Source organism: Paenibacillus sp. Marseille-P2973, assembly GCF_018101095.1.
Taxonomy (GTDB): Bacteria; Bacillota; Bacilli; order Paenibacillales; family Paenibacillaceae; genus Fontibacillus; species Fontibacillus vini.
Genome location: NZ_JAGQEH010000007.1, coordinates 57,672 through 115,342 on the forward strand (window position 1 = coordinate 57,672; position 57,671 = coordinate 115,342).

41 protein-coding genes and 1 riboswitch (2 of these 42 cut by a window edge) are annotated in these 57,671 nt (G+C 50.0%); of the genes, 9 read left to right on the plus strand and 32 right to left on the minus strand.

Annotated elements, in window-relative coordinates:
• From htpG to KB559_RS15440, 16 genes are all read right to left on the minus strand, one after another.
• Positions 1–1,454 carry the 5' portion of a molecular chaperone HtpG gene (htpG, locus tag KB559_RS15365; protein ID WP_211022822.1) on the minus strand. It extends 427 nt beyond the left edge of the window, so 1,454 of the gene's 1,881 nt are visible here — the first part of the coding sequence; the start codon lies at positions 1,452–1,454; its stop codon lies beyond the left edge, outside the window.
• 120 nt (positions 1,455–1,574) lie between these two features.
• A complete protein-coding gene (locus tag KB559_RS15370; protein WP_211022823.1) occupies positions 1,575–3,998 on the minus strand; it encodes an Mbeg1-like protein in 2,424 nt (807 codons plus the stop codon).
• On the minus strand, positions 3,998–4,651 hold the full coding sequence (locus KB559_RS15375) for a hypothetical protein (RefSeq protein WP_211022824.1): 654 nt from the start codon (positions 4,649–4,651) through the stop codon (positions 3,998–4,000). The genes KB559_RS15370 and KB559_RS15375 overlap by 1 nt, the downstream gene beginning before the upstream one ends.
• 91 nt (positions 4,652–4,742) lie before the next feature.
• Positions 4,743–5,927: a hypothetical protein gene (locus KB559_RS15380; protein WP_211022825.1), complete on the minus strand. Its 1,185-nt coding sequence runs from the start codon at positions 5,925–5,927 to the stop codon at positions 4,743–4,745.
• 30 nt (positions 5,928–5,957) lie between these two features.
• Positions 5,958–6,278, minus strand: a complete 321-nt coding sequence (locus KB559_RS15385) for a WXG100 family type VII secretion target (protein WP_211022826.1) — start codon at positions 6,276–6,278, stop codon at positions 5,958–5,960.
• Positions 6,279–6,750: 472 nt separating this feature from the next.
• Positions 6,751–7,422 (minus strand): thiamine phosphate synthase, encoded by a 672-nt coding sequence (gene thiE / locus KB559_RS15390; protein WP_211022827.1) that lies wholly within the window; start codon positions 7,420–7,422, stop codon positions 6,751–6,753.
• Positions 7,422–8,360 carry a bifunctional hydroxymethylpyrimidine kinase/phosphomethylpyrimidine kinase gene (gene thiD / locus KB559_RS15395; protein ID WP_211022828.1) on the minus strand — a complete coding sequence of 313 codons (939 nt, stop codon included), beginning with the start codon at positions 8,358–8,360 and terminating at the stop codon, positions 7,422–7,424. The genes thiE and thiD overlap by 1 nt, the downstream gene beginning before the upstream one ends.
• Positions 8,357–9,199, minus strand: coding sequence for a hydroxyethylthiazole kinase (gene thiM, locus KB559_RS15400; RefSeq protein WP_282103168.1), 843 nt, complete (start codon positions 9,197–9,199; stop codon positions 8,357–8,359). The genes thiD and thiM overlap by 4 nt, the downstream gene beginning before the upstream one ends.
• Positions 9,200–9,264: 65 nt before the next feature.
• Positions 9,265–9,951, minus strand: a complete 687-nt coding sequence (gene tenA, locus KB559_RS15405; RefSeq protein ID WP_211022829.1) for a thiaminase II — start codon at positions 9,949–9,951, stop codon at positions 9,265–9,267.
• Between the two features lie 113 nt (positions 9,952–10,064).
• A riboswitch (TPP riboswitch) is annotated at positions 10,065–10,171 on the minus strand.
• Between the two features lie 73 nt (positions 10,172–10,244).
• Entirely contained in the window at positions 10,245–10,592 is a 348-nt protein-coding gene (locus KB559_RS15410; RefSeq protein WP_211022830.1) for a hypothetical protein, read from the minus strand.
• 76 nt (positions 10,593–10,668) lie between these two features.
• Positions 10,669–11,934: a sensor histidine kinase gene (locus tag KB559_RS15415; protein WP_211022831.1), complete on the minus strand. Its 1,266-nt coding sequence runs from the start codon at positions 11,932–11,934 to the stop codon at positions 10,669–10,671.
• A 99-nt stretch (positions 11,935–12,033) separates the two neighbouring features.
• Positions 12,034–13,065 carry a DUF2804 domain-containing protein gene (locus tag KB559_RS15420; RefSeq protein WP_211022832.1) on the minus strand — a complete coding sequence of 344 codons (1,032 nt, stop codon included), beginning with the start codon at positions 13,063–13,065 and terminating at the stop codon, positions 12,034–12,036.
• 32 nt (positions 13,066–13,097) lie between these two features.
• Positions 13,098–14,408 carry an MFS transporter gene (locus KB559_RS15425; RefSeq protein ID WP_211022833.1) on the minus strand — a complete coding sequence of 437 codons (1,311 nt, stop codon included), beginning with the start codon at positions 14,406–14,408 and terminating at the stop codon, positions 13,098–13,100.
• The gene (locus KB559_RS15430) at positions 14,395–16,278 is read right to left on the minus strand and encodes a glycoside hydrolase family 2 protein (RefSeq protein WP_211022834.1); all 1,884 of its coding nucleotides are present in this window, start codon (positions 16,276–16,278) and stop codon (positions 14,395–14,397) included. The genes KB559_RS15425 and KB559_RS15430 overlap by 14 nt, the downstream gene beginning before the upstream one ends.
• A 127-nt stretch (positions 16,279–16,405) precedes the next feature.
• Entirely contained in the window at positions 16,406–17,545 is a 1,140-nt protein-coding gene (locus KB559_RS15435) for a 5-methyltetrahydropteroyltriglutamate--homocysteine S-methyltransferase (protein ID WP_211022835.1), read from the minus strand.
• Positions 17,546–17,671: 126 nt separating this feature from the next.
• Positions 17,672–18,583: a LysR family transcriptional regulator gene (locus KB559_RS15440; protein WP_211022836.1), complete on the minus strand. Its 912-nt coding sequence runs from the start codon at positions 18,581–18,583 to the stop codon at positions 17,672–17,674.
• Positions 18,584–18,724: 141 nt separating this feature from the next.
• Here KB559_RS15440 and KB559_RS15445 point away from each other — a divergent pair, with 141 nt between their 5' ends.
• The gene (locus KB559_RS15445) at positions 18,725–19,966 is read left to right on the plus strand and encodes a peptidase (protein ID WP_211022837.1); all 1,242 of its coding nucleotides are present in this window, start codon (positions 18,725–18,727) and stop codon (positions 19,964–19,966) included.
• Between the two features lie 58 nt (positions 19,967–20,024).
• On the opposite strand, the gene KB559_RS15450 is transcribed toward KB559_RS15445, so the two are convergent.
• From KB559_RS15450 to KB559_RS15460, 3 genes are all read right to left on the minus strand, one after another.
• Positions 20,025–24,920 (minus strand): S8 family serine peptidase, encoded by a 4,896-nt coding sequence (locus KB559_RS15450; RefSeq protein WP_211022838.1) that lies wholly within the window; start codon positions 24,918–24,920, stop codon positions 20,025–20,027.
• A 358-nt stretch (positions 24,921–25,278) separates the two neighbouring features.
• Positions 25,279–26,028: a PIG-L family deacetylase gene (locus KB559_RS15455; RefSeq protein ID WP_211022839.1), complete on the minus strand. Its 750-nt coding sequence runs from the start codon at positions 26,026–26,028 to the stop codon at positions 25,279–25,281.
• Positions 26,025–26,342 (minus strand): DUF1806 family protein, encoded by a 318-nt coding sequence (locus KB559_RS15460; RefSeq protein ID WP_211022840.1) that lies wholly within the window; start codon positions 26,340–26,342, stop codon positions 26,025–26,027. Before KB559_RS15460 ends, KB559_RS15455 begins: the two co-directional genes overlap by 4 nt.
• A gap of 174 nt (positions 26,343–26,516) precedes the next feature.
• On the opposite strand from KB559_RS15460, the gene KB559_RS15465 reads away from it, so the two are divergent.
• From KB559_RS15465 to KB559_RS15475, 3 genes are all read left to right on the plus strand, one after another.
• Positions 26,517–27,275: a GNAT family N-acetyltransferase gene (locus tag KB559_RS15465; protein WP_247681861.1), complete on the plus strand. Its 759-nt coding sequence runs from the start codon at positions 26,517–26,519 to the stop codon at positions 27,273–27,275.
• Positions 27,276–27,560: 285 nt separating this feature from the next.
• Complete coding sequence (locus KB559_RS15470; protein WP_211022842.1) at positions 27,561–28,811, plus strand: chitinase; 1,251 nt, start codon at positions 27,561–27,563, stop codon at positions 28,809–28,811.
• A 95-nt stretch (positions 28,812–28,906) separates the two neighbouring features.
• Positions 28,907–29,653, plus strand: coding sequence for a GTP pyrophosphokinase (locus KB559_RS15475; RefSeq protein ID WP_211022843.1), 747 nt, complete (start codon positions 28,907–28,909; stop codon positions 29,651–29,653).
• 47 nt (positions 29,654–29,700) lie between these two features.
• Here the strand turns inward: KB559_RS15475 and KB559_RS15480 are convergent, their stop codons facing one another.
• The 3 genes from KB559_RS15480 to KB559_RS15490 all read right to left on the minus strand — a co-directional run bounded on the left by KB559_RS15480 (position 29,701) and on the right by KB559_RS15490 (position 34,475).
• Positions 29,701–30,861 (minus strand): YecA family protein, encoded by a 1,161-nt coding sequence (locus KB559_RS15480; RefSeq protein ID WP_211022844.1) that lies wholly within the window; start codon positions 30,859–30,861, stop codon positions 29,701–29,703.
• A gap of 39 nt (positions 30,862–30,900) precedes the next feature.
• Entirely contained in the window at positions 30,901–32,856 is a 1,956-nt protein-coding gene (locus KB559_RS15485; RefSeq protein ID WP_211022845.1) for an elongation factor G, read from the minus strand.
• 428 nt (positions 32,857–33,284) lie between these two features.
• Complete coding sequence (locus tag KB559_RS15490) at positions 33,285–34,475, minus strand: GGDEF domain-containing protein (RefSeq protein ID WP_211022846.1); 1,191 nt, start codon at positions 34,473–34,475, stop codon at positions 33,285–33,287.
• A 251-nt stretch (positions 34,476–34,726) separates the two neighbouring features.
• Here KB559_RS15490 and KB559_RS15495 point away from each other — a divergent pair, with 251 nt between their 5' ends.
• The 3 genes from KB559_RS15495 to KB559_RS15505 all read left to right on the plus strand — a co-directional run bounded on the left by KB559_RS15495 (position 34,727) and on the right by KB559_RS15505 (position 39,517).
• A complete protein-coding gene (locus KB559_RS15495) occupies positions 34,727–35,605 on the plus strand; it encodes an NAD(P)H-dependent oxidoreductase (protein WP_211022847.1) in 879 nt (292 codons plus the stop codon).
• A 344-nt stretch (positions 35,606–35,949) separates the two neighbouring features.
• A complete protein-coding gene (locus KB559_RS15500) occupies positions 35,950–37,755 on the plus strand; it encodes an ABC transporter ATP-binding protein (protein ID WP_247681862.1) in 1,806 nt (601 codons plus the stop codon).
• Positions 37,742–39,517, plus strand: a complete 1,776-nt coding sequence (locus tag KB559_RS15505) for an ABC transporter ATP-binding protein (protein WP_211022848.1) — start codon at positions 37,742–37,744, stop codon at positions 39,515–39,517. Before KB559_RS15500 ends, KB559_RS15505 begins: the two co-directional genes overlap by 14 nt.
• A 102-nt stretch (positions 39,518–39,619) precedes the next feature.
• Here KB559_RS15505 and KB559_RS15510 read toward each other — a convergent pair whose 3' ends face one another.
• Positions 39,620–40,192, minus strand: coding sequence for a YdhK family protein (locus KB559_RS15510; RefSeq protein WP_211022849.1), 573 nt, complete (start codon positions 40,190–40,192; stop codon positions 39,620–39,622).
• 223 nt (positions 40,193–40,415) lie between these two features.
• On the opposite strand from KB559_RS15510, the gene guaD reads away from it, so the two are divergent.
• On the plus strand, positions 40,416–41,783 hold the full coding sequence (gene guaD / locus KB559_RS15515; RefSeq protein WP_211022850.1) for a guanine deaminase: 1,368 nt from the start codon (positions 40,416–40,418) through the stop codon (positions 41,781–41,783).
• Positions 41,784–41,822: 39 nt separating this feature from the next.
• Positions 41,823–43,193, plus strand: a complete 1,371-nt coding sequence (locus KB559_RS15520; RefSeq protein WP_247681863.1) for a uracil-xanthine permease family protein — start codon at positions 41,823–41,825, stop codon at positions 43,191–43,193.
• 98 nt (positions 43,194–43,291) lie between these two features.
• Here the strand turns inward: KB559_RS15520 and KB559_RS15525 are convergent, their stop codons facing one another.
• From KB559_RS15525 to KB559_RS15565, 9 genes are all read right to left on the minus strand, one after another.
• A complete protein-coding gene (locus KB559_RS15525) occupies positions 43,292–46,591 on the minus strand; it encodes a chitinase N-terminal domain-containing protein (protein WP_211022852.1) in 3,300 nt (1,099 codons plus the stop codon).
• A 199-nt stretch (positions 46,592–46,790) separates the two neighbouring features.
• The gene (locus KB559_RS15530; protein WP_211022853.1) at positions 46,791–49,403 is read right to left on the minus strand and encodes a family 16 glycosylhydrolase; all 2,613 of its coding nucleotides are present in this window, start codon (positions 49,401–49,403) and stop codon (positions 46,791–46,793) included.
• 150 nt (positions 49,404–49,553) lie between these two features.
• Positions 49,554–50,678: a glycoside hydrolase family 88 protein gene (locus KB559_RS15535; protein WP_211022969.1), complete on the minus strand. Its 1,125-nt coding sequence runs from the start codon at positions 50,676–50,678 to the stop codon at positions 49,554–49,556.
• Positions 50,678–52,573 carry a DUF2264 domain-containing protein gene (locus tag KB559_RS15540; RefSeq protein WP_211022854.1) on the minus strand — a complete coding sequence of 632 codons (1,896 nt, stop codon included), beginning with the start codon at positions 52,571–52,573 and terminating at the stop codon, positions 50,678–50,680. Before KB559_RS15540 ends, KB559_RS15535 begins: the two co-directional genes overlap by 1 nt.
• 89 nt (positions 52,574–52,662) lie before the next feature.
• Entirely contained in the window at positions 52,663–54,420 is a 1,758-nt protein-coding gene (locus tag KB559_RS15545; protein ID WP_211022855.1) for a glycoside hydrolase family 35 protein, read from the minus strand.
• 40 nt (positions 54,421–54,460) lie between these two features.
• Positions 54,461–55,735, minus strand: coding sequence for a Gfo/Idh/MocA family protein (locus KB559_RS15550; protein ID WP_211022856.1), 1,275 nt, complete (start codon positions 55,733–55,735; stop codon positions 54,461–54,463).
• Between the two features lie 51 nt (positions 55,736–55,786).
• A complete protein-coding gene (locus KB559_RS15555; RefSeq protein ID WP_211022857.1) occupies positions 55,787–56,677 on the minus strand; it encodes a carbohydrate ABC transporter permease in 891 nt (296 codons plus the stop codon).
• A gap of 12 nt (positions 56,678–56,689) precedes the next feature.
• The gene (locus KB559_RS15560; RefSeq protein ID WP_211022858.1) at positions 56,690–57,580 is read right to left on the minus strand and encodes an ABC transporter permease; all 891 of its coding nucleotides are present in this window, start codon (positions 57,578–57,580) and stop codon (positions 56,690–56,692) included.
• 89 nt (positions 57,581–57,669) lie between these two features.
• Positions 57,670–57,671, minus strand: partial view of a type 2 periplasmic-binding domain-containing protein gene (locus KB559_RS15565; protein ID WP_247681864.1) — a 2-nt sliver only. It continues 1,144 nt past the right edge of the window; only 2 of the gene's 1,146 nt are visible here; the start codon falls outside the window, past its right edge — the gene reads right to left on this strand; its stop codon straddles the right edge of the window (only 2 of its three bases are visible, at positions 57,670–57,671).

The following is a 57,671-nucleotide window of genomic DNA, read 5'->3' on the forward strand; positions in this document are numbered from 1 at the left end:
GATTTGAATTCTTTCTCCTTGTAGTTCAGGATCATCTTAATCGCGAACTCGTCGATATCATCCGTAAAGTACAGAATCTCATAGCCTTTGTCCAGTACCATTTCGGTTTGCGGCAGCTTTTCCAGACGATCCACGGATTCACCGGTCGCGTAATAAATGTACTTCTGGTCTTCCGGCATTCTGGAGACATATTCATCTAGGGTAACGAGCTTCTTCTCTTTCGAAGAGGTGAACATCAGAAGGTCCTGCAATACTTCCTTGTTCATGCCGTAGTCATTGTAAACCCCGAACTTCAATTGGCGGCCGAACGCTTCGTAGAACTGCTCGTATTTCTCGCGTTCGTCCTTAAGCAATGTCAGGAGTTGGCTCTTGATCTTGCTCTGAATGTTCTTCGCAATCAGCTTCAGTTGACGGTCATGCTGCAGCATTTCGCGCGAAATGTTCAGCGACAAGTCCTCGGAATCGACCATCCCTTTCACGAAGCTGAAATAATCCGGAAGCAGATCTCCGCATTTGTCCATGATCAGGACACCGTTGGAGTAAAGCTCCAGTCCTTTTTCGTATTCCTTCGTGTAGTAATCGAACGGCGTTCTTTCCGGAATGAACAGGATGGCATTATATACGACCGCGCCGTCCGCTTTGATATGAATATGGGACACCGGTTTATCGAAGCCGTAGCGCTTCTCCATATAGAAATTGTCGTAATCCTCGTCGGTCAACTCGCTCTTGTTCTTCCGCCAGATCGGCACCATGCTGTTGACGGTTTGCTCTTCACGGAATTCCTCGAATTCCCCCTCGCTGCCTTCCTTCGGACGATGGGAAGTCACATCCATCTTGATCGGATAGCGGATGAAATCGGAATATTTCTTAATGATCGACTTCAGGCGGTACTCTTCCAGGTACTCGTCATATTGGTCGTCCTCGGTATTTTCCTTGATCTTCAAAATAATATCGGTACCCACGGTCTCTTTCTCCGTCACGTCAATCGTGTAACCGTCAGCGCCGGTGGATTCCCATTTGTAAGCTTCCTCGCTGCCCAGCGCACGGCTGATTACGGTCACCGTATCGGCTACCATGAACGCGGAATAGAAGCCTACCCCGAATTGGCCGATAATATTGTGGCCATCCTTAGCTTCATTCTCGTTCTTGAAGGCGAACGATCCGCTGTTGGCAATAATACCGAGGTTGTTCTCCAGATCTTCCTTCGTCATCCCGATGCCGGTATCGGAAATGCGCAGCGTGCGGTTGTCCTTATCCACGGTCAGCTTAATGAAGTAATCATCTTTGTTAAATACAAGATTCTCATCCGTCAGCGCCTTGTAATATATTTTATCGATGGCGTCGCTGCTGTTGGAGATGAGCTCTCTCAGGAAAATTTCCCGTTGCGTATAGATGGAGTTGATCATCATTTCCAGCAATCGTTTCGATTCCGCTTTAAATTGCATCTTTGCCATGATGGATTGAAGCCCCCTTCTGATTTGAACAATATATTAGCACTCTAAGATGCAGAGTGCTAATTCATAACTCTATATTAATAATCCTGATTTTTGATGTCAATACGATCCCGTCCGAAACTATAAATTTCGGCTGCGGATCCCGCTTTTGATCATCGCTTCGATCTTCAAATATTGCTCCCTGGTGATGGACAACGTACGAATTTTGCGGTCCAGCTCCGCGGACAGCTGTTTGCTGCGGTTTTTAATATCATCGCATGCGGCCTGCACTTGTCTGACCTGGTACTGGACATTGGATTCGCTGTAAGATCTTCCTACGCCCGAGGCCACTCTCTGCGCTTCGTTTACGATTTGCGTAGTTCTCGACTCGATATCGGAGTCCAGCTTCTTCATCTTGGTCTGCAAATCCCCCAGCCGGGAAATATTGACGAGCATAAGACCTTTAGAAGCTGCCGACAGACCTTTGGCTACCTTGCTCACGAATTTCTTCACGGAGACTGCGGCCTGCTTGCCTACACCTTTAATTTTGGAAGTGGTCAGCTTCGCCATGGTCTTGATGCCTACCTTAAAATCATGAACCTTCGCTTTTATTGCAGCTTTGGCTGAGTGGAATACCGTGGTCATCTTGTCGACCGCGCCTTTCCACGCTTCCTTCAAGTTTTCTATAGCCTGCTTGGTCGCCTGAACGATGCTGTCGCAGAAGCTCTTCACCACCCGGGCAACTTTGTCTTTAAATCTCGCGATCGCTTCACCGGCTTTGACAGCGGCATCTTTTACCGCAACCGCCATCTCCGCGATCCCGGCCTTCAAACGCTCCCAGGTCTCTTTAATTTTTTGCACGAACGCAGCTCCGGCCTCTCCGATTCGGGCGGTAATCTCTTTGGCTTTGGCAACCGCATCGTTCACCTTGTTGACCATCCAGTCTCCGATCTCCCGGAACTTGGCGACCGAGGCGTCGATGAACCTGTTGATGCCGTCCCTGGTTACGGTTATAACATGGTGGACGCCTTCCTTAAACTCCTCCACCTTAGTAACGATCGACTCTTTCGTCCGGTTGAACCAACTCGTCATTTTATCCATGGCATTGTTCCATGTATTCTTGACGGACTCAATTATCCGCTTCGTACCTTCCACGATGCTGTCGCAAAAGCCCTTTACAGTCTGGACCACCTTATCTTTGAATCGGCCGATGGCTTCCGCGGCGGCAATGCCGGCATTCTTGATGTCCTCCGCAAAATTCTTTACTCCCTCCACCAGCTTATTCCACCCCTGCTTGACCTTCTCGGCAAAGCTGGCGAGCGCCGCTCCGATCTGCAGTCCGATTTCCTTGACTTTCTCTACCGCGACATCCAGTACATGACCCAGCCAATTCCCGAATTGCTGCAGCTTTTCAACCGCAAAGTCATAAAGATTCTTGAGGTTTTTGCCAATCGCATGGACCAGGTCATCAAAGAAAATAGGCGGAAATATAACCGTTGCCAACAGCGCTGCACCCAGTTCCGCGAAATCCCCATACTTTTTCGAGATTTGGGCCATTGTAAAATCATCCAGATGGCTTAGCGCCGCTATTGCACCAAATGCCGTCTGGTACCATTCTTCCTTTTCGCGCCCCTCTTTTCCACTTTCCTGGAGCGCAAGCAAGCCGTCGGCGGCGTAACTTAGGTAAGGCTCCTTCATGTTTTCATTGATATAAATCGTAAAATCATTAATAAAATTGGAGAGAACCCCCGGTTCTCCCTCTTTATTCAATTGACCGTTCTCATTCAGAACCAGATTAGGTTTATGGTAGAAGAAAATATCATAGAATTTCTCGGGATTCGCCGTCTCAATATAAATAATCTTGCCGGCCACCGGAATCAGGAGCCGGTTCACCGGATCATCTTTGGCGGAGATGGATGTGATTTTTCCGCCGTTCGCGGCAATCAAATCCGCATACTTTTCGACGAACTCCTTCGAAAATCCTTGTCCGTCCAACGATAACGCCCGGTCTACCTTATCGGACAAGATCGCAACGTACTGGGCCTTGTTGCCTCCCTTGGAGTGGCCCGTTACGGTAATATTATTATAGGGCAGACTTTCAATATATTTTAAAGCGGCAATCTGCATCTCCGTGTCGGATAAATACGCGCCCGTACCGTTATCATGCCATTCATAATCGCCTGAAGTACCACGGAAGACGACGGTCGCATTATCTTGATTGTCTACGAAGGTAGCCATACGGGCGCCGGGTTCGATCGGCTGGCCTTTATCGTCACGTACGATCTTTCCGGTTTTTTCGTCATATACATTACCTACGTTGCCATGCTTTACGGTAAGATTCATCAGTTGTTTATCTTGTTCAATGTTTTTCAGGATCGTAATCCATTCTGCTTCATTCAATTGGCCGGGGTAAGTGCCTGTTACCTGGTCCTTGCTTTTCTCCAAGCCTCCATCCAGTAAATCTTCTACAATGACGCTGACTTTTACATTTTCCCGATTCGCCACATCTTTTAAATAGATTAAATTATCGAGGAGGATTAACTGACTTTCGCTAAGTTCAGACATTAGGTTCCCTCCCCGTATTTTTTCACTTCTAAGCTTCTGTTCACTTTAATCATCACATAATCGCGAACAAAAACATCTTTCATTTGGGCATTCGTTAAGCTTAAAGCCTCTAAACCGATGGAATCGAATTTGTCGTTATACACGACGTACAGTTGGATGTTTCCGACCATTTTCTTCGCCTTCATGTTCTCGGCAATTTTTCTGATTGCTTCTTCGTCGTCTATATTCTTAGCGGAATCCTCTTTAACAAAAATTACGTTACTTGAAGAAACTAATCTGTCGATCTCATAGATTTCTTCAATTTTCGTATTCTTGTTCAACTGCTCCGACCACACCCCTTCGCCAAAGTCGGTAAACAGCTTGAAATCCTGATAGATTTCGCTGACAAAACCGGATAAAACCGCCTCATATTGGGGTTTGATATAAATACCATAGTACCCGTCGCTTATCACGTAAGTATTATCTTTTGCCTTGGATCCCCGCACTTCGAAACGATCCGCTTTCGTTCCATCCTTCGGATAGACCCACAGAGTGTCATAGCTATAAGCAAATCCGCTCGATTCAAAAGAGATAGGAATGAATTCTTCGCCGTATTTCTCCTGTAAATAGGAGATCATCTGATCTTTAATCGCTTCCGGATCACTCTTCTTCATGCAACCGCTCACTCCTAATGAAATAATTAAGCTTGCTATTATAATCGGAAATATTCTTTTCGTAAGATGCTTCAATATCATGTCCCCCCACTCACCATTCCATCGAGAAATCAGGGAACTGCAGCGTGCGCTCCAAGTGGCGGCCCATAGCCTGGTCAAGACACTCCTTCACACGGCCTAACTCCTGATCCACCAATTCGTCAATTCTCACGTAAAAGCCGTCCATCCAAGGCTCTACCTCGAAGTTCTCTTGCTCCAACGTAAATAAGGCGACTCCCATCAGCACGGTTTGGACACTATCGAAAATAGAATCTATGATTTTGGAAGCGCGTGCAGCACACGTTTCGGCGATTTCCTCAAAACGGGCATTAAATTGCTCCTCGGTTACTTTTTCCAGCTCGGCGGCCATTTCGCTGCGATTGTTCTCCAACTGGCGGCCCGCAAATCTCACGGCCTCGTCAAGGGACCGCAAGATCCCCTCTTTATTTAATTCACCGAGCTTCAGAAATACGGAGTACACGCCCAAATCCGACTGCAGTAAATCCTCTTCCTCCGCTGCCCCTGGGAAAAAGATACGCCAAATTTCTGGTTCCACTGCACCAGCAGTATTGTAGAACCAACTGACAAAGCGGGAGAAATCACTTTGCTCCGTAATTACCGGTTTCCCGTCTTGGTCAAATTCCAGTCTTCTGTAAAAAAGAGCTTCGTCCGTCTCGTCCAGTTCCTCACCCTGCTTGACGAAACGTACTTTGTCCGTAAAGTCCCCGACCGGATCGTCTTCTCCCACGTAGTTAATCGCCTTGCCCGGCAGCTCATCCACACTTGGCGCACCGAATGCGACGGCTTCCGCATTGAATTTTACCGCAAGCTCGGCTGCGCGCCAGCCGCCCAAGCCGATACCGATAAAGGTACTGCTCCCGCCGGAGCCAACCGTTTCTTCAAGTTCATTCGCAATTCTATTTAAATCGTAATTATATGTATGGGTCTCGGCCGTTTCTTCGGATTCCTGCACCAGAATCGTGCGGCCGCTATGTTCTTTATCCATAAAGACGTAATAATGATTACTACTCGCCTGCTCCCTAGGTTCCATGAGTTCTAATTCCGCAAAATTCACGGATCCCAAAATCTCTTGCGCCAGATCTCCCTGTCCGCACCCGGTCAGGCTATTTTGCAAATTTCGGACGATTTCCATTACAGGCCCGGAACGCTGCGTCTTCAACAGACCTGTTCGAGCCAATTCACATAACAGTAAACAATCTTTTTCGGACAACATCATTCTCCAATCTCCCTTTTAAATAGAATTCATCTATTTTTTGTTTTTCTGCTGCTGTTTTAACAGAAGCGCCTGTCTTTCCGCCTCCGCCCGTCTCCGGTCCTCGGCAACTTGGACTTCCCGAGCCAGCCGGTCAAGCCCCGTCTCCAGATCACGAATCTCCGTTTGCAGGCGATCGATCTCCTTTTTTGCCTTAGCCACGTAATCCTCTTTGAATGATTCGCTCGCTTTTCCTTTCCACCAGGACGCCGCATCATGCACTGATGACGCGAACTGGTTCTCCATTCTTTTGAGATCCGCTCCGCCCTGGGACGTTCGTCTGGCGGTGGAACGTATTTCGCTAGTTGAATACACGACGATTCCTCCATTTTCAAAAAAAAGTATATATATTTCCGCACAGTAAATTGAACTATTTACCAAATATACTACCCGATTTCCGACCCAATCTCTACCATCCATAGGATCAAACTTGAAAAATCTTCATTTTGGTACCTGGCTTCTAAGCCGTTTGGCATAAAAGAAAAAAACTTCGGCCATCAACTCCGCCAAAGTCTCCAGACTCACACTATCAACCTTAGGACTAAGGGCTTATTCGAAACAATCATGCTCTATGACAATCTTCCTCTCCTTCACGAACCTCAGGAGGCTTATTTCAGGAAAAAGAGCACAAAATAAATCTAACGAACCCCAACTTCGCTATGGAGTACATTAGAGGCAAAACGGCTCCATTTGTACCACAATAACGTTACTGGGGTTCGTTATAATTTCAAATTACTGGATTTAGGCCAAATAAGCGTTCCTGGTTCGTTAGACTTTCAGATCAATCCTACTTCAAACATTCCATTTGGCCGATGATCTCTTTCACCGCCGCTTTGATCCCGCCGAGCGGCCTTCCCGTCACCGCGGATATCACGGCGACGCCATCGGCGCCCGCGGCAATGACTTCGCCGGCGCGGGCGGCGGTAATTCCGCCTATGCCGACTAGGGGCAGGTCAATTCCAACGCCGCGAAGCTCGCGGAGAATTTCCGGCCCCTGCACCGCATGGGCGTCGTCTTTGGACACGGTCGGATAGATCGGGCCGATGCCGAGATAATCCGCGCCTTGGCTGGCCGCGAGCCGGGCCTCTTCGGCCGTGTGCGCCGATACGCCGAGCAATCGGTTCCCGATGCGAGCGCGGACCCTTGCCGGGTCCTCATCATCCTGTCCGATGTGGACTCCGTCGGCCCCGATCCGAAGGGCCAAGTCCACATCATCGTTGATGATGAACGGAACCCCGGCGCGGCCGCAGGCCGCCTGCATTTGAAGCGCCAGCGCCAGCCGCGCTTCTCCGGCAAGCGAGCCGGGGCCCTTCTCGCGGAACTGCACCAGCGTGACGCCGCCGGCCAGCGCTTCTTCCAGTACCCGAAGCGGATACTCCTGACAGTTGACGCTGCCGATAACCAGATACATCCGCAAATATTCGCGCATTTGATCAGCGGAAATCCTTCCCTCTGCCATCAGCCAGCCCCTCCCTGCCGTCGGCGGTAGGCCCAATGATTGGTCGGACCGTGGCCATGGCCAAGCTCCAGGCTATCCTCGATCGCTGCCTGAATAAAGTCTCTCGCCAGCTTCACCGCTTCCAGCGGTGCCATGCCCTTGGCGAGACACGCGGTCAGCGCAGCGGAGAAGGTACAGCCGGTACCATGCGTATGTAGGGTGGAAATCCTTTTGCCGGTCAGTTCCGTAAAGGACTTGCCGTCGTACAGCAGGTCCGTTACGATCCCGCCGCCGCGCCCTTCTACCTCAGGCGGTTCCCCCGGTCCGATCTTTCCGGCATAGTCACCGCTGGTTTCCTCGGCTGTTTCTCCATCCGCTCCGTCCGCTCCGCTGTCGCTTCCACCCCCGGCTTCATCATGACCGCCCTTGATCACGACCAGCTTGGGCCCCATGGCGCTGATGATCTCAGCGGCCTTCTTCCGGTCCTGCATCGTGCGGATCGTCACGCCGGAGAGTGCCTCCGCCTCCGGGATGTTCGGCGTAACCGCCAAGGCCAGCGGAAGCAGGTCCTTCTCCAGCGCGTGCACCGCTTCTTGCTGAAGCAGCTCAGCCCCGCCCTTCGCGATCATCACCGGATCGACGACGAGGCGTTCCCAGCGGAAGCGCCGGACCTCTTCGGCAACGGCATGAATGATGTCGGCGTTAAACAACATGCCGGTCTTCACGGCATCGACGCCGAGATCGCTGCCGACAGCCCGGATCTGCTCCGCTGCCGCTGAGGCCGGCAGCGGGTAGACCCCGCTGACACCGAGCGTGTTCTGCACGGTGACCGCCGTGATGGCCGACATGCCGTAAACGTTCAGTTCCTGAAACGTTTTGAGGTCGGCCTGAATCCCGGCTCCGCCGCCGCTGTCCGATCCGGCGACCGTCAGCGCCTTGGCAAGGCCGTGGCGGGTCACACCAGGCCCCCGGCCGTCGCCGCCTGGATTTCCCGGACGGAGGCGTAGCCCTTCAGCGAATGCGGATGCAGCTTCGCGAGCTCATCCAGGAAGGCGGTCTGGAAGCTGCCAGGGCCGAAGGCGGCCGTTCGCTCGGCGGCGCGGGCAGCCGCCGTGCCATAGAAGGCCAGCCCGGCCGTCCCGGCGAGCAGCAAGTCCTCCTCGACCGCCGCAAAAGCGCCCAACACCGACGTCAACAGGCATCCCGTGCCGGTTACCTGCGTCATCAGCGCGTCGCCGCCGCTGATCACCCGGCACAGCTTCCCGTCGGTGATCACATCCTCCCGCCCGGTGATGGCTACAACCGTTCCCAACTCCTGGGCGGCCCGGACCGCCAGGATGGCGTTGTCGTAGCTTCCGCTGTCACCGGCGTCCACGCCTTTGATCTCGCGGGTCTCGCCGATGAGATGCGCAATCTCGGCCGCATTTCCCCGCACCAGCGAAACCCGCACCTCACGCATGATCCGCAGCGAGGATTCCGTCCGGAATCTCGTTGCCCCGGCCCCGACCGGATCAAGCAGCACGGGAACGCCGTTCTCGTTGGCCGAACGCCCGGCGATGATCATCGCCTCCACAAGGTCGCTGTTCAGCGTTCCGATATTCAGCACTACCGCGCCCGCGACTTTCGCCATGTCGGCGACCTCTTCCGGTGCGTAAGCCATAACGGGAGAGGCTCCCAGCGCGTAAAGCCCGTTGGCCGTAAAATTGGTCACGACTACATTGGTCATGTTATGAACGAGCGGTTTCGTCTTTTGCAATTTGGCAAGAAGTGAGGACAGTTCTCTTTCCAGCATACTCATATTGTTCAATCAACCTTTCTTTATGAAATAGATAGATTTGAAAAAGAAAATAAAGTCTGCCCGGCTCAAAACACCGCCGCCCGCATCGGAACGGGCCATTCTTCCTGCTTATATGCCATGTCCCAGAACAGGTATTCCAGTTGGCAGCTATGCATAAAATGCTCCTTCATGCGCTCCCGCTCCGCCGCGCCGGCCTCTTCCGCCCATAAATCCACCTGTTTGCGCAGCTTCACCGTGGTATCACCCGCGAGCCCCCCATAAAATTGAATCCAGTCATAGAAGGGATGAGACGGCTCTGGCCGGACTTCCTCGATCAGCCTTTGGCCGATTTCCAGGTATGTCCAAGGGCATGGCAGCAGCGCCGCCAGCATTTCGCCAAGACTTCCTTCATGGGCAACCGTCAGCATATGTTTGATGTAATGGTGCGCGGAAGGAGCAAGCGGATAGCCCTGCATTTGCTCATATGTCACCCCCGCAGCGGTGCAGAAATTTTGATGCGGATGAACCTCGCTGTGCAAAATAAAGCCAATCTGCTCATTAAACATTTCAATATCTTCCCGCCGCGTGCATTTCGAAATCGCGATCCCGTAAATTCGCATATACGCATTCAAATATTCATAATCCTGTTTGACATAATGGATCAGCTGCTCCCTTTCCAGCTTTCCTTCCGCAATTCCGCGGACAAAAGGATGCTCATAGATCGCGTCGAACAGACCATCCGCCTCCCGGCGTACCTCCTCGGTAAAGTTCACCAACGCCCACCTCCGGTAAATAGTTTTAGAATAGGAATCCGCATACCAAAAAAACCGCCCCGGAAACGGAGCGGCTTCATCTGCAATATAATACGAACATACGTATCGCCTTTGAAGGGCCGGCTCCACTTCCCTACGCTAGTACGAACTAGATCAGGTTCAAAGGGTCCAAGAATTCGTCTCTTGTCTCAGCCGTTTAACGGCTCCCCTAGTGGATTTCCTATTCTATTGATACATACTGTACCCCAGGCTTACAAGATTTGTCAAACACGTCGCGAGGGAAGACTCTTTAATTACTTCTTATCCACCTGCAGCAGGGTAACATTCTTGATCGCATAAGTGTCTTTGATCTTCTCTTCCGAAATGACCTTTAATTTGACCAAGCTCGCGATTTTACCGGAATCCGGCTTGGACAGCATTCGCCAAAGCTCGAGGTCGGGCAGGGCTTCGTACAACCGGTTCTCATCGTATTCCCTCCGGTTTTGCAGGACGAGCGTTACCTTATGGCTTTCGAGATCCAGACCGGTCGTATCCTGATCCCGGCAGTAATCCAGAATGGCTTGGCGAAGCTCCCCCAATTCCCGGTCCAGCTCTTTCTGCTGCTGTTTTACCTCATAATAACGTTCCACGATCTTGTCCAAAAATTCTCACGCTCCTTTATATCCCATGGATATGCCGAAGCGTGCGATTTTAGGCCAGCCGGCCGCTAAACCTTATTCACTTGGCTTCCGCCCGTTCATGCAAGGGCAAGGTGATCGTAAACCGGGTCCCTCCCCGGTGGACGCTCTTCAAGGATACTGTTCCCCCAATTGCCTGAATCGCCTGATAGGAGAACGTAAGGCCAAGCCCCGTCCCTCTGGCCTTGGTGGAGAAAAAAACAGAGCCCAACTTCTCGATTTGGTCCTTCGTCATCCCGATCCCATTGTCTTCTATCGTCAACACGGCTTCTCCGCCAACTGCCCCCAGTTCCAGGGTCACCCTTCCCTCCGTGGAGTCGTAGCAGGCTTCAATCGCGTTCTTGATCATATTCATAAGTATCTGTTTGATTTTCTCGGGATTGGCCAGAATCCATATCTGGCCTTCCGGGATCTGCCCTTCCAGCGCGACATTGTTCATATTCGCATAAGGGCGCATCACTTCCACCGTTATTTTCAACAGGTTCGACAGATCGGTCGATTCTTGATGATCCGTCAAGGGCTTTGAGATGGAAAGATACTCCGAGAGTATATATTCGGTACGTTCCATTTCGCTAACGCAAATATCTATGTAACGATTGACTTTATCCCGTTCCAGCGAGGATTCGCGAATCAGCTTGAGGAACCCCTTTACCGCAGTGAGCGGGTTGCGTACCTCATGAACCAGCGATGCGGCTACCTGGCTAATCACCAAGACTTTTTCATTTTGCGCGTATTCGATAAACAGCTCCTTATCCTTCACTGCCTTTTGAAACAACGAAATCAGCAGCCAATTGCCGATAAAGTTCTGGACCGGAACAACAAATATATGAAACAACAGATTATTTTCGATAGGATCCGGATTATACAAATAGACGAACAGGAGCGGTACGAAGAAGAAAATGAAGCCCGCCAATAATACGACGGGCACTTTTTGCCTGGCAGCCAAGTACATCCGACGTAAAGCCAAGGATAGGGGAAAGATGATCAACATGATCACCATCGCAATTCCCATCCCGTCGCCGCCCAAGTACAAACGGTACAGTACAAATTCCAGCAGCAGAATGAGACCTGCAGGCAAGCCGCCGAAAATGAGTCCGAAGAAGAGAAACACATACCTTATGTCATAATAGTACCCGGTCACTGCGCTTGCCCCGAAGGTCATGGAGAAGAACAAGCAGATCGCAGTAGTAATTATAATGAATTTCCGCGAGTAATTCCGGGGCGAATCCCGGTAATAAACATTGAACATCAGAAAGGGCATAAGGGCAAAAAATAACTGGAGTATTATTTCCTTTACAATGGTCATCCGCAGTCACCCTTCATTTCCAGGACATTAAAATTTAGTTGTATAATAATTCCATCCTACTATCTTTAAACCCTTTAATTCCCGGCTTAACCAAGCAAATCACCAATTATTTACCGCATGTTCGATAAACGCTACCATCTCCTTAATTTCCAGGACCCGACCGTCGTCGAGCACGGCTTTTCCCGTAAACGTACCGAACAACTGATGGCATTTATTGTCCACGAACAACAGCTTCGTCGCCGTCTGCTGGTCATAAATCGGCGTGAACTCCATCTCGAATCTTCCGTCATCGCTCGTAATTCTTTTCTTGGACATATAGCCGCCGGCAGGCAAATCATAGATGACCCGGCCCAGCTTATGGGCCTTTCCGTCATAGAACAGCATATTTTCCGTGGCTGCCGACGTGTTGCCGAAGCCATGGCCAATGTTGAAGCCAAAGCGTTTCCCGTCCACATAGCAGCTGCCGTTTCCCCAAAACCATTCGTGACGGAACGGCCATACCCCTCTACCCCAATCCAGCAGCCCAAAGGAAGAATCCGGCTCAAAACGATACTCCTTACCGTCAACCTTTACAGAGCCTGTAGCAGGCATGCAATTAATCTTATGGTTGTAATAAAAATAGGAGCGATGCTCGTCAAAAGGCGTGGCGATGACGAGCGACGTTTTGTCGGGCTGGGACAGGGCGACGTCGACCTCCATCCTCGGCAGGTTCCCGCCGCCGCCGGCCCGGCAAATCAGTCTTCTTCCGCCTTCGTACACCTGAAATTGCATGAACATATCTTTCCGGCTGTAGGTCAGATCCCCTTCTTCGGCGGATAGCGGCATACGCAAACGGTTAAACGGCAAGGCAAGCATCCGGGAAACCTCATAATGCTTTCCGGTAGCAAATTCAAACAGCTTCACCGCAATACTGCCTGCATAAGATACATGTCCGATCGTAAGCTGCAGACAGTAATCGTCATTGGACACCTGATAGAAATCCCATTCTTTGATTTTCCAGGGTGGTACCTTAATTCCGGAACGGTTATAATTCAGCACGGCCTGTGTCGAATATCCCTTCTGCAAAAGAGAGCCGTTGCCGTCAAGCAGGTCCCCCGGCGTAACGATCTGATGTTGATAGTTTTGTTGCATAGCTTTAGCCGCACCTCCATATGAGTATGATTCTATTTTGGTTCCGAAGCATCCGACTGCAGTCGCATCTTGGCGAATCTCCCCGCCGGGATTAACGGCAATACCGTAAGAATCGTCACCAGCGCCGATACAAGAAAGAGCGTTTCGGTCGGCACCATGCCTGAAACTCCATCAATAACCCTGTGTACTCCGTATTGCGTGATCACGAATCCCGAAAGCAAAGGCCCGATCACCATGGGCAGACAGACGGCAAACACCATTCTGATCCCTTCAAATTGCCCCCGTTGCTGCTCGGGGTACAAATTTTTGACCCAGGCGGTCACCGTTTGCATCATCAGGACATAGCCGATTCCGGCTCCGAAAATCCCGATCAACAGCACGAAATGACTGGAAAACCGGGAAATGATAAGCAATCCTGTAACATTGGCCAGCACGGCAAACAGGATGACGGAGGCGAGCTTGCCTCGTTTGATGAATCCGGCAGCCGGCAACGTCAGGAATATGGCGGCCACGAGCCCGATGCCCTGTAAAGCGCCGGAAAGAGAGTAGCTCATGTTGAGGTAGTTGTTAAGATAGATAGTAATGTAGGGGAAATAGACATTAAAAGCGGTAAAGAACACGGCGTTAATCACGAACACCCAAAATAATTCCTTATTCTCCAGCACCGTACGTACCCGGAACACTCCGGCAAACTGGCGCCAGTAGCCGCCTTCCAGCTTCCTTGCCTTCAAACCCGGGTCATCCTTCAACATGAACAGCGCGAGTATCCCCGTCACCGTTACCATACCGCCCATCATCGTAAAAAAGGGAAAGAAATCAAGGGCATCCACCAGCATTCCGGATACGACGGCCCCGAATATCGTAGCCAGCACCGGCATGGCGGCAAAAGCCGCGCCGAGCTTGCCCCGGTTATGCACATTTGAAATGTCCGTAGTCCAGGGATTGTATCCGGCATCATAACCGGTCGAGCCGAAGAAGCTCATGACGGCATCGGCGGCTACGATGACGACGATGGCGATGATCAAGGGATTTTTGGGGATAAACTCCGTCGCTCCAAAAACCATCGTAAATACACCCCAGCAAATATAACCGACGGCGATAAACGGCTTCCTCTTTCCGGCCCGGTCCCCCCAGGTCCCGATCAAGAAGGTGGTCAGCGTAGATACGATCGCGCTGATGCCGACCATCCATGAAATAATGGACGGATCTTTGGCGATTTTGGCATAAACAAAGGTGTTGAACCAGGAATTTTCGATGTTCCAGCAAACCTGCCCCGCCATGCCAAGAATCCAGATCAATGTCCAATTTTTTGACGAAATGCCCCCGTTTTTAATAAACCTCAACCCCTTCCATCATGTCGTTACGCAGCTCGTTCAGCAAATCGTCATGAAGCTCATTCAGCAACCCTTCGTCCAGCTTGACGATTTCCCGGTCATAGGTCAGAATTCCGTTTAGTTCGGTCTCGACATCGGTCAGTTGGGTATAGACGGCAGCGGCTACCCCCTGATTGAGCAATGGTTTCAATTGCTTCTTGATCAGTGAGGCATAAGCGGCGTTCAGCGCTTCCCGGCTCTTGAACTTCCTATATCCGAAGCCTTTGCCTTCCCGCCACACATGCGCCTCCTCCATCAGACTGTAGCCCCCATATTCGGAAATCACGACCGCGCGGCCGCCGGACTTCTTCGGCATTTTCAGCTTGCGAAAATAGATATGCACGCTCTTGAAATCGCCCGCCTCTTGATCATGCCAGCCGCTGGCATGGTCCACCGGACGGGACGGGTCATAGGCCTTGAGCCATTCCGCAATGTCCGCGGCATCGAATTGTCCCCAGGCTTCATTGAACGGAACCCACACCCCGATGCACGGGACATTGTACAATGCGTCCACCATCTCTTTTAATTCCTTGCGATAGTTGTCGCGGTTTGAGGTTTCCGACCTGCCCAAGGCCTTATACTTGTCGTCTTTCACTTTGATTGCGCTTACAAAATTAGGGAGGATGAAATGATGCAAATGGTTCCAGCCCCCGCCGCCGTTAATCATGTCCTGCCAAACAATCAGTCCGAGCCGGTCGCAATGATAGTACCACCTGGCGGGTTCGATTTTAATATGCTTCCGCACCATGTTGAAGCCGAGCCTCTTCACGGTTTCGACATCATAAGCCAGTGCCTCGTCACTCGGAGCGGTATATAAACCGTCAGGCCAATACCCTTGGTCCAGGACACCATGCTGGAACAGCGGCTCCCCGTTCAGGAGCAGTCTGACTGCGCCGGCCTTATCCTTCCCGACACGGAAATCCCGCATCGCAAAGTAACTTTGTATCGTATCGAGCGTGCTTCCGTCTTCCGCATGCAATTGGACGGTTAGATCGTACAGAAACGGGTTGTCCGGGCTCCATAACTTCATTTTCGAAAAATAAAGCTTCAGTTCCCCGCCAACCGGACTACCCCCGGTTGCGGCGATTTCGCCATCCGCATAAGCTATCGCCTCAATGCGGTTATGTGCGGAATCGGATCCACCATTCGCAGAATCAATATGTATAAATACGGACAACTCCCCGTCCGCCAGGTCGGGCACCAGCCGAAAGGAGGCGATATGCGCTTCGGGAACCGGCTCAAGCCATACAGTCTGCCAAATCCCCGAGACGGCCGTATAGAACAGCCCCTTGGGATTCAAAGCCTGCTTGCCGCGTTCTTGCCCGAACGTGTCCGTCGGATCCCAGACCCGAACAATAATCTCTTGCTCTTGACTCCGCTCCGCATTTCCTGCATTCAAATGCTCGGTAATATCCAGGGAAAATGGGGTGTAACCTCCGGTATGTTCTCCGGCTTTACGCCCGTTGACCCAGATTTCCGTTTCCCAGTCCACCGCCCCAAAATGCAGCAGCAGCCTTCGCCCTTTCCAATTGTCCGGCACGGAAAATGTTCTCCTGTACCACAACAATTCCCCGGGACCCAGCGGTTGCTGCACCCCTGACAGAGCCGACTCTACCGGAAATGGAACCAGAATTAGACCGTCCCACAAGTCCGGTGTACCGCTCCCTTTCGCCCTGGGAGTGATCGCATATTCCCAAAGCCCGTTCAAATTCATCCACTCGTCCCTGACCATTTGAGGCCGCGGGTATTCCGGAAGCACTCGCTGCGGGTCGACCTGGCGCCCCCATCGGGTCTTCAGCCCTGCTCCGGCTTTCCAGCCGGACTGTTCCGTCCGTTGCATGTCATCCCTCCTTTTCTGCCTTGCATAATAGCAATTCTAATCTATATTTATTGTTTTGATAATCCATGAATTCCTCGCAAAAAGAGCGGAACCCGATATGCACCGGATCCCGCTCTCACTATATTCTCTAGCTCCATATTTCCTCGGCAATTTCCTTGATGAAGGCCAGCTTCCGCCACTGTTCTTCCTCCGTCAACAGATTACCTTCCTCCGTAGAGGCAAATCCGCACTGCGGGCTGAGGCAAATTTGGTCCAAGCCCACAATTTCCGCTGCTTCTTTAATGCGGGCGACAATGACATCCTTGTCCTCCAGCACTCCTGTTTTGGAAGAGAACAATCCCAAGACGACCTGTTGATCCTTTAGCTCTTTCAGCGGTGTAAAATCCCCGGCCCGCTCTGTATCGAATTCAAGATAATAGCCGTCGATATGCTGTATTCCGAACAACGTTTCCGCAACCGGCTCATATCCGCCAGACGAAGCCCAGGTGGAGTAGTAATTGCCGCGGCATACATGGGTCGTTACGACCAGGTCGGACGGCAATCCCTCAACCGCCTCCTGATTTACGCGGGCATACAGCTTCGCGATTTCGGCCGTATCCACCCCCGCACCCTGCATCGTTTTAGCGAATTCCCGGTCACAGAGCATGCCCCATGTGCAATCATCCAGTTGAATGTTGCGGCATCCTTCCTCATAAAAAGCAAGAATCGCCTTATGATAAGCCTGAGCGGTATCTCTCGCCAACTCGTCGGTGCTGCTATAATACTTGTCCGTACTTGCCTTGTTCTCTGGACGGAGCAGCTCCGCCAGGAACTGCGCTGGCGCCGGAATCGTCTGGCGGGCAACGACGTCGTCTCCTGCCGCTTGCTTCAAGAACCGGAAGTGCTCGACGAACGGATGGTCGGAAAATCCGATTTTCCCGTTCAAACGCGCGGTTTCCGCTCTTGTCTCAATGCCGTTGAACTGGTAGCCTTTTTCCGATCCTGCCTTCTCTACGCCGTCCAGTCCCCACATGAAATCCAAATGCCACCAGGAACGTCTGAACTCTCCGTCCGTCACGGCCTGAAGTCCGGCCGCTTTTTGCTGCTCGACCAATTGGATAATTTCGCGATCCTCAATTTGCTTCAGCTCGGCCTCCGTAATCTCTCCTTTGCCGAATTGCGCTCTGGCCTTCTTCAAAGCCTCCGGCCGCAAAAAACTGCCCACTACATCAAACCGGTATGGCGCCGCCTTTCTGGATGTTCCTTGAACCGTCGTCACGTTGCACATGGCTGATATCTCCTCTTCACGATTGAATTTGAATTCGTTAAGAGAAAAATACCATACCTTTCCGGCTATAGAGTAACTCTAATAAGCTATAACTGGTTATAGCCAAAAGCTATATCTATCTTTTTGCTAGCCCTGGGTAATCTTCACGGACTCCTTCAGAGCCTCGACGTATGCCAACGCCAACTTGGAAAGCGTCGCATGCTTATGACAAATCCAGCCGACATTGATGCTCTCACTGCAATCGAGCGGGACTGGAATAATTTCGTTTCCATTGAGGTCCGAACTGAGCACGCCTGTAGAAATCGTGTACCCGTTCAACCCGATCAGCAGATTGAATAGCGTCGCCCGGTCATGGACCCGGATGCTCTTCGGATGCGACAACGTACTGAGAATTTCCTCGGAGAAATGAAACGAGTTGTATTCCCCTTGGTCAAAGGACAAGTACGGGTATTCCCGCAATTGGTCGATCGTCACCATCTCTTGCTTGGCCAGCGGGTTTTGAATGCTGATAAAAATATGCGGCTTCGCCACAAACAGGCTGTTGAACTGCAGTCCCGCTTCTTTTAACAGCTTGTTAATGACCTTGGCATTGAAGTCGTTCAAATAAAGGATGCCGATTTCACTGCGCCGGGACTTCACGTCCTCGATAATTTCATGCGTTTTCGTCTCGCGCAGCGCCATCTCATATTCCGCATGCCCGTAATCTCGCACCAGGTTCACAAAGGCGTTCACCGCAAAAGCATAATGCTGGGTAGAGACCGAGAAATGCTGGGGAGCCAGCTTTCCGTCCAGATAACGGTTCTCCAGCAGTTCCGCCTGCTCGACCACCTGCCTTGCATAACTCAGAAATTCCGAACCCTCATTGGTCACGGAAATCCCCTTATTCGTCCGCTCAAAAATGGTGACCGAGATCTCTTCCTCCAAATCCCGGATCGCATTGGATAGACTGGGCTGGGAAATAAACAGCCGCTTGGCCGCTTCATTCATCGAACCGCGGTTTGCGACCTCGATGACGTACTTCAATTGCTGCAAAGTCATGGTTGCCGCCCCTCTCACACTGTGTACTCCATTATTCCTATTTAATGACGATTTTCCGCCAAGTGCAACATTTCAGGAATTATCCCGTCAAGGTTAATGAGCAGAGAACATAACATCACCATCCGACGGAGGACTCTAACTATGAAAAAAATGAACAAAGCTATCGCTACAGCATCCCTACTGGCAATGACCGCAATTCCGTTAGCCGCTTTTGCGCAGGATGTACCGCCGCCAACCAAAACCCCTGATTTAAGCATGGTTCAAAATCAAAATCAGGTTAAGATCGTACCGGGCACATTGGGACAAATTACTGACTTCATCAATGATGAGACCGGTAAATTCATTACAGTCAAAGGACGCGGACTCGCGCCTACCGATCAAAGCGAAATCATTCTAGCGATCACCAAAGATACGAAAATCGTGGACGCAAAAGGCAATAAAGTGGCTCTGAAGACCATTATAGATGAAAAGAAAGCGATTAAAGCCTTCTACGGTCCTAATATCACGAAAAGCTTGCCCGCCCGCGGAACCGCGTTGACGCTGGTCGTTCAGGATCAGTCGTTTACGGCGATAGACGGCGTCGTATCTGAAGTCCGGGAAAACGGTATTTTCGTCAAAGGAACCGATATTTACTCCGGTTTTGAGGACAGCATTGTGCTGCATTTTGCGGACAAGACCCAACTTGTGGACCAAACCGGCAAGGCTATTACGGCTTCCGAAATTAAAGAAGGAATGACGGTAAGAGCGTTCTACGGCCCGGCCGTCATGCTGAGCCTTCCTGCCCAATCCACGACAAACTATGTTGTAGTAAACACGGAAGAAACAGAAATGCCAAGTGAGGAGGCGCCGGGTACGAACGGAGTAATCACCAATATTGCGGATAATACCATCACAGTGATCGGTAATCCTCTGGAACAAGGCGGTATCAACTATATTTTCCTGAAGGTGGATGAAGAGACACAGATCGTGGACGAAAACGGAGTGGCATTGACCAAAGATGCCCTTAAAGCCGATCAACGAATCATCGCCTATTATCCTGAAGTCATGCTCATGATTTATCCGGCTCAATCTCATGCCGATAAAATCGTAGTTCAATCCGCGGTTGCTCCTAAAGTGGAAGGAACCATTCAAGCTTCCGATTTCGCTTCGGAAGGCCAAGTTTACGTGAATGTCGGTTCCGACGACTCGAAGAATAACGATGTTATTCTGAATATTTCGGAAGACACGGTAATCATTCCGCTGCTGGCCGGAGAGCCTAAGCTCAAAGCCGGCATGAAAATCGTCGCTTACCACTCGCCGATGATGACCCGTTCGCTTCCTGGAATGACGAATGCCGAAATCGTCATCGTAACGGAAGACAAAGACGCCGTAATGCCGCATTAAGACCTGCATGATACAAAAGAACCTTCAACCCGCCTTTGCGGATTGAAGGTTCTTCTTATTACTTGGTATACGTCTTAAAGATCCGATACACCACCATGGCTGCTTCCGCACGAGTCGTAAAGGACTCCGCTTCGAACCGGTTATCGCCTTTGCCCTGCATCAGACCAAGCTCTGCCACCTGGGCTACCGCTTTCTTGGCCCATTCCTGAATGCTGCCGCTGTCGGCAAATCCGGACTGCTGCCCATCGGCTGAACCTGTTTTGCCCAAGTACTCCAGCACTCTGGACAAAATAACCGCCATTTCCGCGCGTGTAATTTGTTGATCCGGTGCGAAGTTCAGGTTATCATATCCGCTTACGAATCCCTTTGCAACCGCGGTTTGCACGTCCTCGTAATACCAGCTTCCTTCCTTCACGTCACTGAACCGGGCTTTGCCGGCCTTTTCCTTCTCCAGCTCCAGGACCCGGATAAGAAGCGCAACGAATTCGGCTCTGGTTACTTGGGACCCTGGTGCAAATGTCTCCGCGCCTTGGCCGGTAACGATGTCCTTGGAAGCAAGCACTTCAATTTCGTTCACAGCCCAGGCATAGTTCGAGCTTGTCACATCCGTAAACGAGATGTCCTTAGCCATATACATAAACCGGCTGAAGCTGTTCAGACTGACAACAATTTTGCCGTCGATCAACCGTCCAGGACGCTGGGTAAGCTGTCCTTTGTCACCGATCTTAAACAGGCTGATTTTTTCCCCGTTTAATTGCCCTGCGGCAAGTGCGCTTACCGGAATGCTCAGCTCCACAGGCTTGCTGAAACTAAGTCCTTCCAGCGGTTTTCCGTCCTTATCCAGAATGGCAAAGTCATAGTACTGACCCAGCGGTTTGATGGACGACCCGAGTTTCAGACCGGCCAATAACTCCTTAGTAGCGTCTTCTGTTGCAGGAGTCACTTGCACAAAAGCCGCTTCCGCCGAACCAATAGCCCCCGCCGGAAGTGTCAGCGTCAACCCGTTCGGCAACGTAACCGTTGCAGGCTCATTCGACTTGATCGCCGTTTTGACAGCTCCGTTTACCACCGGAGTCTCCGGTTTCGGAGTTGGAGTTGTAGGAGCCGTTACGCCGCCTCCGCCACCACCGCTGCCTCCGCCGTTGCTTCCACCGTTACCTCCGTCACTACCACCAGGATTTGTAACCTCCGTAACAGTAACTTCCACGGTTTGAGTCAATCCTTTGTAACTCACTTCCACAGCAGTACGGCCAACCTTCTTGCCGCTTACCAGTCCCTTTACTGCCTTGGCTACACTCGTATCGGCTACCTTATATTGCGCCGTTCCCGTTACATCCGACACCTTGCCGTCCGGTCCTTTGTAAGTGACCGTCAGTTGCTTGTCGGTCCCCTTCTGGATGGAGACGGTTTGAGGGGTGACGGTAAGAACCGATTGCTCTTGGATCGTAACTTCTGCGAACGGCGTTAAATCTAAGGTGATTTCCTTTCCTTCAGCATCAAGCAGTTGTAGATTCTCAATTTCGAATTTATAGTTTCCTGCCTTTTCTCCTGAAAAGTTGAAGAAAGCTAGGGAGCCTGTACCGGAGTAACCAATCGTATCATTCAGACTGACGGAATATTCATGCCTGATTGTATCCGCAGTATGCTCATACGCCGCCTGGGTAACCGTCAGCGATTTTTCCGGATTATACTTGGTTTGATGATCGCTTAACTGCGGACTCTCTAATACATTAATAAATTCCAACTGATTGTTATACAAAAGATCGAATTTTGCAGAGTAAACAGCTTCCGTACTTGCAAAATACAAGCCAAGTACGAACTCATCATTAAGTTGTACCTGATCCGGGAAAATCAGAGGAGCGACATAATTATTCAAAGTGTAGTCGACAACATGAGCCGGCTGAATCATTCCGTTGCCTGCCAAATCGTATACATACACTTCAAAAGTGTTATTCCCGGGAATAATCGGAACCGGAATTTGGAATCTGCCGTTTTCATCAATTACACCATCGATTTGAGTATAACCCTCAGGGTTATCAGGTGTCTCAAACACCGCAGCAACGCCAATCAGGTCAGAAATTACAATGCCGAGCTCATCGTCAACCAACAAATCGATCAACAGATCCTCGGTTATTTGGCCTGAAATCTTCCCGATCCCACTTGTACTGTCAAAGACAACGGCTGGATCGTCAAGTTGACTGGCAGGAGCCTCCCTATCAATTATGAAAACATTCCATTCAGGCCCTAACAGACTCGCTGATTCTCTTGATTCTCCTACACTAGCAACAAGGTAATATTTACCATCCGGCAACTCACTTCCATCCCAGCCGGGCACTTTATATTCTCCAGGTCTTATGCCATCTTCTTCTTCAAACAAGGTGAATAACCATGACCCATCGCTTGAAAATACCTCGAATGAAAGATAGGAAGTATATTCATTAATTTTAAACAAGATATCCGATGTATCACTCACTCCATCCGCATTCGGAGAAAAAGCAATCGGAGATAGTTTTAAATCCGTGACTACATCAATTTGCGGTGCTTCCCCTACATAAAGTGAAACCGGCATTTGAATCACGTGACCACTGCCCGATTCCTTCAAAATCAGTTCACCTTCGTAGTGCATTCCCTCTAAGGTAATAGGTACTTCAACGGTAACCGTAAAAGAATCCTGTCCATTAGGCGAAATAGCAACTTGGTTCTTGGATAGCTCTATGCCCACCGGTGAGTCGCCATACCACTTGGTCTCAATCGAATAAGCAGAGCTTGCCCCTACTATATCTTTAACGATAACCTGACGATTGGCGCTAGAGCCATAATTGACATAGCCGAATGAAACGCTGCCCGTGTAATGCGTGGTAGGTTCATTGTTCTCCACATACTCGGTTCTTTCCTCAGTCATAGCTACGGCTTTGGCTTGGAGGATTTTTTCCAGTGAGACACGTCCGGCTCCCTGATCCATATGTGTGTATTGTTTTCCCATACGATCATTGAGCTTTAACGTATTATTCATAAGCAAAGATTTGAGTTCATATACGCTTAGTTCAGGATATTTCTGCTTTACCAGTGCCGCGGCACCCGCAATATGCGGAGCTGCCATGCTAGTACCGTTTTGGGCTTCATACCAGCCTTCATACTCGGTTACGCTGGACAAAATCCCCATGCCTGGTGCGGAAATATCCGGCTTCAGATCGTATGATGGTTTCGAAGGACCACGAGAACTGAAATCCGCCATAATATCCTGCTCTATGATGGAATCAAACGCCACCGTGAGCTGCGGATTTTTATTCAACTTCTCCTTGATATAATCGCCATATGTCCCGGAAATCGCATAAATCGGAATGGTGATATCTTCTTCTCCGAGTGTGACACTCTCAAGCGCACCCGGAACATTGTTATAAACAATGGCGGCAGTAGCGCCTGCCTGAATCGCATATTTTGCCTTTTCCGCAAAAGAGATGTCCCCGCGTTTAATAAATGCGATTCTACCTGCCAAATCTTTTCCTTCATAATCCGTTTGATATCCTAATCCGACTTCGACTAATTCATAAGAATCCGTTAAATTCTCGATTCCTTGAGATTTATCAAAGGTATCCATGAAGAATTCTTCGGATCCGCCGGTGATTTTCAAGATCGGCGTGTTCAACGGCGGTTTGGACGCTCCCACTGTGATGGCCAGTTCCGCTGTACCCGGGTCCGAAACAGTAGCTTCGCCAGGTCCGCTGTTCCCGCTGGATACAACCGCAATAACGCCTGCCTTGACGGCATTGTTCACTGCAATGGCATCTGCCGAACCCTCATTGTTGGATTCCGACCCAAGCGAGAGGTTTATTACATCCATCTCATCTTCAACAGCTTGTTCGATGCCTGCCATTACGTTTTCCGTAGTGCCGCTGCCATAAGGTCCAAGTACTTTATAGGCAAAAATTTGAGCCTCGGGAGCAACTCCCGTGATCCCCTCTGCAAAATTAGCCATTCCTTGGCCTCTTCCTGCAATAATTCCCGAAACGTGACTTCCGTGCGAAGTCCAGTATGGCTTCCCGGTTTCAGGATGATATTCGTTGGTTTTCGGATTCAATGCTTTTGCCTTCAGATAATCTTCCCTTGTTGTTTCATAAGGTTCATTATCGTTGTTTACGAAATCGTAACCCCAATAACCTGTTGAAATGGCGCCTTCCAAATCGGGGTGATCATTGGCAACCCCGGTATCGATGACACCGACTTTAATTCCGCTGCCCTTCACTCCCGCATCCCAGAACGATTCGCTTCCGATGAATGGAACGCTGCCTTCCGGCGTTAAGACGGTTGCATCCGATTCCGCAGTCGCATACACCGTATTGTTGGGATAAACGGCTTTGACCCCAGGGAGCGCGAGCAGCTCCTCCACTTGGTTGGCCGCAATCGTCAACGAAAATCCATTAAAAATTTCAGAATATTGACGGCCGATGTCGGCATTCAATTTGTTCGTTACATTCTTTTTAAAATTTTGTTGCTCCGAATTTACTTTTAATTGATGGGATGATACCGAAAAAGAACGCGACTTACTTTGAAGCTGTCCGGCTTCAAATACTTTCACGGGTTCTTCCTGGAGTTCCACGATGACGGATATTTGTTCGTTGCTATCTGAAAGTGGTACAAAATTTTGAGGTTCAATCGTAGATGTTAATGAGGGGTCTTGCTGTTCGAGTGTTAATTCTTGGTTTGAAAAACTCTTTTTTGAGGACTTTCTAAAAGACTGCTTTTGCTTTCCTTGCAGCGAAGTGTTTGGATCAAGCTTTACCGAATCTAGCGATACGGCATCCGGGTTCAGTCTTGATATGACCTGACTTTGCCCTTTACTATCTTCTGCGAGCGGACTGCCCTCTTGCGCTCCCGCTGCCGGAAGAAGCAAGGTGAAGGCCAGAATGAAACTTAATAGTCCGGCAAATAATTTTCTGTTTACACTCCTACTCAAACTCTCATCTCCCTATTCTTGGTATTTTAGGTATGTCATCTACTGAAGTTGCCGTCCTATTTCTATTCTATGATTTAACAAGAAAACCTCTAATATTTTACAAAATATATAATAAAAATTCCCAGTTACATAATATTACAAATTGCGACATGATCCTATCTTTCAACTAATCCCTAGGAGATTGTCTATTAATTATCCGTCCTTCCCAAACGGACAAATCACCAAAATGTCCGCCTAAAAGTGGACAAACAGGATATATGCCTCGTAAAACTAACACGGGTCCATGCACAAAAAGCCCTTACACAACCATCAGGTTGCATAAGGGCTTAAGCTTAGCTTAGTTCGGCTTCTCTTCTACTTAACTTTCGAAGGCAAATATCGCGCTGCTATCTTCTGACTGAAACAAATCGTCGTCATTCACGAGGGGAGCCGCTAGCTCCGTTTTTATAAAATACTCATGCATGCCGAACCGTGCAAGGGCCTCTGCGTCCGGGAGCCACACCCATTCATCAATCTCGGATTGACAGCGGTGGGCCCGAAATGCGGCCAGCTTGGCATCCAGATGCTCCGACACATTGATTTTAACGATATCGCTACGGGTATAGCCAAATCGTTCCGGAACCTCCATCATGTCTCCGAACGATATATAGTACAGTCCATCCTTACGCCCGGCGCGTCTGAACGCCGCCTTAGTCGCTTTGCCGATCGCGCAATGATCGGGATGTCCGCCCAATCGTTCATGGAAGGTCAATACAGCATCGGGATTGATGTCACGAATTAAGTCTTCAATCCGTGCGGTCAAGCTCTCTTCATCCGTGAATTCCACGGTCTTGTCGCGGATATCCAGGAAGATCAGTTCACGAATCCCGAGGCAGTCGCAAGCTTCGCGCAATTCGTGTTCCCTTGCGGCTGCGATGGTCTCCCGGTTAAGATATGGCGGATTGCCCATCCGCCGTCCCATTTCTCCCCGCGTCGCGCTTACCAGCGTAATATCGGCACCTTCTGCCGCATATTTGGCCAAGGTCCAGCCGCAAATAAACGTTTCATCATCGGGGTGTGCAAATACGGCAAGCAGCTTCCGAGCTGCACTACGATTCATATTGTTCATTCAGGAAAAGGCTCCTTTCCCAAATGGAGAGCTACGTCCATGCGTCCCCTGTCGTCAAATCCGGCCAACAGCAAACGCCCCTGGTCGTCGATTTCGTAATGGGTGAGCGACTCCATCCGAAGCCAGCCGTGTCCGTCAAAGCGGAGTGCTGCCCGGTAAGGGCCGTTCCCTTCTCCTGCAATAAAAGCATCCGTTACTTCAACCTTGAAATTGCGGACGAATACATACGATGTAGCTTCACTGTGAATAAAGGCAGGTCCTCCGGCAAATTTCCGGAGCTCGGCCTCCACCTGCATTCGGTCTATTTTTTTCATCGTGATCCAGTACCTTCTTCTTTTTAAAAATACCAACCCGTTCATTATATCAGGATTTCAAAACCAAGGCTGATTGAAAGTTCATACAATAAAATAAACCTATTGAATATATATACAACAATATGTATAATTATCCGAAATAAACTATTCCATTCATAGGAGATGTCGAACGGTATGGATCATAAATTGATTGAAGAGCTGGCCCTAAACAATTGGCCCGCCTTAACCACCCTGCTCTATGACGGATGGATACTGCGTTTTGCGGAAGGGGTCACCAAGCGGTCTAACTCGGTCAGCCCTTTGTACGGATCTACACTGGATCTGAATCAGAAGATCGAGGATTGCGAAAAAGTTTACGCTGCCAATCAGCTGCCCGCCATCTTTAAAATCACGCCGTTCATTCATCCCGCCGATCTGGACACTGCTCTGGAACAAAGAGGCTACGAGATGATCGACATCACCAGCATTCAAACCCTGAAGCTGGACCGCCTTGCGGAACCCCTGCTCAATACCGTCAAAATCCTGGAGCATGCGGATGAGGATTGGCTGGAGCAATACAGCAAAATGGATCAGGCTTCGGCGAGCAAAATGGACACGATGGTACGGATGCTATCTCACAACCGAACCCGGAAAGGCTTTATTTTGCTGTATCATAACGGACAAGCGGTCGCCTGCGGCCTGGGGGTAATTGAGCGAGGGTTTATCGGACTGTATAACATCGTTACGGATGCCGCTTACAGAAATCAAGGCTTCGGGGAACAAATGGTATTGAATCTGCTCCGGTGGGGTCAAGCCAACGGGGCAACGGACAGTTATCTGGCCGTAGTCGCCAACAACGGACCTGCTAGGTCTCTGTATTCCAAAATCGGCTTTACCGAAGTCTACAGCCATTGGTACAGGATTCAAAAAGAAGGATTGCCGCAGGCACAATGATCAATAAGATAAATTTATCCCAGCGGCTTTATTCCTATATTCCGCATTCTTCCAGTGGGATTCGGGATCCAGACCTCGGGGAGGAGTGCCGCAAAGATCCGACCGCACCTTCCTTAATTCAACATCTTATCCCCTGCTGTTGGTCCTCCTTGATCAGCGGCAGGGGATTATCATTTCTCCAGAAAACCGTCAGCTTTTTTCCCGTGGGCAGCACTACCTATATACATCGAAAAACCGCCTGAGTAATATGGAAGCGTTATCAACCCACGGAAAAGGAGAATGTGTATGTCCGATCGAAAGTCCCCTGTTATGACCAAGGTACTGCGCCGCAGTCTGCCTGTCGCTTTAGGCACCGCCTTGTTTGCGGCTCCCCTGTCCGCATTCGCCCTGGAAGGGGCTTCGAAGTCCGCCCCGTCGCTCGCAAATGATAAGCCCCCTGTCCTTAGTCCTGTCCAATATCAGGGCAGTTCACTACTCGTCGGTGAACACCGTCTCTTGCAGCGTAAAGATATTTTCCGGGAATGGGACGGCAACGATCCCGACTATTCGCCCGATAAAGCGATCGAAGCCGTTATGGCCCTTCTGTCGGAGAAAGATTTTGAGGAATTATTCCCCTACCGGTTAGGTTCCGAGGAATGGTTCAAAGTGGCAAAAGGAAAAGAGTACTTCAAAGAGGATCAAACCGATTACTTCTCCTATGACAATCTCATGAATGCCGTAGCTGAAGTATCGAACCTGAAAATAAAGATCAGCACCCGAACCGGGACCTCCGCCCAGGAAATACATAGGCTGGACAAAGAGGCCAAGGTCGAGACGCTGGTCCTTCGCTCCGCTGATTTTAATTCGGCCGAGAATAAGCTGAAGCCGATCGAGACCGTGATTGTCGACTGCGGAACTTTCCTGAAAGAAGGCTTCAAAAAGGACCGCAAACGGGAGTTGGCCGCGTTTCTTGCCAACCTGTCGCACGAAACCGGTGGCGGCTGGGATGCGGCACCGGGCGGTCCACTGCGCTGGGGCCTGTTCTGGAACGAGAACATAGCGGGCCGGACCGGCGCCAATATGGATGCGTTCGTCGATCCGGGCACCGCCGAACTGTTCCCGGGGACCACCGATAAACGATATTACGGCCGCGGGCCGATCATGCTGAGCTGGAACTTTAACTATGGATTATTCAGCTCCATTATTTATGGGGATAAAAGCGTCCTGCTCAACAATCCAGAAATAGTAGCGGCCGATGGAAAAATCGGCTATATGACGGCCATCCTGTTCTGGATGACCCCGCAAACTCCAAAGCCTTCCGCCCATGACGTGATGGTCGGCAGATGGAAGCCGAACGCGGACGAGAGGCTGAAGGGCCTCGGCAATCCCGGCTTCGGCACCACCATTATGGTTCTGAACGGTCTCGAGGCCAATTTGGGCGAGGTCGAAGGCAGCCCGGTTAAACGCCGCGCAGGCCATTACCGGGAGATTACGCAGAGAATGGGCGTCGATATTTCCGGCGAGAAGGTCGACACGCTGAACATGAAGCCGTTCTAACTCCTTTTAAGACAGTTGGAAAGCGGAATCGGAAATAGGCTATAATAGAAGGACATACGCTTTCCAAACTCTTTATCGCTAGAAGGACGGTAAACATGACACACAATCCCATCGAACAGATGAAAGTAATTCAAAAAAATCTGACCCGCTTCATGATGATGTATAAATTTGCCCTGCAGGAAGTCGAAACGAAAATCGAAATTTTGCAGGAAGAATTCCAGCTGCTTCACGATTACAATCCGATCGAGCATACGAAATCCAGATTGAAGTCTCCGGAAAGCATCATGAAAAAGCTGTATCGCAAAGGCGGCGCTACCTCGCTTACAGACATCAAGAACAATATTAAAGATATCGCCGGCATTCGAATAACTTGTTCGTTTATATCGGACATATATCGGATCAGCCAGATGCTGCAAAGCCAAAAGGACTTAAATATTCTATCCGTTAAAGATTATATAAAAAACCCGAAGGCAAACGGCTATAAAAGCCTTCACCTTCTGGTTGAAGTCCCGGTATTCATGTCCGATGGCGAGGAACTGATGTGCGTTGAAGTCCAAATCCGGACGATCGCCATGGATTTCTGGGCAAGCCTGGAGCATAAAATTTTCTATAAATACAACGAAGCCGTACCTGAGCGTTTGCTCAAAGATTTAAAAGTCGCGGCCGACACCGCCTATGAACTGGACTTGAAAATGGAGCAGCTTCAACAGGAAATGGAAGAAATCAAGCTGGCCCAACAATCCGAACCCGGCAATGATCTTCAATTGCTGATCAACAACGAGAAATTCAAAATTCCGGATAACCTGCTCAAACTAGTATCCGAGGGACTGGGTCAAGCGTAAGCGTCCACCATCCAGGTGGACATTTACGCTTTTTGTCCATAGTCCTCTTATTTGCCGCAGCACTTCTTGTATTTCAATCCGCTGCCGCATGGGCACGGTTCATTCCGGCCGACTTTTGCCGATTGAACCGGAGCGTTGGCCCCTCCCGCTTTCTGGCCCGACACCAGCTTGGAAGCGCCCAGTTCATCAAGGGTATGTCCGCAGTTGGCCCAAGTTCTTGTATGGTTGCTTATTTCGACGATCAAGCCGATCACCCTTTCCGCTTCCTTCGGGTTTTCAAACACCAGATCCCGTCTTTCGAATTCATAAATCAGCTGATCCAGCGGCGCATTCATGGAACAGGCAAGCTGAATGTCATCCACCAGCGCATCAACCATTTCCTCGTCATCGCTCATCCGATCCAAGACATAAGCTTTTAATGAGACAAGCTGGGGAGTCATTTCAAAGTAACCGTCATCCGCGTATTTCAGCAATTCCGTCTTATCCGGAACATAATGCGGTTTGCCTTGAATTTCCTGCAGCAATGACTGCAATTCCCCTTCTTCGCTGTTGTAGACCAGCCCCACATTAATCAGATATCCTTCTTCCAGAACAAAATTCTGTTCCCTTTGCAAAAACTGCTTAATCATTTCATCCAATTCCTCTTGTTCAAGAGGGTCGGAGGCATTTTGCCCATTGTATATTTCAAGAAGCTTGTCCGGCGTATAAATTCCATACAAGTTGGACATTGCAAGCAGGTAGTCGAATACCAGCGCCATTTGACTGCGTTTTTTCGCAAACTCCGGCGTATTTATTTTCGTAAATACTTCCTTCACTTCATCAGGCATCACCAGGTACAGCTTACCTTCATTAAAATAAGTAAACACAATCCCCAGCTCCAGCATGAGCCGGTAATAACCGTACGGGAGGTAGTTGTCCTGCACGAAAGAATCACCATAAGCCGCCTCAAACACTGCCCATTCCGCAGCATCCAGAATGAGGAGAATCGACTCCAGCTGAGCGGGGTCTGTGATATACTCCTGAACCGCCTTGGCCAGCTCGGCTTGTTTCATTTTCGATCGGCCGGGTACTTGGTATGCTCTGGCAAGCGATGCCGTCCGCGTCTTGGTTAAACCCTTCAGGGTTTCTTTTAAAGACGGGTTCACCTCGCCGACGATTGCGTACTGTATATTACTTTGCTCCAACATTTCTTCAAAATCGTTTGTCATTATAAACTCCTTTTTTTAAATATTAAGTCGTTACCGAAATTATAAAGCGTGCATATTCCCTTCGGCTTCTTTCCACCCCACCGTATATCCTTGACCCTTGGCGCAAAAGATCGAAGAGGAAGTATATTCAGGATCGGCATCTTTGTTGTAGCCGATTCTTTCAATGATCTCCTGCTCATTATGGCATCGGTCATATCCGGCAAAAGTCAGGCTAAGCACGCCTTTCCCATGGGTAAAGGAAGCTAGCTGGCTGTTGTAATCCATAAATGTAGCTACCGGCACGGTTCCCGTCAAAATAGCCTTCTCCCCCTCATTTCGGGGAGCATCCAGTCTGCCGCTGGCCTGCCCGATATCCGAGATGACGCGGCCAATCTGTTCGAGGTCCACTTTGATTTTAAACTGGTAATATGGCTCTAGCAGGACGTTGGACGATTGCTCCAATCCCTGACGCAACGCTCTAAACGCAGCCTCTCTGAAGTCGCCGCCCGTCGTATGCTTATTATGGGCTCTACCGGTCAACAAGGTGATCTCGACATCGGTTAGCGGCGAGCCGGTCAGCAGACCGTGATGCTCCCGTTCAAACAGGTGGTGACGGATCAGGTTCTGATTCCCGACGGACAAATCATCGGCATGGCAGACATTTTTAAACGTAATCCCCGAATTCCGCTCCCCTGGCCGTAACTGCAGATGCACCTCGGCATAGTGCCCCAGCGGTTCAAAATGGCCGTAACCGTTCACCTGGGTGTCGATCGTTTCCTTATACAGTATTTCCGGACGGTCAAATTTCACCTTGAATTTAAAGCGCTCATAGATTAGCTGTTCCAACACTTCAAGCTGGATCTTCCCCATCACATGAAGCTGGATTTCCTGCAGTCTTTCGTCCCAGATCACATTCAGCGAAGGATCTTCCGCATCGAGTATTTTAAAATAAGCAAGTGCCTCTTTAACATGGATCCCGGGCTCGAAAATAACTTTGGACTTTAAAGTGGGCACCATTTCGTATACCGCTTTTTCCTGTAATTCCCCTATGCCATCCCCGACGGCGGCCATAGATAAACCGGTGACCGCAAACAGTTCGCCCGCCTCCACCCGGTCAACCGGCATAAACTCACGCCCGTTGTATTTCCGGATTTGCGTAATTTTTTCGGTGACGGGTCGATCCCCATCCCCATACTTCAAGTTATCCCTTACGTTCAAGGTTCCGCATAAAGCTTTAATGAAAGTGATTCTGGTACCGTGATCATCATGGCGTATGCGGTAGACACGACCCGCAAACGGACCTTCGCTGGAATAATCGGTTTCCGTTAGCAGATGAAGCTTGTGAAGGAAGCTTTCGATCCCGATTCCTTGCAGCGCGGAGCCGTAAGCATAGGAATATGCCTGATTCTTCTGAATCAGGCGCCGCATCGCATTCAGCCACATCTCTCTGTCGTAGCCTTTCTCCAGATAATACTCCAGCAGAGCCTCGTCACGTTCGGCAACGAAATCAATCCACTCTTCGCTCATTCCGCCATCCTCGGCAAACCCATCCGTCAAATTGCAAAGATCCGAGGAGAAATTGGCTCGAATGTCCTGAACCACCCGAGGGACGTCCGCCCCGACTCGGTCCGTCTTATTAATGAAGAAGAAACAGGGAATCCGATGTTTTCTGAGCAGCTCCCAGACCGTTTCCGTCTGGCCTTCGATGCCCTCCACGGCGCTAACAATAATGATCGCCATATCCATCGCTTGAATCGCCCGTTCCGTCTCCGGAGAGAAGTCGATATGTCCCGGCGTATCGATCAGATAATACTCGACATTCCCATATGAAAATCGGCCCTGATCGGCAAATACCGTAATCCCCCGCTGCCGCTCAATTTGATGGCTGTCCAGAAAGGCATCCTGATGGTCGACGCGCCCCCGCTGTTTAATACTCTTTGTATAGTAGAGCAGCTGCTCCGAGAAAGTGGTCTTCCCCGCATCCACATGCGCTAAAATTCCAATCGTCTTGTTCATGAGCTTCCTCCGGTTGCGAGCCTAGTAATCTATTATAACATACGGAGGGGTTGGGTTAAGGCGGTGGGCACGGATAGAGGATTGGAAAATATAGTATGGTTGAGTCGCGAAACATTATGGAAGATGAGATTTAACTGGAAAACCTACAGTTATTTTCGCAGAATTAGTTCTTTCGAGAAAACTAACTGTAAAATATACAGTTAATTTGGTAGGTTTGAGCTGTTTTGAAGGGGAAGCGCGAAATTGGCTGTAGTTTTCTACATCTAATCCACACCTAAGGCCCATCCACGCAAAATTAACTGCAGAAAATCCAGCTAATTAACCGACTGTAGTGTACAAAAACAGAAATTCACGGCAGCATCCATGTCATCTGTAACGGAGCAAAGGCGGTAGGACGAAACGCCTCCCGCCCCCTCTCTTATCCGACTCTACTTGCTGACGCAGTTCCTACCTTTTTTCTTGGCCCGGTATAGTGCCGTGTCCGCCGATTTCATGACCGCATCCGGTGTTTTATGTTTGTCGTTTCTTTGGGAAACGCCGATACTGATCGTTATGTATATTTGTTTCTGACCCGCGGATCGGGAGCCGCGTTTTTTGCGTTTCGAGGAGGATTTCCCCTTCCGGCTGCCGGGTCTTCGCAGCGTAAAGGCTCTTTTGGACACCTTTTCTCTTAATTGCTCGAGATGCGGAACGACCTCCGTGATGCTTTTTCCCGGGAAAAGAATAGTGAATTCCTCTCCCCCATACCGATAGGCCTTCCCGCCGCCAGTCACGTCTTTAATAATAGAAGCTACTAATTTCAAAACCTCGTCCCCGGTATCATGTCCATAAGTATCGTTAAACTTCTTAAAGTGGTCGATGTCGAGCATCGCCATGGCGTAATTCATTCCCAGCTTCATCATATCCTGCTTAAGCGCCCGCCTGGAAGGCAAACCGGTCAGCTCATCCGAAAAAGCCATAGAGTAGGAATCCTGGATGATGGATGTGATTAGGACGATGCCCGAAGCCGCGAAAAAGACCGGATACATCATGGAATTGGCATCATTGTGATGAACGGCTATAAATACGGCGCACAGCACCCCTATGAAGGAAATATCCTGAGAGGTTTTATATCGAATCTGCCTCAAAATAAGAATGATCCCTGCAGCCAGAAATAAGAGCAGTGCAGCTTGCGATATAGGAGTTAAGGTATGCAGGTTGACCGGCAAAAAGTTTTGATTGATCAGGGTGAGCCATTTTTGCTGCTCCGGGCGGATCAACCAGGCGGCCAATAATGCTTGGAGAAGGATGATTCCGATACGCAGCCCGCCCCATAAGCTCAAAATGCCCCGTTCTTTAAAGAAGGAAAACACGGCAATATTAAAGGGAACCAGCATTCCAATCACGATACAAACGTCTCTGGTTTGAACAGGGGGCCATCCCCCTTTTATTCCCGGCAAATAGGTAACGGCAGCCAAGCAGATCGCTAGAATGATAAGTATAAAAAACTCCCGGCTCCGATTGAACTTCCAAGAAATCACGGCACCGATCGCCGATACGGCATAAGGAGCCAGCTTTATAATGTCTAATTGCGGGTTCGACATGGTGCTTGTCTTCTTATAGAAGGCATATGCCAACATGATTAATAGAAATGGAAGTATAAGCTTTAAGATTGTTCTAATTGATGTTTTCAAATAAATTAGTGCCTCCAACCGGGTTTAATTGCTTTTCTATATTATTATCGGCTGATGCTTGCAGGGGCTTAACCAAACTCTCGAAGATCTCCTCAAGCAGCGATCTAAAGCCATTTTTTTCTAGTGAAAATAATCACAAAGTCTTTATAGGGTCTATGCTATAGTCGTGTGGAGTATACCCACAAGGAGGATATAAATTGAAGAAACTCGCTATTCTTATCTTATCTCTGAGCTTTGTTCTTTCTTTAACGGCTTGTCAGACACAGAAGGCTTCCCCTGCAAGCAATTCCAACACTACGGAAGTGAAGTCTGATCAAGGTACAACGAACACCGCGGACAGCACCAGCGCCGCTTCGGCCGATGCCACTTCTTCTGCCTCAATTGTACCTAATGACCTGATCGCTCAGTATAAACCGAAGGGATTTACCGATTCCGATAAGAAAAAGGCGCTATTTGTAGTCGGCGACCCCCGCAAAAACAGCGTGAATTACGATCTGGCGTATACGGCCATGAAGCATTTTGAAGAGAATGGATACGAAGTCGAACTTCGCGATTTATACGACATGAAATTCTCTCCGGTAATTACCCCCGAAGAGTTCTATTATGCAAAGGACGGAACTGGCGAGCCAACGGCTGATGTAAAGACGGAACAGGAGTTTGTCACGAAATCCGACGAAATTATTTTTGTTTATCCGAACTGGCACGATACGCCTAATGCAATTACCAAAGGCTATATGGAACGCGTATTTGCAAAGCAATTTGCCTACAAAAGTACGGATAAAGGACTTGAAGGAATGCTGAAAGACAAATCTATCTTTACGATCATGAACTGCGGTTACCTGGGTGGGGGCCGAGGGTTTATCGGCGATGGGGTAGGAATTAGCGATGATGTATGGGATCAATATATGAAAGCTTTCAAAGTAATGGATGATGACACGGCCGGATTTTGGGGAGTAAGCAATAAAGGACGTTTCGTCAACGATCGCACTCCTGCGAACAGCTCCGACAAATACGAGCAGGAGTTGAACCAGCTTCGTGCCGACTTGACCAGTTACTTGGATAAAACATTCTTTTAATAGAACCGCAAATAAAATACATAGAACAGTAGAGACAATAAAATAGAATCTAAATCAAACACCTCTAAGTGAATCGGCCATGTCGCAAGATATGGAACGGCCCTTGGGGGTGTTTGGCATTTGGACAAAGAAGCAGGCTTTTGCTCTAATGCAAAACTGTGGATAAACGTCCGCTTATAACTGAACTTTCGTCTGAAATTTTCGATATTTCACACAAATTCTTTCAATATATATAACAAAAATATATTCATTTCCGGATGTTGAAAAAGACGTTGATCTTACCTGCTCAAGTGGTATAATCACGGTAGTTTGTTGATTGGGTCATAAAGTCTTTTTCAACAAGAATGAAAGAACAATCAGAAACAGGTGATCAGATGTTCGAACTAAAATGGCTGTGGAAGAACCTGGAGGGAGACCGTACGCGGTACATCCTGGCACTTTGCCTCTCGGTAGTGGGCTCCTCGCTCATGATCGTGAATCCTTACATCGGCCAGCGCATTGTCGATACGTTTATAGCGAATGACAACGCGTTGCAGAATTTAACGGAAGAGCGAGGGCTGCTCATTATGCTCTGCCTGGGCATGATCGGCTTTTCCTTACTGCGTACGGGCCTTGCCTACCTGACGACGATGCAGTACGAATGGTCCTCGCAGAATATGCTCTATCGAGTACGCGTTTTTCTGTACAACAAGATTCAAGAGCAAGACATGAACTATTACGATCATAACCGTACCGGCGATCTTATGACCAAGATGACAGGCGATCTGGACATGGTGCGGCACTCCATGGCGTGGATTATCAAGACGATCATCGAATCGCTCACGATTTTCCTTGCCGCCGTGATTTACTTCTTTACGATTGACGTCGAGTTGACGCTATGGCTGTTGATTTTGTCTCCGCCGATTTTTGTGGTAGCTTACATCTTTGCGAAACGCGTACGCCCTATGTACGTGGATCTGCGTGAACGGCTGTCCCAGCTCAACACCACAACCCAGGAGAACATCTCGGGCAACCGTGTCGTCAAAGCTTTTGCACGCGAAGAATACGAGGTGGAGAAGTTCTCGGACAAGAACGTCAACTACTCCAAAGCGAACAAGACCGCCGCGCTCGTATGGCTCGATTACTTTCCTTATCTCGAGACGTTCGCGCAGGCATTTAACGTGATTCTGCTGCTGGCAGGCGGTTTGTTCGTTATGAACGGCCGGATCACCTTCGGCGAATTCGCCGCATTCTCATCGCTCATCTGGGCCATTTCCAACCCGATGCGCAATATCGGTATCATAATCAATGATATTCAACGCTTTTTTGCCAGCTTGTCCAAGATTATCGAAGTCTATTACGCGCGTCCCGGCATCGTCAACGAGCACAATATGGTTGACAAACGCCGCTACAGCGGAGGCATCGAGTTTGACCATGTCAGCTTTAAATATGGCAGCGTAGAGGTTCTGCATGATGTAAGCTTCACGATTAAACCGGGTGAAACCGTTGCCATCATGGGCTCCACCGGATCAGGGAAGACGACGCTCGTCAATCTGATTCCTCGCTTCTATGATGTGTCGCAGGGACGTGTTCTGGTCGACGGCACCGATGTACGCAAGCTGGAGCTTGACGAGCTTCGCGGTAACATCGGCGTGGCGACACAGGATGTCCTCCTGTTCTCCGACACGATTGACGGGAATATCGCTTATGGCGATCCCGACCTTCCGGAGAAGGATACCATCGAATACGCCCAGCTTGCGGCAGCGCATGATTTCATTACCAAGATGCCGGAAGGCTATGACACCATCGTAGGGGAACGGGGCGTCGGCCTGTCCGGCGGACAGAAGCAGCGTATCGCGCTCGCCCGCGCCATGGCGGTTCAGCGTCCGATCCTCATTCTGGATGACACGACCTCGGCCGTCGATTTGGAAACCGAGGAGCATATCCAAAAAAGTTTACGTGAACTCGAATACCCCTGCACAAAAATCATTATCGCCCAACGCGTCTCGACCACCGCGGAAGCCGACCGGATCCTCATTCTGGACGAAGGCCGCCTGATCGAGGAAGGCACCCATGCCGAGTTGTTGGCGAAACGGGGTTATTACTACGAAGTGTTTATGCTGCAGAACGAGGGCATTGGAAGGCAGGTGACAGAGCATGGCAAGGAATAAATTCGACATCGACGAAAACCTGGAATCGCCCTTTGATATCAAGCATTTCCGGCGTGCGTTAGTCTACATCAAGAAGCAGAAGACACCGATGATTATCGCCTTCATTCTTAGCGCCATTTCGGCGGCGGTTTCGCTGTCGGCTCCGCTGATCATGCAGCATGTCATCGACGTCACGATCCCTGCGAAAGCCGTCGGCCCGCTGGTCGGCTGGTCGGCGCTTATGCTGGTCACCATTGTGGTCAGCGTCTATCTGGCCACGATCCGCTCACGGATGATGACGAGCGTCGGTCAGGACATTATCTTTGACATCCGGAGTGATCTGTTCAAGCACTTGCAGCAGCTGCCGTTCAAATATTATGATGATCGCCCTCAGGGCAAAATTTTGATCCGGGTCGTCAACTATGTCAACTCGGTATCGGATGTGTTATCCAACGGTATTATCAACTTTATTCTTGAAATCGTGAACTTGATCTTTATCGCAGCCTTTATGTTTGCCGTGGATGTCCGGCTGTCGTTCGTCATCCTGGCGGGTCTTCCTGTCTTCCTCGGCGTCATGCTATTGATCAAGACCCGGCAACGGCGGGCATGGCAGGCGGTATCCAACAAGAGCTCCAATGTGAACGCCTACTTGCAGGAGAGCATCAGCGGTATCCGCGTGACGCAAATCTTCTCCCGCGAACAGCGCAACGAAGGGATCTTCACGCGCCTTGCAGGCAGCTTCCGCACGGAGTGGATGCGCGCTCTGCGGTATAACGCACTGATCCCGTTCACCGTCGATAATCTGGCGACGATCGTCACCGCGTTGATTTATCTTATCGGACTGCTGGCGCTGAATCCTCAGGATATCACCTTCGGGATCATTCTGGCCATGGGTACCTATGCTTTCCGGTTCTGGCAGCCGATTCTGAACTTGTCGCAGCTGTACAATAACTTCATCAATGCTGTCGCCTATCTGGAACGGATTTTCGAGACGCTGGACGAACCGGTCACCGTGAGCGATGTGCCGGACGCGAAGAAGTTGCCATCGATTCAAGGGAGAGTAACGTTTGACGACGTCACCTTCGCCTACGATCCCGGCAACAATATTCTTGAGAACCTTTCCTTCGATATCAAACCCGGGGAAAGCATTGCCTTGGTAGGACCGACAGGCGCAGGCAAAACGACGGTCGTCAACCTGATCTCGCGCTTCTATAATATTACCGGCGGCAAGATCCTGATCGACGGTCACGATATTTCACAGGTCACGCTCAATTCCCTGCGCAGCCAAATGGGGATCATGCTGCAGGACAGCTTTATTTTCTCAGGCACCATTCTCGATAATATTCGGTACGGGAAACTGGATGCCACGGAAGAAGAGATCATTGCGGCGGCGAAGACGGTATGCGCCGACGAATTCATCCGCGAGTTTGAGCATGGTTACCAGACGGAAGTCAACGAGCGTGGCTCGAAGCTGTCTCAGGGACAGCGGCAGCTGATCTCGTTCGCCCGTACGCTTCTGGCCGACCCGCGCATTCTTATTCTGGATGAGGCCACCTCTTCGATTGACGCGAAGACCGAGCGGCTGCTTCAGCAGGGCTTGAACGAACTGCTTAAAGGCCGGACCTCCTTCATCATCGCGCACCGGTTGTCCACGGTTAAGAACTGCGACCGTATCATGTACGTATCCGACAAAGGCATCGCGGAATCCGGCTCGCACGATGAACTGATCGCCCGTCGCGGCCTGTACTACCGGCTTTACACGGCGCAGAAGATGGAAGCTTAAGCTATCATCAATCCCCGAACCTAAAGATTCAAAAACAAGCTGCATTTTAAAATCAAAAAGCCCGTTCCTTGGACATGTGTCGCAAGGAACGGGCGCTTTTTTTTACTCGACCGGAGATAGTTCTTTTTCCGTTACCCACTTATGATTTGTGACTTGTTCACCGCTGACTGTATCGGTGTAATCCACCATATATACCGTTGTTTGTTCAACGGAATCAACAACAGCGTCAGCGCCTTCCATGCCTTTCATATGTTTAGCCATTAACACAACCTTATCTCCAGGTTTGAAGGGCTGATCGCCGGCATTTTCAATTTCTTCATGGATGACCCATTTGTGATCTTTTACTGTGGCACCGCCGGTAGTCGGGGTATATGAAACCATATAGACATTTGTATCATATGCGCCTGTGATAGTCGCCTTGGCCCCCTTCATTCCTTCCATATGATCCGCTTGAATCACCGCCACACTCCCCATCGGATAAGCCGGATTCTTTGCAGCCTCCAAATCCGTCGGAACTTCACCTGAACCTGAATGATCCATTTGATCATGCGAGTTGGAACCCTCATTCATATTTGCTGCATTGTCCTTAGTGACAGCTGCATTATTGTCAGAACAAGCCGATACAACAAGCGCCATGGCTACAGATAGTATACCTATCAGGAAATTCTTATTCATTTTCTCATCTCCTCAATGCTGTTAGATATTATATGGTGTACAATCCTTATCATACCCCGCCTGGGTATATTTAAAACAAAACCGTTCTCTCCAACAACTACTACACCCTTTCAAACTTCATTTTGAGCACCTTTGATTATTCGCCTTTTGCTATAGACTTCTCGTTTTTGACCGATTATAATAACAAATACATCTAGAAAATACGAACATTAAGGCGGTAGTTATGAGAAAATATATGCAAATATTCCAAGGGACTGCCTTTTCCAGCAAATCGCCCAAGGAAATTCAAGTATTGAAGGACCATCTTTTTTGTATCAACACGGAAGGCATGATCGAAAGAATCATTGCACCGCAAGATCCCGACTTTCAACCCCTGCTGGATGCGTATCAAGGGACCGATACCTTTCATCGCTTAGCTGAAAGTCAGTATTTATTGCCGGGTTTCATCGATCTGCATGTCCACGCGCCGCAATGGGCTCAATCCGGAACAGCCTTGGACATTCCGCTCTATGATTGGCTGAACACTTACACCTTCCCGCTCGAATCCAAATTCTCGGATCTGGAATTTGCCAAGAAGGTCTATGAGGATGTGGTTAGCACCCTGCTTGCAAACGGGACAACGACTGCACTTTATTTTGCAACAGTGCATAAAGAAGCCAGTATTCTGTTAGCTGAAATATGCGCCAGTAAAGGCCAGCGCGGATTGGTTGGCAAAGTTGTCATGGATGATCCCGCACAGAATCCAGAATACTACCGCGACGCGGATACCTCTTCGGCACTGGCGGATACGGAAGAATTCATTCTGGCTGTACAAGCTTTGGCCAAATCGGCTAAACAAGGCGTGTACCCGGTAGTAACTCCAAGATTCATACCAAGCTGTACAGACGAAGGTTTAAGAGGATTAGGAGAACTGGCAGCCAAATACGATACCTATGTTCAATCGCATTGCAGCGAGAGTGACTGGGCTCACGGGTATGTCCAAGAGCGGTTCCAGAAGAATGATGCCTTTGCTCTGCATGATTTCGGTCTGCTTCGTGACAAATCGGTCATGGCCCATTGTAATTTTCTCGATGATGAGGATGTACAATTATTTGCTGAGACCGGAACGGCGATTGCCCATTGTCCGGTATCCAACGCGTATTTTGCCAATAGTGTCATCCCGGTTGCTCATTTCCATGCCGAGGGGGTTGAGATTGGATTGGGATCGGATATCTCCGGAGGGTTCTCCCCCAGTCTGTTCGATAATATAAGGCAAGCTGTCATTTCTTCGAGAATGCTGGAAGACGGAGTTAATCCATCCTTGCCAGCCAAGGAACGCGGCGTACCGGGATCACGGATTACCATCCATGAAGCGTTCTATCTTGCTACGGCTGGCGGCGGTGAAAGTTTAAGCTTACCTATCGGCCGTATTGAGGAGAACTATGCATGGGATGTCCAAATTATTGATACAAAAATACCGACTGCCAAATTGCCTATTTTTGACGAGAACGAAGATTTACATGACGTCTTTCAGAAAATGATGTATCTTGTTCGCCCCGAGAATATCCTTGAAGTCTGGGTACAAGGCGAAAGAGTCCATTCACGACGTTAAGAGTACAAAAAATACTGAAATATGAGGGGCGCATCTGAATTGAAGCCACAACTAGACAATCAAGATCAAACACAAGCGAAGTCACAGCATTTAACGGTCTTACCCGATGAGAAGATTTCATTCAGCAAGTCCGTGATCCTGGGTTTGCAGCATGTATTAGCCATGGACGTCTACGTCGTACCTTTTCTGATTGCCATGTTAATCGGTTTACAAGCCGATCAGTCGAGCGCTTTAATTCAATCTACGTTTATTGCTGCCGGTCTGGCAACGATTGTACAGACTTATTTCTGCATGAAGCTGCCTATGGCCCAAGGTCCTTCCTATGTTCCGCTCGGTGCCATCATCACGATTTATGCCGCCAGCGGGGGCGGAGAAGCAGGCTGGAGTTCCGTGTTGGGTGCCAGCATCATTGGCGCTGTCCTAGTTATTATTCTGGGTTATACCGGCATCTTCAATAAAATCGTCAAATCGTTTATCCCTCCGATCGTAGGGGGAACGATTATATTTGTTGTAGGTCTTTCCCTTTTGCCGGTGGCCATTCAAGATAACATCTATGGTGCCGCTGACGCTTCAATCCGTCAAAATGTATTATTAGCCCTAATTTCAGGGGCCGTGCTCCTTTTATTCGTTATCCTGGGTTCTCTGTTCCGCACCAAGGGTTCATTGTTCCGCATCACTTCTGTAATGATCGCCTTAGTTGTTGGCTGCATTTCCGCAGACTTCATGGGTATCTTGGATTTCTCGGCGGTCGGGAACGCCAATTGGTTTAGCATGCCGCAGATTCCTTTTGCTGATTTTGGCTTTTCCTTCAATATTTCTGCGATCATCACCATGGTTATCATCTATATCGTACTGCTGGCTGAAACTACAGGGACTTGGTTTGCGATCAGTAACGTCATTGAAAAGCCGCTAACGGACAAGAACATTAATCGAGGGGTGATCGGAGAAGGCATCAGTTGCCTGATTTCTTCCTTACTCGGTTCCACTCCGGTTACAGGCTATTCCACGAATGCAGGCATTATCTCCATCACCGGTGTTGCCAGCCGCCGGGTCTTTCTCGCGGTAGGAGGATGGTTCGTCCTCTTCGGCTGCTCCGGTAAATTGGCCGCTCTGATTTCTGCAATTCCTTCGGCTGTAATCGGCGGGGTATTCGCCATCATCTGCGGCATTATCTCCATTAACGGCTTGCAGGTTATGAGAAACGAGACCATCGGCGAAAAAGAGATGTACACCATCGCGATCCCTATGATTTTAACCTTAGCGTTAGTGCTTATTCCTTCCGATTTCTTGAACTCTTTGCCGACTTTCGTGCAATATATCCTAGGCTCGCCTATTCTGGTTGCATCGATGGCAGCAATACTATTAAACAAATTATTACCCGGCGAGAAGCGCAAAATAAGTCTCTCATAATTTCACATCGATAGACTACGATTATAAATAAAACTGGGGCCGATATAGTTCGGCCCCAGTTTGCATTCCAGTGCTCTTATGATTATTGGGGATCAACGCTAATTCCGGGTAACCTGAACCGTAATCGTTTCTCCTTTAGTCACCCCTGCAGCGTTTATGATTTCCACATAATAGACATAAGTTCCTGCCGATTTACCTTCGATCTTCGTTACAGCCCCTTGGGCATTCGGGGTAGCCTCCAAAAGAGATTGCGTATCGATCTGCTCCCCATTTTCGTAAAGCCGATATTCGAAGCCATTAGTTCCCCACCACATATTCATGGAGATCAGGTAGTTTCCGTCACCGTCCCAATTATCATGTGACAAGACCGGTTTACCGGGACCCGCATCCGAGACAACAACGACATGCGGCTGTGACCTCGTGACTCCTTGGGAATTGCTCAGTTCGCCGACATAGGTATATACTCCGTTTGTTTTTCCGGCGATATCGACAGTCAGGGATTGAGCCGAAGGGCTGGCATCTGTAAGTGAAATACTTTGAATCAGTACGTCATTTTCATAAAGCTTGAACTCCGACCCGTTATTTCCCCACCACATATTCATGGAGATCGTATAATTTCCGTCCCGGAGTCCGGTATCATGTCCATTGTTGTCCGAGAGAACCGGTGTGCCCGGCGCTCCTGCGGCAAGCGGCTTCTTCACCTGAAATGTGAACTGATCGCGGGATTGATTCCCCGCCGCATCTTCCACCGTATACTGTACAGTGTGACCACCCAAGCCAAGGTCCTTCGCGCTGATCGGCTGACCGATTTCAACCTCTTGCCCGTCTATCGACAGTTTCTGTACGGTTATTCCGGAACCGCTATCCAAGCTGTGAAGCTCGAACTTTAGCATATCCGATTCCCAAACATCCCCCACGCTTTTTCCTGATTGAGTCAAGGTTACCGTCGGGGCCGTCATGTCCAGCTTCGCTTCGATAGACTTCGCTGTTTCAGCGGCACCGCTGCTGCTGACGGAGTAATAACGAATGACGTTGGTTCCTTCCGTCTCAACAATGAACGGCCCTGTATACTCCAGCTCAGGCCCCTCATTCACTGCATATTTCGTGGAAACTTTCCCCGTCCCCTGAGGATTCGAAGTCGTCAAAGTAACAGTTACGCTCCGGTTAAACCAACCGTTCCCGTTAGGCGTTTCGGAAAGGGCAGCCGTCGTTACCGGCGGAGCAGTGGCCGGGGAAGCCGAAATATCGCTCAGTCCCCGAACCTTCAATTGATAGATCCCCTTAAAAATGGAGGACACGCCTTGTAAATTTACGACCTGCCCTTCCTGATAAGGAAAGTCGGCCAAAGTGATACCGGTTCTGGCGTCTACGCGAACATGATTACGGGTCCCGTCTTCGCCAATCGCATCGAATTCAAATGAACCCGCCGGGGCTGCCGTCACGATATTCGCTATTTTAGCCTGGCGGAGTTCGATCAGCCTGCCTTGATTATCGCCGTTTACGGACGACGCCGACTGCGGCTCAGGCGTAGCCGATGTCCCGGTCTTCTCAATGGATACCGGGTTCGTCAATTCAAGCTCCGTATTATACAGGGCCGTTGTTGCGGTAATCTTCACGACATCCCCTTGATGGAAGCCTTCGGTATTTTGATATACATAGATACCGCCCGTGTCATCCTGCATATAAAAGGTCTGTCCGCCGAAAATTCCCGGCTCGGATGTGACCGTCCCCTGCAAAGTAACCACGCTTCCCTCCGGCTTGTTCCGTCCTTCGCCAATCGTAATCAGGGCAGGAACGCCATTCCCTTCGTCAGGAAGCGGCTCTGCGGGCACATTTGCCAGAGTCACCGGCTTCGTAAGCAGATTATTGCCGTTTTGCCTCAAACGGAGGTTAGCCGCCCCGCTTGTCCCAGGCTTGATCCGGACCGTCAAATCCTTCGTCGCGCGTCCCTGGCTGTTCGAATTCACGGTGAAGGTTTCCCCGTATCCATAGTCGGCCGGCCACGTTCCGTCCGCCTTTCTTACCTTCGCCACTTGGGTTCCTCCGGTCAAATAGATGCCGGTGCTGAATCCCGATACGCTCGAATTGGCGGGCAGGTTATCGATAACTACGCGAATCTGAAAATCCTGGGCATTAGGCAGAGTCGCCTGGTGCACGAAATTGTAAGTTGGACTCGCGCTCGCCGTTTGCCCCCCATAAGAGCCCGGTTTGAACGTAGTCTGATCCCACCACTTATATCCGGCTGCCGGCGCAGACCAAGGCTCGGACTGGGGTTCGGTTGAAGCTTCGGGCGCTTCGAAAGGAAGCAGCTTCGTCTCCTCGTCGAGCTGCAAGTTCTCCACTTGATTCAGACTCGTATAATTTTCCTGCTCCGCTAACCAGTTCACCAGATTCACAAGCAGCGTCGCATCGTCTTGTTCTTTGAAGCCGTCATAGGTCGTCTTTTTGGCTCCGGTTTCCTCCCGCAAATATTTAGGAGTAGCGTCCTCCACAGGAGAGGAATCGCCGATGAAGGCCGCCTTGCCGAGTCCCACTTTGGAGACTGCCACATACGGTCCTTCCGCCACGCCCCCGCCTTGAAAGACACCCTGATCGACCGCATTGCCCCAAGCCTCGTTAGTCTTTGGAAGATAAACGATGCCTTTGGCCTTGCTCGGGTCCGTAATCGCCAGCGTAGAACCGGCATGCATGGCCACTCCCGCGACCCCTTCCGTAATGCCGAAGGCCTGGTCCGGCGCTACAATGTGATTGGCCGTAATATCGCCCAGAGCATTATAACGGAACCGGACCCCGAAATGATCGGAAAGCCAGTCGGAACTGACGACTCCCTGCATGGCGGCGGAGTTTTTCTCCTCCGTACTCATCCCTTTCACGGGATTCTCCCAAGCTCCCCGGCGATAGCCATTGATGGACTCGGAGCCGTCCCAGCGGTTCTTGTTTCGGTCGGCATTGTAGTGATCCCCGATAAAGAAAATGCTCCCGCCTTCTTCGACATATTGCTTCATCGCTGCCTGTTCACTTTGCTTAAAAGGAATATTCGGTTCGGCTACCACGAATACCTCGTAACTGCTTAAATCGCTGTAAGTAATCGGAGTGGACTTGCGAAGCTCCTTCACATCAAAGCCATCCCCGGCCAGAGCTTGTCCGAAATCGGAAAACCCGCCGTCAATAACCCAATCGGCTGCCCCCGCCGTCTGCCCGTGCGTATTGTCGAAGAGCACTTTTTTGCCTGCATTCTCATTGATTACCTTTGCGGCAATGTGCGGTGCCGGATCACTCGGTCCTTCCGCAAATACGGACGACGATTCCATGCCAAATCCCAATTGAAGCGACAACGCCAAAGACAGCGCAATTCCCGACCGCAGCCATTTGGCCCCGGTTCCAGCGATTCTCTTCATGATTTCCCTCCCATAGGCTAAAGAGTAGTACAACACCCTTATTCTGGCACGGGAGTATTATTGGAGGACCCTGTTTATGTAAACATTTGTAAACCAAAACGGCGACTTGCCTCAATGACGCCCTGAGGTCAAATCGCCGTTTGAACTAACCATCTTATCCGGATCGAATCCCCTTATCCAAAAATCGCCGATCCTTCGTTTATTGGGTCACCCCATGAATATACGTTAGCGGCGGGGTATCCAATGCGCCTTGTCCCGGATTATAGGTAAAGAAATATTCGACAGTATCCCCGGCTTGCAGATTATTTACGGGATAGGTATAGTTGCCGTTCCCTGCCGGAGTCATCGCTACGTTCATCTGTACGCCGTTGTTTATTTTGTAGTGCAAGTCCGCAAAGGTAGCGCCATTTACGTAAAACAACAGGTTATCGCCCGTTTTCTTCAGTCCGCGTACCTCATCGCCGATGATGATCACGGCGGGAGCCTTCGGCACAACGGTGATGGTAGCGGAGGCTGCTTTGTTGCCGTCAACGGTGGTAGCCGTTACGGTGGCCGTGCCAGGAGCCAGCCCGGTCACCTTTCCCTGCTGATTCACGGAAGCAATACCGGCGTTGGAAACGGTCCAGTTGACCTGCTTGTTGGTAGCATTGGCCGGCGTAACAGAGGCATTTAACTGCACCTGCTGGGCAACTTCAATCTGTGCGGATGCTTGATCCAGGGTCACGCCGGTAACGGGAACATTTCCCGGATTCTCGCCGCCCGTTGAGCCCGGATTATACACGCGCACATAGTCCACCTGCATGGTTGCCGGGATATCCGATGGATCCGGAGCCAGGCCGCCGTCAAAATGTCCGCCGATCGCCAGGTTCATAATAATGTAGAAAGGCTGATCAAATGGAGCGTTCGGATTGTTCGGTGCCGCAACGGAATACCATTGATCTCTCGTAACCTTGAAGAAGAACTTACCGTCCACATACCATTTGAAGGTATCCTCTTCCCAGATCAAGGTATAGACATGGAAGTCATTTGCAAACGTCTGCCCTTGAGGGAAGTGATACTCGCCCGCAATATATCTGTTCACCGGCCATTGGCCGCCAAAATGCACCGCCCCGCTGGTCGTGCCGGGCAAGCGCCCTTTCGCTTCCATCACGTCAATCTCGCCGGAAGCCGCCCAGGCGCCATAAACCGCATCTTCGGGAAGCATCCAAAGCGCCGGCCAGACACCGTTGCCTGTAGGCAGCTTGGCTCTAAAATCCACTCTTCCGTACTGGAAGGAAAAATGATCCTTGGTATTAATTTTGCCTGAGGAATACTGTGCAACCCGCGTTGGATCCTGCGGGAACGTCTTGGGATCGTTCAGGGCTCTGATATTCAGAACACCGTCCTGCAAAAATACGTTTTGAGAACTATTGGTATAATGCTCGAGTTCCGCATTGCCCCAACCCCAGCTGTTGGGGTCATCGTTGATATAATAACCCGTCTCATAGTTCCATTTACTAGTATCTAGCTGGGATCCGTTAAACTCATCCTGCCAGGCGAGCGTCATGCCTTCGATGGCCGGGTTGCTTGGAGTTCCGATTGGAATATCTTCATGATCCGTCTCGTCCGGGCGAGGGGCGTTCGGATTGCCTATAAAGGTATAGTAGACAAAATTGCTGCCGACATTTCCGCCGGCCTGCCCGTTCAATGGATAGCCGATCCGTATCTGCATGTCCTCCTGGATCGGCTGGAACCAAAGCCCATAGATATAATCGGCCCAATATCCCCACTGGTTGGCAGCCGACATATTGTTGTAGCCGTTCCCGGAATAGATGAATCCGCTCTGGCCGGAATTGCTCAAATCGACCCATTGGCCGTTGATATTAATCTGGTATACGAACTTGCCCAGCTCGGAGCCTATAGCCGCGCCTCCGTCTATTTTAGGCAGAGGGAATCCGATGGAGCCGCTTTCATTTGCCGTGTAGGTCGTTCCTTCATAAGGGGTTAGGGTGTACGAATTTCTTACCGGTTCATTAAAGGTAATCGTATAGACTACATTGGCCGAAGAAGTTTTGGATTGCAACTTTACGTTAATGGACTCCGTTACCGTAAACCAGTAGCCTCCTCCGCCGTCGGTGAATTGGCCGAAGTTGCTGTCATAGATCCAGCCGCTGGCCGCATTATTGTCGATATCGATCCACGTGCTGCTGTTTACGGGTTTTACGTACACCTTCAAATCATCCGCAACGGCTGCATAAGTGATTGCCGGATCATTGTTGAAAATCGGATAAGTAAAGCCTGCACCGCCCGTAAAGCCCGCGGTTATCTGCGGTCCTTGTGTCGGCGTCATCGCGGTGATGGTCGTTTTATTCAAGTTTTGAAAAACAAGATTATATTCCAGAGTAACGCCGCCGTTTGCCTTTGAGTACAGCTGAATCTCCGTCGTAGCGGAAAGAGTGAACCAGAAGCCGTTCACACCGCCGTCACTCCAATGCCCCCAGTTTTGGTTATAAATATATCCGCCGGCACTATCGATATCGATCCAACTGCCATTGACCTTAACTTTTACACCCAAGTCGCCCGAGACATCTTGCCAGGTAGCCGAGCCCCCGTTAAAAACAGGCATTACAAACCCGTAGCTTGCTTGTCCGACCCCTGATTTGGAGATGACAGGCCCGTCTGCTGCCGAAAAGTAGGTCATGGATGTAATTGTGGTTCCTGCTTGCGTCGCTTCCCCGTCCGCCTGCACCTTCGCTGTCGGCAATAGACCTAAGCTAACCGTCAAGACCGCCGCCAAAACCAAACACAGCACCCTTTGCCTAAACCTTTTCATAAATACCCTCCCTCAATAAATTAGAGTATATGGTAGACACTTCCATTCTATCGAACAAAAGAATCCTATGAAAAGGTACAATAATTTTTGTTATGACCCATTTTTTTGGCTTTTACTGGAACTTGGTGGCGTCGGGGCCGGGCTTTCCATCTACCAATATCCTTGTATCCCTTTTTCCAGCCGAACCAGCGCTTCCAGATAGAAATAGTCTCCCCAGATCATAAAGTCATCCGGCGCGCGATCCCCGCGGACATGATAGGAGCCATGCTTCAGAAGCCCTTCGGCATCCGGAAGGTCCGTCGTGGCATATTTACCGGCCAGCGATTTCATACTGCGATTCAGCACGTGTGCGAACCATTCCCGTTCCGGGTCATCTTCCTCCGTCAGTTTCAGCAGTTCCAAGAGACCGCAAGCAACGATGGCCGAAGCCGAGCTGTCCCGCGGCGTACCTTCTTCGACCGGGACATCGAAATCCCAGTACACAACAGCATCTTCGGGAAGATATTTAATAAAATACCTTGCCATCTTTTTTGAGGTTTCCAAAAAAGCCGGATACCCCGTATAGCGGTAGGCCAGAGCGAAACCGTAGATTCCCCAGGCCTGCCCCCGCGTCCAGGTGGACCCGTCTTGATAGCCCTGATGGGTTTCGCCGCGAAGCGCATGCCCGTTCTCCGGATTGAAGTAGAAGGTATGATAGGAGGATCCGTCCCCGCGGATCAAAAACTTCTGGCTCATCAAGGCATGCTTCATAGCGATGTCATAATATTCGGATTTTCCCGTCTGCTCGTGCGCCCAAAACAGGAGAGGAAGGTTCAGCAGACAATCGATGATCATCCGCCCTCCGTTCTCCGGGTCCCCTTCCTTGCCCCATGCCTGGATAATGCCAATCTGCGGCCGGAAGCGTCCGACCAGAAGATCGGCGGCCCGCAAGGCAAGCTCCTTCGCCTCCTCGCTTCCCGTCACCCGCCACTGGGCTACCGCGGATAAGGAATACAAGAACCCGATGTCATGATGATCCAAGGCAACATGCCGGTCCAGCCGGTCCTGAAAGTTTGCCAGATAAGACTCCGCCGCATCTCTGTATACCGGCTCTCTTTTATACTCGTAAGCCAGCCACATCATGCCGATGTAGAAGCCTTCAATCCAGTCCCAGTTGCCGTCCCATTCGTAGCTCAGACTCCCGGTGCGTTCCGTAATATGAGGAAGCTGCCCCGGATGGTTCGCGATATTCCGTTGTAATTTTTGAAGCGCATCTTCTAACGCCTGCTCCCACATCAACACTCATCTCCTTGCCGGATAAAGTTCAAAACATCCAAACGGGCAAATTCCTGTTTGGCATCCGCGCTCGTCACGATCCATCGCCCTTCCGCGTCCCGCTTGACTTGCGGAGGACAGCATAACAGCTTCGTATTCGCCTCGGTATAGGCCGCTCCGAACACAGCAGACACGAGCCAATGCTCTCCCGGATCCAGTTGGGCAGTCAAAGTCGGAATCAATGTTCTCGGCTTAAGGAGATTCGTATTCGCCTCCGGGAAAATAATTACCGCTTCCGCGAACCCTTCCAAGCCACTGATCCCGCTGATGCCCCATGGCAGCGAGATGAAAGAATTCCCTGTAGATACGTTGACGGCCGTTTCTTCCGCTATGGAGAAATCGGCAGGTCTTCCGATGGCGAATCCGCCCTCCGCCGCATCCAACAAGCGGGCAGTCACGATCCGGTGGGTACGCACATGCCAAAGACCAGCCGGTACCAGCCATGTCCGCACCTCCACGTCCTTCCAAGGAAGCCAGCGGGAGTATACGAAGGTATCTTCGATTTTGAACTCCTCGCAAAAGCGCCGCACCCGATAATGTCCGTCCCGCTCGCATAACGCCAGTGTGGAATCATGTGCCCCTTCGCCGAGTCCGAAATAGCCCTTAGGCACGCTGAATCCAAATCTCGTAGAATACGCGAATTTGGAGTATTTCGCCGCGCTGTGGGCCATTTCGAAGTTGGCCATTTGCCCGGAAGCTAAAGCGGTGACATGGCCGTCTCCTTCTGGGCGGCACAGCACCATGCGGGCATAAGGCTGGGCAACCACCGGTTGTAAAGATGGCAGCGGCTCTTCTTCCGCGGACCAGAATGGATGCCCCTCCGGCAAGGCCAGGATCAGAAATGTTTTATAGGCCCAGTACGGGGAGCCCGGAGCATTGTAGCTTTCGCCCATCAGCAGGTTCGGATAAGCGTATCCGATGCTGAGCAATCCATCCGACAAAAAGATGGGCTGATCAAACCACCACCGTAGATGCCGCATGATAATCCCCTTCATCACGCCCAGCGAAAAGGGCTCCACCCCGGCAAATACGAGCGCCGACCAAAAGGAGGCCTGCGCAAACCGGTAAGTCAGGCTGCGTCCAAAGGGAAGACTGCTTCCATCTTCGGCAAACCAGTATATAAAGCTTTGGGCAAAGGCCCCTGCCCTTTCCCGGTATTTCCTTGCCCGTTCCGGGTCGTCTTCTTCCATTAACTGTGCGTAAATCAAGGTATAGTAGTGCATCGCAAACGGAATGTAATAATCCCGTTGATCGGTAATCCCGTCCGAATACCAGCCATCGTCCAAATAGTACGTATCGATAAGCTCCAGGTATTCGTCCATAATGGCCTGATCGAAAGGCAGACCCGCCTTCTTAAATCCGACGTTGACGAGCACGGTGAACATCAGCCAGTTATTCGGGTTGGAATGATCCACAAGATTAATCTGGTTTAACCATGTATATAAATGTTGCTTCTGCTGCTCGCTCAGCGGATCCCAGAGCTTATGAGGGGCCAAGGCCAGGCCGAGGCCCAGGATCGCCTGCTCCACCATCCTTTGGTCCTGAGTACGAAAGACTCCCCAGTACTCCTCATGCGCCGGGTCGGTTCCATGGATGATGCCTTCCAGGAATAATGGCCATAAATCCGATTCGCCTCCGCCGCAAGCATGGGGAACCAACCCCCAAAGCGGGCGGGCAAAGGCCTCCATCAGCGCAATCGCTTCATTATGAATCGCCGCCGTATTTCCCAACTTGAGACCCGCGCGTCCGGCCGTAAAATGCGGTTTCAAAGGCTTCAACGTCTCGTGCACTACCGCTTGCAGATCCGCTTTGCTGTCAAACCGCAGTCCGGAAATGGCCTTATTTTCTCGTTCCATCGTTCTCATCCTCTCCTGGCAACTATCCTAATTAAAATTAAAGCCGGATCCAGTGCCGGATCCGGCTTCTTCTCGATAATAACTATGGACTATCCTAAATCAGGCTGATCCAGGAAAGTAACCGCGGCATCGGAAGTTCCGTGCAATTCCAAGATGATGATTTCGTTATCGCCTTGCTTCAACAAAGGTCCAGGCACATACATCGTTTTCTGCGGGCCGAGGTTCCAATAGCGTCCCAGATTATATCCATTGATGAACACGACGCCTTTGGTCCAACCTTCAAAACTCAGGAACGTATCGCACGGCTCATCCACAGTCAGGGCCGCACGGTAGAAGCTGGGCTCCGATTGTTCGGAGAGAGCGTCAAAGTCTTCGAACTTCAACCCCGTCAAATCCGTTAATGGCAGCGTATATGTCGTCCATTCCGACAGGAACTGCCGCCCGAAACGGACTCCTTCAGTAATCCCTTTGTACTCTCTCATAAAGGGACCATAATTGATGCGGCCCATATTCTCCACCAGGATGCTGACGTTCAAGCCTTCGCTCGGTACGTCAAACTCCAGTTTCGTTTCCGAATCCCTGCGATCCAGCGTAGCGGCCAGTTTTCCGTTCAGGAACACCTGCGCCCGGTCGCGTAAATTCTGAATGACAAATTCATCTTTCGGGCGAGGCCCCGTAATGAACGTATTATAATGAATAAATCCGTAATCCTGTCCCAGCATCTCCATCGTTTCAGGATACGCTGAATGTATCGGTTTAGAGATTGCATCCAATTGAGCCGATAGCGGGGCAAGCTCTTTCAGCTCCAGTCTGCCGTAAGCCTTTTTAGGGATCGGAGCCGGCAGCTCGCAAGGTCCGAGCTCTACATATTTGGAGATGACTTCACGAATGGCAAAATATTTCTCGGTCGGTTCCCCCGCTTCGTTCAACGGCGCATCATAGTCATAGCTGGTGATCGTCGGCTCATAGCCGTCAACGGTGTGGGCGTTGGCCCCGTTATAGAAGCCAAAGTTCGTTCCCCCATGGAACATGTAAAAATTAACCGATCCATTTTCGCTCAGGATTTCATCCAATACATGGGCTGCGTCCCCGGCGGAACGCGTATGATGCTCATCGCTCCAGTGATCGAACCATCCATCCCAATATTCCATGCACATGACCGGCGCATCAGGCTGGTACTCCCGCAGCTTATCGAAAGCTTCTTTCGTCCGGGACCCGAAGTTTACGGTCGCTAAGGCGCCGGGAACCATTCCCCCTTGCAGCATCGAATCTTCGGCACCATCCGAGGTAAATAACAGGACATCCATTCCGCGGGAGATCATGCTTTCTTTTAAATGATTCAAATAACGCTTGTCATTGCCGTAGCTTCCATACTCATTTTCAATTTGCATGGCAATAATCGGTCCGCCATTCGTGCAGAGCAGCGGCTTTAGTTTGGGAAGCAATACGTCATAATAGGCATCCACATGCTCCAGGAAAGGCGGATGATAGCAGCGCAGACGCATACCCGGATCGGCCAGCAGCCAGGACGGCATACCTCCGAATTCCCATTCCGCGCAAATATAAGGTGAAGGACGCACAATCACATGCAGCCCCAATTCTCCCGCCAGCTCAATAAACCGGACAATATCCGCCATACCTTCGAAACAGAATTCCCCTTTTTGGGGCTCGTGCAGATTCCATGCCACATAGGTTTCAACTGTGTTGCAGCCGCATGCTTTCAGCTTTAAAAGACGATCCCGCCAGTACTCCGGCACGATTCGGAAATAATGGATCGCGCCCGAAATAATTCTCGTAGGCTGATCATTGTAATAAAATGTGGGTCCTGAGAAATGAAAAGTTGCCATGTGCCCTCCACCTCGTGAATTTTTCGATCGGTTATAAAAATTATTCGTTTTCCTTGATCAGGATGCTTTGCACAAAATCATCCATAACGATGACTTTGCCTTCCACTCTGGACTGCTCCGCCGCAAATGCCATCAAGTGACTCTGTACGGAATGATTAGCCGATGTGCGGCCCTGCAGCTTCCCGTCGGCCCGAACCAATTTGACGAAGTCCTTGATCAATCCCATATCGCCTCCGCCGTGGCCGACGTGACCTCCCGGATTCTCGAACGAGATTCTCTCCACCTTGCCGCTTCCAAAATGAAGCACTTCAATCTCATTCTTCTCCATCGCACCGCGAATTTCGCCTTGGGTACCCATCAGCTTGATGGTACGGCTAACGTCCTTCGTAAATGCGCTCATCGTAAATGCTATAGTAACGGAATTAGCGAATTCCAGATTTACCACTTGGTGATCCACGACATCATTATCGCAGTGATAGACGCATCTTCCATACGGCCCTTCCTGCAGCGCCTTCAGGCGAGCCTCATAGCTCGGATCATCGCTAATTGCCGATGTAGGCCAATCCGTATTTTCCGTCAAATATTGAGCAGGGGCATAATAGAGACAGGTATCGGCCACCGGACATCCGTCCGTACAACGCAGCGGCGCTCCTTCCGGTGCCTCGCTGGCTTTGAAATGAGACAATGAGCCGAAGGATGACACCCGGACACAGTCCGAATCGGTCAGCCAGGAAAGAATGTCCAGATCATGACAAGACTTCGCTAGAATCATCGGACTGGATTCATCCTTTCTTCGCCAGTTGCCTCTTACAAAGCTGTGCGCTTGATGCCAGTATCCGACGTTCTCATTATGTTGAATGGACATTAACTGTCCAATCGCGCCATTTTCAAGGAGTTCCTTGATCGTGGAGAAGAAGTTCGTATATCTCAATACATGGCAGATCGAAAAGACCCGGTTTGCTGTAGTGGCCAGTTCTCCCATTAGCACGCATTCTTTAGCGTCAGGAGACATCGGTTTCTCCAGCAGAACATGATATCCCGCCGCAAGGGCCTTCATCGTCGGCTCAAAATGCTGGTTGTCCTGGGTGCAGATGAATACCGCATCCGCTACTTTAGGGGAGGCAAAGAAATCATCCCAATGGGTAAAGCACGCCTCATCCGCCAGTTTATGTCTTGCCTTGAATTGATTTCTCCGGTCCGCATTCGGCTCGGCAACGGCTACAAAATGAAGCTCATCGGGGTGCTGAATTGCATATTCGGCATAGTTAATCCCCCGCAGACCTGCTCCAATTAACGCGACAGTGACTTTCTTCATCCCACTCTGCTCCTTTGTTTGTGACTTTTTTGGATGGAAAACTCGGCGTTTCTATTCTTTAACACTCCCAACCGTCATCCCTTTAACAAAATACTTCTGCAAGAACGGATACACGACCATGATCGGCAGTGCACCCATAAAGATTTGCGCCGTACGAATGGTCTTCTCGCTCAGGTTCTCCATCACCTTGAGCTGTTCCACGGACATCGAAGACATTTGGGCATTCAAGGACATGATCAAGGTGGAGAGATAGGTCTGGAGCGGATATTTCTCCGGCGAATTCAAATATAGAATTCCGTCAAACCAGGCGTTCCAATGTCCGACAATGGTGAACAAGCCGATCGTTGCTATGGATGGAAGGGAAACCGGCAAATAGATTTGCCAGAGCACCCGCCAGTGGCCGGCGCCATCGATAGTGGCCGCTTCGTCCAGTTCTTTCGGGATGTTTCTGAAGAAATTCAGCATCAGGACCATGTTCCATACATTCAATGCGCCAGGCAGAATAAGCGCCCAGATCGAATCCATCAAACCGGTATTTTTTACAATGATATAGGTAGGAATTAAGCCTCCCCCAAAGAACATAGTAATCGCAAAGATCCATACGTACACCGTTCTGAATTTAAACTGATCATTCGATTTGGAGAGCGGAAACGCGGTAATAAAAACCAGGAACATGTTTACAAGTGAACCGAGCACTACCCGTTTAACCGAAACTCCCAAGGAGCGAAAGAACTCTACCTTCTCTCCCAAATAAGCATACGCATCCCAGGTGAATCCGACGGGCCACAGCTTGACTTCCCCGGCCATGGCCGCCGTATTCGAACTAAGCGAGATGGAGAGTAAGTGAATAAACGGGATGATACCGAGTAAAGTAATACAAGTTAAGAAGATTGCGTTGAATACGACAAATAACTTTCTGCTTAAGGTTTGTTTCCGTAACACTTCTCCACCTCCTTAAAAGATGCGGTAATCGTTGAATTTATAAGCGGCATAATAGGTTATTGATACCATGAACAAAGAGATAACCGATTTAAAGAGCCCCACGGCCGCCGCAGGTCCGAATTGTTGGCTGAACATCCCTAACCGGTAGACAAAGGTATCAATAATGTCCGCGCCTTCATACACCGTCGGATTGTACATCATGAGGATTTGCTCAAAACCCGCATTGAGAATGCCGCCCAGACCCAGTACAGCCAGCAAAATAACGATCGGCGAAATGCCCGGAAGCGTGATATGCAGCACTTGCTTCCATTTCCCCGCTCCGTCCACTTCAGCCGCTTCGTAGAGCGTGGAGTTGATTCCCGTAATCGCGGCAAGCATGATGATCATGTTGTAGCCCATGCCCTTCCAGACGTCCGACCCGATGATAATGCCTCTGAACCAGTTGTTATCAAGCATGAACATAATAGGCTCCATCCCCAAGGAAGCGATTAAGCCGTTGATCGGGCCGCTCAGCGAGAACAATTCGATGATAACGCCCCCGAGTACGGTCCAGGAAAGGAAAAACGGAAGAAAAATAGACGATTGAATAAAGCCCGCAAACCACTTTCTGGTGATTTCATTAAGCAATAAAGCCAGAATGAGAGGGACGAGCAAAGATAACACCATTTTGGTAATGGCGATAACTAGCGTATTCCAAAGAACTTGTTTGAAATCCGGCAGATGAAACACATAGTTGAAGTTATCCCATCCGACAAATTCGGATTTGAAAAAACCGGATAACGGCTCGAATTGTTGAAAAGCCATCACGAGACCGGCCATAGGGCCGTATGCATAAATCAATGTAACGATAACGCCCGGTATTAGCATGATATGAAGCGGTAATTCCTTCTTCAGTGATTTCATGGATGATCCTCCTCACCAACTTGCTCCTTTAAAAATGGGAGGTGCGCCGATAATAATCGGCTCACCTCACCACTTTTAGGCTCTATCAATT

Excerpts from the sequence above, each read along its gene's own strand:
- KB559_RS15370 (WP_211022823.1), bottom strand. The coding sequence starts at position 3,998 with ATGTCTGAACTTAGCGAAAGTCAGTTAATCCTCCTCGATAATTTAATC.
- KB559_RS15375 (WP_211022824.1), bottom strand. The coding sequence starts at position 4,651 with ATGAAGAAGAGTGATCCGGAAGCGATTAAAGATCAGATGATCTCCTAT.
- KB559_RS15380 (WP_211022825.1), bottom strand. The coding sequence starts at position 5,927 with ATGATGTTGTCCGAAAAAGATTGTTTACTGTTATGTGAATTGGCTCGA.
- thiE (WP_211022827.1), bottom strand. The coding sequence starts at position 7,422 with ATGGCAGAGGGAAGGATTTCCGCTGATCAAATGCGCGAATATTTGCGG.
- thiM (WP_282103168.1), bottom strand. The coding sequence starts at position 9,199 with ATGAGTATGCTGGAAAGAGAACTGTCCTCACTTCTTGCCAAATTGCAA.
- KB559_RS15415 (WP_211022831.1), bottom strand. The coding sequence starts at position 11,934 with ATGACCATTGTAAAGGAAATAATACTCCAGTTATTTTTTGCCCTTATG.
- KB559_RS15420 (WP_211022832.1), bottom strand. The coding sequence starts at position 13,065 with ATGCAACAAAACTATCAACATCAGATCGTTACGCCGGGGGACCTGCTT.
- KB559_RS15430 (WP_211022834.1), bottom strand. The coding sequence starts at position 16,278 with ATGCAACGGACGGAACAGTCCGGCTGGAAAGCCGGAGCAGGGCTGAAG.
- KB559_RS15435 (WP_211022835.1), bottom strand. The coding sequence starts at position 17,545 with ATGTGCAACGTGACGACGGTTCAAGGAACATCCAGAAAGGCGGCGCCA.
- KB559_RS15440 (WP_211022836.1), bottom strand. The coding sequence starts at position 18,583 with ATGACTTTGCAGCAATTGAAGTACGTCATCGAGGTCGCAAACCGCGGT.
- KB559_RS15445 (WP_211022837.1), top strand. The coding sequence starts at position 18,725 with ATGAAAAAAATGAACAAAGCTATCGCTACAGCATCCCTACTGGCAATG.
- KB559_RS15455 (WP_211022839.1), bottom strand. The coding sequence starts at position 26,028 with ATGAACAATATGAATCGTAGTGCAGCTCGGAAGCTGCTTGCCGTATTT.
- KB559_RS15460 (WP_211022840.1), bottom strand. The coding sequence starts at position 26,342 with ATGAAAAAAATAGACCGAATGCAGGTGGAGGCCGAGCTCCGGAAATTT.
- KB559_RS15465 (WP_247681861.1), top strand. The coding sequence starts at position 26,517 with ATGGATCATAAATTGATTGAAGAGCTGGCCCTAAACAATTGGCCCGCC.
- KB559_RS15470 (WP_211022842.1), top strand. The coding sequence starts at position 27,561 with ATGTCCGATCGAAAGTCCCCTGTTATGACCAAGGTACTGCGCCGCAGT.
- KB559_RS15475 (WP_211022843.1), top strand. The coding sequence starts at position 28,907 with ATGACACACAATCCCATCGAACAGATGAAAGTAATTCAAAAAAATCTG.
- KB559_RS15480 (WP_211022844.1), bottom strand. The coding sequence starts at position 30,861 with ATGACAAACGATTTTGAAGAAATGTTGGAGCAAAGTAATATACAGTAC.
- KB559_RS15485 (WP_211022845.1), bottom strand. The coding sequence starts at position 32,856 with ATGAACAAGACGATTGGAATTTTAGCGCATGTGGATGCGGGGAAGACC.
- KB559_RS15490 (WP_211022846.1), bottom strand. The coding sequence starts at position 34,475 with ATGTTGGCATATGCCTTCTATAAGAAGACAAGCACCATGTCGAACCCG.
- KB559_RS15500 (WP_247681862.1), top strand. The coding sequence starts at position 35,950 with ATGAAAGAACAATCAGAAACAGGTGATCAGATGTTCGAACTAAAATGG.
- KB559_RS15505 (WP_211022848.1), top strand. The coding sequence starts at position 37,742 with ATGGCAAGGAATAAATTCGACATCGACGAAAACCTGGAATCGCCCTTT.
- KB559_RS15510 (WP_211022849.1), bottom strand. The coding sequence starts at position 40,192 with ATGAATAAGAATTTCCTGATAGGTATACTATCTGTAGCCATGGCGCTT.
- guaD (WP_211022850.1), top strand. The coding sequence starts at position 40,416 with ATGAGAAAATATATGCAAATATTCCAAGGGACTGCCTTTTCCAGCAAA.
- KB559_RS15525 (WP_211022852.1), bottom strand. The coding sequence starts at position 46,591 with ATGAAGAGAATCGCTGGAACCGGGGCCAAATGGCTGCGGTCGGGAATT.
- KB559_RS15530 (WP_211022853.1), bottom strand. The coding sequence starts at position 49,403 with ATGAAAAGGTTTAGGCAAAGGGTGCTGTGTTTGGTTTTGGCGGCGGTC.
- KB559_RS15535 (WP_211022969.1), bottom strand. The coding sequence starts at position 50,678 with ATGTGGGAGCAGGCGTTAGAAGATGCGCTTCAAAAATTACAACGGAAT.
- KB559_RS15540 (WP_211022854.1), bottom strand. The coding sequence starts at position 52,573 with ATGGAACGAGAAAATAAGGCCATTTCCGGACTGCGGTTTGACAGCAAA.
- KB559_RS15545 (WP_211022855.1), bottom strand. The coding sequence starts at position 54,420 with ATGGCAACTTTTCATTTCTCAGGACCCACATTTTATTACAATGATCAG.
- KB559_RS15550 (WP_211022856.1), bottom strand. The coding sequence starts at position 55,735 with ATGAAGAAAGTCACTGTCGCGTTAATTGGAGCAGGTCTGCGGGGGATT.
- KB559_RS15560 (WP_211022858.1), bottom strand. The coding sequence starts at position 57,580 with ATGAAATCACTGAAGAAGGAATTACCGCTTCATATCATGCTAATACCG.